This is a genomic window from Azovibrio sp., assembly GCF_049658005.1.
Classification (GTDB): domain Bacteria; phylum Pseudomonadota; class Gammaproteobacteria; order Burkholderiales; family Rhodocyclaceae; genus Azovibrio.
Genome location: NZ_JBASOH010000008.1, coordinates 1 through 57,337, shown reverse-complemented (window position 1 = coordinate 57,337; position 57,337 = coordinate 1). Strand labels below are relative to the sequence as shown.

Here is a 57,337-nt window from a genome sequence, read left to right as displayed (position 1 = left end):
CGGCATCAAGCCCCCTCGTCAGCCGGCGGGGCGACCCGCACCACCTCTTCCAGGGAAGTGATGCCGGCCGCCACCTTGAGGGCGCCGGAAATACGCAAGGGGCGCATGCCCTCGCGGCAGGCCTGGTCGCGTATCTTGGCCACATCGGTTTCCTTGCCCAGCAGTTTGCGCAGTTCCGGGCTCATCAACAGTAATTCATAAACTCCCACCCGGCCCCTGAAACCGGTCATGCGGCATTCCAGACAACCTGCCGGATGGTAGATCCGGGCCGGCTCGCTGGCCTTCCAGGGCAGCACCAGGCTGCGCCAGACCTGCTGGTCCGTTTCCGTCATGGGCGCGGGCTTCTTGCAGTGCGGGCAGAGGGTGCGCACCAGGCGCTGGGCCATCACCCCCAGCAGGGTAGCGTTGATGAGGTAGGCCGGCATGCCCAGATCCTGCAGCCGGGTGATGGCCGAAGGCGCATCGTTGGTATGCAGGGTGGACAGCACCAGGTGGCCGGTGAGGGCGGCCTGAATGGCCATTTCCGAAGTTTCCAGGTCGCGGATTTCACCGATCATGATGATGTCCGGGTCCTGCCGCATCAGGGCCCGCACCCCTTCGGCAAAGTCCATTTCCACACTGTGCTGCACCTGCACCTGATTGAAGGCCGGCTCGATCATTTCGATCGGGTCCTCGATGGTGCACACATTCACCTCGGGAGTGGCCAGCTGCTTCAGGGTGGAATACAAGGTGGTGGTCTTGCCCGAGCCCGTGGGGCCAGTGACCAGGATGATGCCGTTGGGCCGGGAGGTCATTTCGCCCCAGCGGGAAAGATCGTCCTCGGAAAAGCCCAGTTCCTTGAAATCCCGCACCAGCACGTCCGGGTCGAAAATCCGCATCACCAGCTTTTCGCCAAAGGCCGTGGGCAGGGTGGAAAGCCGCAGTTCCACCTCGTCGCCGTCCGGCATGCGGGTCTTGATGCGGCCATCCTGGGGGCGGCGCTTCTCGATCACGTCCATGCGGCCCAGGAGCTTGATGCGGCTGGTCATGGCCGTCATCACCGCCATGGGGATCTGGTACACCTGATGCAGCACCCCGTCGATGCGAAAGCGCACGATGCCCATGTCGCGCCGGGGTTCGATGTGGATGTCGGAGGCGCGCTGGTCGAAGGCATACTGCCAGAGCCAGTCCACGATATGGACGATGTGCTGGTCGTTGGCATCCAACTGGCGATTGGTACGCCCCAGTTCCACCAGTTGCTCGAAGCTGGAAAGGCTGCCCCCCTGCCCTCCCGCCTGCGCCGCCTTCTTCACCGACTTGGCGAGGTTGAAGAATTCCACCAGATAGCGGCTCACATCCGCCGGATTGGCCAGCACCCGGCGGATCTTCTTCTTGAGAATGTGTTCGAGCTCTTTTTCCCACTCGCGCAGGAAAGGCTCGGACGTGGCAATCACCACCTCGCGCAGGTCGATGCCGATGGGCAGGATGGAAAAGCGGGCTGCGTAGGCGCTGGAAACCACATCCGCCACGCCGGTAAAGTCGATCTTGAGCGGGTCGATATGCTGGTAAGGCAAACCCACCTTGGCGGCCAGCCACTCGGTCAGGTTTTCCAGGTTCAGGGGTTTGTTGGGGGGCACCAGGCTCCGCCACTTCTGCTCGGCCACCAGGATCAGGGGATGGGTGTTACCCCCCTTGAGTTGCCGCTCCACCTTCAGGGCATCCGCATCCGGCTTCGCCACCAGCCCGTCCGCCACCAGCCATTCCAGGATCTCGGGCAGGTTGAGGCGGTGCTCATGGGTAGGAAGGGAGTTCATGCCAAACAGGAAAGAATGGGGGGAGAACTATAACACGGACATGAAAACAACAGGCTCCAGCGCCGCCCGCCAGCGCGCCAGCTTGGCCGCAAACGGCAAGGTATAAGCCGGGCTGGAAGAGGGCAGCACGCAAGTTTCCAGTCCCAGTCTTGCCAGCTGCGGCGCAAACCGCCCCGCCGTCTGCCCGTTGAAACAGACCCGCCGCAAGCCGGGCGCCCGGGCCCCCAGCCCGGCAAAGTCGTTGACCTCCCCGGCGCGGATATCCGCATCCAGCGCGCCGGGCCGGATGCAGGCCTGATACACATCCCAGATACCGATGCCCCGCTCCAGCACCCGGGCGGTGCGCTCCGGGTAAGGCAGTTCAAACAGCGGTTCACCCAGAATCTCCCCCACCAGCCGCCAGAAATGATTCTGCCGGTGGCCGTAATACTGCTGCGCCGCGAGGGAGGCCGGAGAAGGAAAACTGCCCAGGATCAACAGCCGGACCCGGGCATCGAAAATGGGGGCCAGGCCCGTGAGGCGGTCATCCCCCGCCCCTTCGCTGGTCGGTAAAGCCACTGATTCCTCCATGGACTGCTGCCCTTAAGATTGCTGAAACCCCTGACGGTGTTCAACCGCAGCATCAGCGTCATCGGCGGTGGCAGCGACACCTGAAATCCGTAGGGCTCATAGCAGGTGTGCGACTGACAGCGCTCAGCTGATGCGCCGGTGCACGCCGCTTGCACCATGCGTCGGGAAAAACCAAGGCCGGCGCATGCCGGCCTTGTTGCTGGCGGGGCTGAAACGGCTTACCTGGCGGACAGGGCCAGCATCAGCGCGTTGATGCGCTTCACGAAGCTGGCCGGGTCGTCCAGTTGCCCCCCTTCGGCGAGCAGGGCCTGTTCGAACAGCAGGGCGGCCCAGTCGTCGAAACGGGCTTCTTCGTACTTGAGGCGCTGCACGGCCGGGTGGTTGGGGTTGATTTCCAGGATGGGCTTCAGGTCCGGGGCCTTCTGGCCGGCGGCCTTGAGCAGGCGGGCCAGGTTGCCGGAGACGTCGAACTCATCGGAAACCAGGCAGGAGGGCGAGTCGGTGAGGCGGTGGGTGACGTGCACATCCTTGACCCGTTCGCCCAGGGAGGTCTTGATCTTTTCGATCAGATCCTTGTACTCGTCGGCGGCCTTCTCGGCTTCCTTCTTCTCTTCCTCGTCTTCCAGCTTGCCCAGGTCGAGGCCGCCCTTGGCGACGGACTGGAGCGGCTTGCCTTCGAACTCGGTGAGGTTGCCGACCACCCATTCATCCACCCGGTCGGAAAGCAGCAGCACTTCGATGCCCTTCTTGCGGAAGATTTCCAGGTGCGGGCTGTTCCTGGCGGCCTTGAAGGATTCGGCGGTGACGTAGTAGATCTTTTCCTGGCCTTCCTTCATGCGGCCGATATAGTCCTTGAGGGAAACGGTCTCTTCGGGGGTGTCGGCCCGGGTGGAGGCAAAGCGCAGCAGGCCGGCGATCCTGTCCTTGTTGGCAAAGTCTTCCCCCACGCCTTCCTTCAGCACCTGGCCGAATTCGGACCAGAATCTGGCGTACCGGGCTTGTTCAGCTTCGTCTTCGCTATTGGCCAGGGATTCGAGCAGGGACAGCACCTTGCGGGTGCAACCGTTTCTGATGGCTTCGATGTCCTTGCTTTCCTGGAGGATTTCCCGGGACACGTTCAGAGGCAGATCGGCCGAGTCCACCACACCGCGCACGAAGCGCAGGTAAAGGGGCATCAGCTTTTCGGCATCATCCATGATGAAGACGCGCTTGACATAGAGCTTCACCCCGTGGCGGGCGTTGCGGTCGTAAAGGTCGAAGGGGGCGCGACCGGGGATGTAGAGGAGCAGGGTGTATTCCTGCTTGCCTTCCACCTTGGCATGGACCCAGGTGAGCGGGTCCTCGAAATCGTGGGCCACATGTTTGTAGAACTCCTTGTACTGCTCGTCGCTGATGTCCGACTTGCTGCGGGCCCAGAGCGCGCTGGCCTGGTTGACGGTTTCGTCCTCGCCGCTGGGCACCATCTCCTTTTTTTCCTCATCCCACTTCTCGCCGGCCATCAGGATGGGCAGGGTGATGTGGTCGGAATACTTGCGGATGATGGACTTCAGCCGCCAGGCATCGAGGAATTCATCCTCCCCTTCGCGCAGGTGCAGGATCACGTCGGTGCCACGCCCGGCCTTTTCCACCCTTTCCACGGAAAAGTCGCCCTCACCGCTGGATTCCCAGCACACGGCCTCATCGGCGGGCAGGCCGGCGCGGCGGGAGATCACGGTGACCTTGTCAGCAACAATGAAGGAAGAGTAGAAACCAACGCCGAACTGGCCGATCAGGTGGGCGTCCCTGGCCTGGTCGCCAGTCAGGGCGCTGAAGAATTCCTTGGTGCCGGACTTGGCGATGGTGCCCAGGTGGGCAATGGCCTCTTCCCGCGACATGCCGATGCCGTTGTCGGAGACGGTGAGGGTGCGGGCGGCCTTGTCGAAGGAAACACGGATCTTGAGTCCGGCATCGTCACCATACAGGGCAGCGTTGTTGAGCGCCTCGAAGCGCAGCTTGTCGCAGGCGTCGGAAGCGTTGGAGATCAGCTCCCGCAGGAAAATTTCCTTGTTGCTGTAGAGCGAATGGATCATCAGGTGCAGCAACTGCCTGACTTCAGTCTGAAAACCCAGGGTCTCCTTGCTGGCCGTGCTGGCGGTCATGTGTTTTTCTCCCATGTAAATAAACGAATGACAAAACGATGGCGGTGCAGATGGGGACAAGACGGGGAATTTCAAGCCCCCGGCCTTGTTCAGTCGATGGCCTGGTAAACCACTTCGAGAATATCGATTTCCCGTACCCCGGCCGGGGTCTGGAAACGCAGGCAGTCGCCTTCCCTGGCCTTGATCAGGGTGCGGGCCAGAGGAGAAATCCAGCTGATGCGGCCCCGGGCCACGTCGGCTTCGTCCACGCCGACGATACTGTAGGTCTGCTCCTCACCCCCGTCCCAGGAAACGGTCACCGTGGCGCCGAAAAACACCTGGTCGTTATTGCCCTGGAGGGTGGGGTCCACTACCTGGGCGTTATCCAGGCGCTTGTTGAGAAAGCGGATGCGCCGGTCGATCTCCCGGAGGCGCTTCTTGCCATACAGATAGTCGCCGTTCTCGGAGCGGTCGCCATTGGAGGCCGCCCAGGCCACCACTTCCACGATGCGGGGCCGCTCCTGCTTGATGAGCGCTTCCTGTTCGGCCACCAGCCGGGCATAGCCGGCCGGGGTGATGTAGTTCTTGCTGCCCGGGGGTAGCTTCAGGGCCAAGGAGAGGTTCTCCTCATCCTCATCCCCGGCATCTTCTCGCGTAAACGCCTTGCTCATTGCAACTCAGTAACCCAGGCGCATATGTTCCACATCCACCCGCACCAGGTCCCGTCCCAGAGTCAGGGCCACGTTGCGGGCATATTGAACCGCCCATTCGGTGCGCTGGGCAAAGCGCTCTTCCCCCGCTTTCTGGGCGACGGCAATCAATTTGTCAATGATCAGGATTTTGCCGGTAGGGCTGGTGACCTCACACTTGAGATCATTGAATTCCTTTTCCAGCCACTTGCGCGCTTCTTCCTGGGTGCTGAAACTGACTGCGCCGCCCGTGGATTTGAACTCGTAGGCGCGATCCTTGGCGAAGCTGACGATGATGTGATAGTCCATGACCCTCTCCTCTATTTTTCTGGTGACAGCTGGATTTTATGTCGGAAAACCGGCTTTCCGTCACCTTTTGATTGTCACAATCGAATCGGGCAACCCTCCCGCGCCGGGCCTCATGTTGCGCAAGCGCCCCTGATCGCCGCTTGCGCATCGGATTTTCACGGGTTTTCGCCGCTCAATCATGGTTCAGGCAAAACACCTTCGCCTCCTGTTGATTCCCTTGACATCTGCCGGCATCATGCTGTCCCGGTGGTTCGCCGCCCGCCCTGCCGCCCCCATCCGGGTCGGGGCCTGCATTCCCTCATTCCCCGAGTGGCAGCGCCCAGCGAGGCAGCCCGGGTGAAGGCACGGCAACGGGCGGCGGATGAGATGAGGGCCAGGAGCAATCGCCCCGTCTCATCGACACGGGAGCGGCCCCCAATCCGCAGATCCTGCCCGCCGCCAAACTGTTACAGTGGGTCGTGGCTCGCGAGCCATCCGACCCACTCATTCCAGAGGAAAGCCGACCATGACCAACCCCACCCTGAGCCCTGAAGATATCGCGCGTTACGAGGCGCGCCTGCAGGCCCTGATCCTGGAACACCGGGACCTGGACCAGGTCATCAGCCACCTGGCAGAAAACCCGCCCCCGGACCAGTTGCTGGTGCCCCGGCTGAAGAAACGCAAGCTGCAGCTGCGCGACCAGATCTGGGAAATCGAAGCCCTGCTGACGCCGGACGAACCGGCCTGATGGCTCAGTCCCCGGGCGGCGTCGGCCCAGGCCCGAAAAAGGTCCGGCAGGCCGAGTACGAGGAGACGTCGCGGAAGCGTGGATGACCGGCAAGATCCATCTCGACCTGAAAGACGGACCCCATCCTCCCGATGCCATCGCCCTGGAAAACTTACAAAAATCGCACTGTCTGCTTTCCGGGGAATCCGCAACCTGGCCCCGGACTGCACAAGCCCGCCATGCGTGGTACAAAGCGTGGTACAAAATGTCTCTTATGCACGACCAGCCACACAACCAGCCGCACGACCACCCCACTGATCACTCCCGGGCTTTTGGCGACCCCTTCGAACTGGAAGCCTTACCCCTGCCCCGCCCGGCCGGAGGCTACGGTGTGCAATACCTGGGCAAGGATCAGTTGCTGGACCAGATCACGGGCCAGTTCCTGCCCATCCGCCATCCCCGCCTGCAAGGCCTGTTCCCGAGTTTTGCCGCTGCCCATGAGGCCGCCCGGAGCTGGCTGAAGATGCAGCCCGATGCGGCAACAGCACCGCCCCTGGCCATCGTCCCCGCCTCCTTTGACCCGGTCTCGGAACGGCACATCCTGATCTACGGCGTCCTCCAGCCCCAGTTGCAAGCCTTCGAAGAAGCCACTTACCTGCCCCTCCGCCAAGCCCTTCCACCAAACCCGGCCATCAAGCCGGAGATGGGATCACACCGCCGCCCTCGCACACCAGCGTCAGCGTAGAGGCGGCTGCGCATACGGCAGCTCATGAAAGACAGGAAGTCGTCGCGTCGCATCGAGCCCAAGACGATCAAGGAAGGACTTCGGCAAGGCCGGGTTCATGGGGCTCGCACCACGGTTCCACCACAGCCCGCAGGGATGGAACGCCGAGCGGAACGCCCGCTGCCGGACCCTGCCGGCTGACAGGCCCGCTCGGCCACGGCACCGGCAATCAGGCGCCGAGCGCTCCCAGACTGGCACTGTCGATCACAAAGCGATACTTCACATCGCCCTTGAGCATGCGCTCGTAAGCCTCGTTGATCGCCTCGACGCGGATCAATTCGATGTCGGCGACGATCCCGTGCGCGGCGCAGAAATCAAGCATTTCCTGGGTTTCGGGAATGCCGCCAATCAGGGAGCCGGCCAGACTGCGGCGCTTCATGATCAGGCTGAACACGTTGGGCGAGGGATGGGGTGTGGCCGGGGCACCCACCAGGGTCATGGTGCCGTCCCGTTTCAACAAGGCAAGAAATGCATCGAGATCATGAGGTGCCGCCACCGTGTTGAGGATCATGTCGAAACTTCCGGCATGAGCGGCCATCTCATCTGCGTTACGGGATACCACGACTTCATCCGCACCCAGTGTCAGCGCGGCCTCCCGCTTGCCATCCGAGGTGGTGAAGGCCACCACGTGCGCCCCCATGGCATGGGCCAGCTTGATCCCCATATGCCCGAGGCCGCCCACACCCACCACGCCCACCTTCTTGCCCGGCCCGGCCTGCCAGTGGCGCAGCGGCGAATAGGTCGTGATCCCGGCGCACAGGAGCGGGGCCACAGCCGCCAGCTGGGCCTCTGGATGACGAATGCGCAGCACGTAGCGCTCATGCACGACGATGCGCTGGGAATAGCCGCCCAGGGTGTGACCCGGCGCATCTGCGGTCGGAGCGTTGTAGGTGCCGATCATCCCGTCGCAATAGTTCTCCAGCCCCGCATCGCATTCCTCGCAATGCTGGCAGCTATCGACGATGCACCCTACCCCGACCAGATCGCCAAGCGCAAAACCCTTGACATGCTCCCCCAGCGCCGAAACGCGCCCCACGATTTCGTGGCCCGGGACACAGGGAAAAAGCGTACCTGCCCACTCCGAGCGGACCTGGTGCAGGTCGGAATGGCAAACGCCGCAATAGGCAATGTCGATCTGCACATCGTGGGCACCCGGTGTGCGCCGGGTGATTTCCAGGGGCTCCAGGGGACGGTCGCCCGCATGGGCCCCGTAGGCTTTGACATTCATGGTGTTCTCCTTGTCAGTTGGGTGAGCAGATATAGCCTTTTTTCAGCTGGAGGACAAGGCACAGCCGTTGATCAGATTGATCCGGACCGGGCCGGTAGAGGACTGCCCTTTCCAGGCAAGTACGCCCTGCCGGGCGCACCTGGTAAAAACCCCCGGATTTCCCGGGGGCTTTGGCTTTTTCAGGGGCTTGAACTGCGTTTAGCGTTTAGCCGCAGGTTCCCACGGCGCCGCAGGCGGTGCAGAAGTCGCAGCCGTCCTTCCTGATCATGGTGTGGTTGCCGCACTCGCTGCAGAGCTTGCCCTGGGTCGGCAGCACCTTGTTGCGGGTGGGGTCTTCCGGGGCTTCGAGGATGCCCATCTGCTGCAGGGGGAAGCCGGCTTCGTCGAGGATGCCGAGCATGGCGTAGCGGTGGATGATCAGTTGAGCGATGTAGGCCACCGTGGAAGGGTAGGTCTGCTGCTTGCGGGAGCCAGGGGTGAAGGCCATGAAATCGCCCAGCGGCTCGGAGTAGTCGAGCAGTTTCCGGAGCTTCATGCCGATCCAGGCCGGGTCGAGGACGCGCATGTCGAGCGAGAGGAGCTTGCAGAGCCCATCCAGGGCGCGCGGATAGTTGCCGGCCAGCCACATGGAGTAGGGACGGGTGACGCCATCTGGCAGGGTGATTTCCTTGAGGCCCAGAACGAAGTCCTCGTTGGTGGAGGGATTGCTCACATCCACGGTCCAGGACAGCGTGCCGTCGGTGCCGGTCTTCGGTTCCCGGGCGCTGAACAGGGCGTCCTTCACCGGCGTCGGGCCTTCGTGCTTGAAGGCGCCCAGCTGCTCGCAGCGCCACTGGATGACCTGGGCCATGGCCGAGACCACGGAGGGCATGCGCTTTCTTTCCCCATGCGGCGGGGTGGGCATTTCAAAGGCGTCGCCGGGGGTGCGGGCCAGGGCTTCGAGCTTCATCTGCAGCCAGCCGTGGTCGTTGGCGCGCATGTCCATGGACAGGGTCTTGGCGACGGCACCCAGGCCCCGGGGTTCGGCGGGGCCGTTGGCCCAGACTTCGAAGGGCCAGGCGTGCCCTTCGGAATCGACATGGCCGACGAACAGGGCGAACTTGCCGATCGGCGAATCCACCATGTAGGTCCAGCACAGGTTGCCTTCGGGCAGGTTGGGACGGCCGGGCCAGCGCAGGCTGGAGAGCACCGGGGCGGGCAGGTGCTTGATGGAGAGGCGGCGGTTGGCATCGGCGACGAAGTCCTGGGGAGACTTGGCGCTGTCGTCGGCGGTTTCGCTCTTGTTCGGTTCGACGGAAAGCACGGCGCCGAGGATGCTGTTGGGCCGGTAGGTGGCCAGGCCCTTGAGGCCGGATTTCCAGGCGTCCATGTAGAGGTCCTGGAACTCCTCGTAAGGGTATTCAGCCGGCACGTTGACCGTCTTCGAGATCGAGGTGTCGATGTAGGGAGCGACCGCAGCGACCATGTCCTTGTGGGCGGCGGCGGAGATTTCCAGGGCGGTGACGAAGTAATCGGGCAGTTTGCTGACATCGCCGCCCAGGTGCTTAAAGAGGCGCCAGGCGTGGTCCTCGACCGCGTATTCCTTCAGCGTGCCGTCGGGCATGCGCTTCTTGCGGCTGTAGGTCCAGGAGAAGGGCGGCTCGATGCCGTTCGAGGCATTGTCGGCGAAGGCGAGCGAAATGGTGCCGGTGGGGGCGATGGAGAGCAGGTGGGAGTTGCGTAGGCCGTACTTGCGGATTTCCGCCTTGATGGCATTGGGCAGACGGGAGGCGAAGTTGCCACCGGAGAGGTAGAGCTCGGCATTGAAGAGGGGGAAGGCGCCCCGTTCCTTGGCCAGTTCGACGGAGTAGAGATAGGCGGTGTCACGCATGAATTCGCTGATGCGGGCGGCCATGGCGCGGGCCTCGGGGCGGTCGTAGCGCAGGCGCAGCATGGCCAGGGCATCGCCCAAGCCGGTGAAACCGAGGCCGACGCGGCGCTTGTTGGCGGCTTCTTCCTTTTGCTGCGGCAAGGGCCAGTGGGTGGCATCGAGCACGTTGTCGAGCATGCGGATGGAAACCCGCACCACCTCGGCAAAGGCTTCGAAATCGAAATCGGCCGCGTCGGAAAAGGGGTCGCGCACGAACAAGGTGAGATTGACCGAACCCAGGCAGCAGCAGCCATAGGGCGGCAGAGGCTGCTCGGCACAGGGGTTGGTGGCCTCGATCACTTCGCAGTAATTGAGGTTGTTGTCCTTGTTCATCCGGTCGAGGAACAAGATGCCGGGCTCGGCGTGGTCGTAGGTGGATTTCATCACCTGATCCCACAGGTCGCGGGCCCGCACCTTGCGATAGACCCAAAGGCCATCCTCGCGCAGATAGGCGCCTGCCCGGCGCATGTCGGCATTGGGCTCGGCCCGATGCGTGAGTTCGACCAGGCCGTCGGCCTCGACGGCCTGCATGAAGGCATCGGTGACGCCGATGGAGAGATTGAAGTTGGTCAGGTCGCCCTTGTCCTTGGCGTGGATGAAATCCTCGATGTCCGGATGATCGCAGCGCAAGACGCCCATCTGCGCGCCCCGGCGCGCCCCGGCGGATTCCACGGTCTCGCAGGAGCGGTCGAAGACGCGCATGTAGGAGACGGGGCCGGAGGCGCGGGACTGGGTGCCCTTCACCTGGGCGCCGCTCGGGCGGATGGAGGAGAAGTCGTAGCCGACGCCGCCGCCGCGGCGCATGGTTTCGGCCGCCTGGGCCAGCGCCGTGTAGATGCCGGGACGGCCATCGGTGGTCTCGACGATGGAGTCGCCCACGGGCTGCACAAAGCAGTTGATCAGGGTCGCCGCAAGGTCGGTGCCGGCGGCGGAGTTGATCCGCCCGGCAGGCACGAAGCCGTTTTCCTGGGCCCAGAGCAAGCGTGCTTCCCAGTGAGCCCGGTCTTTTTCCGCTTCCATGGCGGCCAGGGCGCGCGCCACCCGGCGCCGCACGTCGTGGACATTGATCTCATTGCCCTTGGCATATTTCTCGATCAGCACCTCGGTTGAAATCTCCTGCTCGGGCAGGGGAGGAATCGCCGGTGCGGCAGGAATTTCAGCAAGGGAAAGTTGTTCGGCGGCCTGGCTCATTCAGCACTCCTGATAGTCTCTCGTGTTGGGTAGGTATTGTTCCGATGGCGTGCAAAGCTACTACATGTAGTGGTGTACTGCAACGAGTTGACTAAATATAGGGTATTTGCTCTTGCATGGCTTTTTTGTCATGTGCCTGAAAGGGCGCGAAAAACGGGGCGATCCGAAGGGGGCAAAAAAAATTCCGGCCGTCAGAAAATTTCTTCAGTCCCCTCCAGTTCCAGCGATTGCGTGATGTCGTGCAGCGCGGTATCGGGAGAGCATTGGGTGATGGCAGCCCACTGGCTGCGGGTGAATTTACCCTCGAAACCATCGAGCAAGCGGTCGAGCAGCTTTACCTGGCCCTCGTTCAGCGCGGCACCTGCCCGGCACAGCCAGTAACGCGCCTTGACCAGCACGGTATCCAGCGTTGCGCACAGGTGATGGCGCGTCCGAGCGTACCGGGGAACCACGGCAGTCAGCCCGGCCTTGATGCGCGCGGGCGCACCGGTTTCCACATTCACCCACGCCAGAAAGCGTGCCGTCCCGGTTGAAGTCGGCGAAAAGACGCCAGACGAAATAGAAAAAGCCCGCTAACTCATTGAATTAGCAGGCTTTATCTGATGGGTGCTTCTGATGGGTGCTGGTGGGTGCTGACGGGGTCGAACCGCCGACATTCGCCTTGTAAGGGCGACGCTCTACCAACTGAGCTAAGCACCCATCTGCATGATAACAAAGGACTTTATCCACTACTGACTAACCCGGTCACTACTGCTGCCACCCTGCTGACACCTTGGAGCAGGAAATGGCAACGATTAGGCAACGTGGTGACCGTTGGCAAGCGGTCGTAAAACGGCAAGGCTTCCCGACTCAGTACAAGTCTTTTGACCTCATGAAAGACGCTGAAAAGTGGGCGCGATTGCAAGAGCGGGAAATGGACGCCGGCACCTGGACTGACCGCGCACCCGCTGAACAAACAACCTTCGGTGAATTGCTGGACCGTTACGGGCGCGAAGTAACAGCCATGAAACGAGGCGCGGATAAAGAACGCTATCGACTCGAACAACTTCAACGGTCCAAACTCGGCAAGCGTTCAGTTGCTTCTATTACCGGGCAAGTCCTGGCGGCATGGCGCGATGATCGTCTCCGGGAAGTTTCCGGTAGCACTGTCTCCCGTGAAATGAACTTGATCAGTCACGTTTTCTCAGTCGCAATCAAGGAATGGGGTATTGGCCTGAGTACCAACCCAGCCAGCCTAGTACGCAAGCCCACCAGCAACCCAGCCCGTGACCGCGTTCTGGTTGGTGATGAAAGAGAGCGCTTGATGGCGGCATGCGCTCAGTGCAGCAACCCGTGGATCAAGCCGGTAGCGTTCTTCGCATTGGAGACTGCAGCGCGCCGTGGCGAGATTCTGAATCTGGCCTGGTCAGGCGTGGATCTGGTCAAGGGCGTGGCTAAGGTTTCCGGCAAGACGGGCGGTCGAACCATACCGCTTTCTCCCCAGTGCATCGCCATGCTTCGCGCACTGCCAAGGGATATTGGCGGAAAGGTTTTCCCGGTAACTGTCTCAGCCCTTAGCCAAGCCTTCGAGCGTGCTGTGGTTCGGGCTGGTATCGAGGGCTTTTGCTTCCATGACCTACGCCATGACGCCTTAACCAGAATGGCGCGGTTGGGCTTCAACGTACTGGAACTGCGCGCCGTCTCGGGCCATGCCTCAGCAAACATGCTGCAGCGTTACGTGTCAATTGATGCGGGTGACCTGGCCAGAAAGTTGGGATAACCCTGGCGCAATAATTAATGCTCAATCGCTAGGCTTTCTGGTTATAATTCCTCTGCCTGCAAAACACGCGCAGGTAGAGGGCAGCAAGGTTTCGACGTGTATATAAGGTGCTCGTTCGAAATCAGGGTTGTTCCTCTGGGCTAAGTACCGCCCCAACCGACCCAACCTGAGAGCACCCACTCGTTCTGAGCAATTCAGACAAACGGCAAGCCGCGGTAGCTTGGAATCTACCGAACACCTTGAACCCCCAATGGGGGAAGACAGGTGTTGCGCTTCCCCTCTCTCGGTAGGTGAAAATCAAATGGAATTACTCAAAGAAGACCAAGCCAGCGTTATGGCTGGCATGCCGCGCTCAACCCTTCGCCGGTATGTTGCAACCGGCAAGTTTCCAACCCCGATTAAATATGATGGCTGGCACGTGGGCTGGCGGCGCGAAGATGTTACCGCCTGGCTGTTGTCGCGTGCCGTGGTTGAAGACGTGGGCGCGCTTGATGCTGCAGCGCCGGATGACCTCCAAGCCTTGTTCGAGGCATGCCCCGATGAATTGGCGGCGCGGTTGTTTCCTCGTTCAGTTGCAGTGGGGGGCGCATGATGCCTATCTCGAACGAAATGAAAAAAGACGCACGGGCGATGCTGGCCTGGTTGGAGACGCCGGCATGGTCTGGCCTAGCGTGCTCGATTGGGACGCGGGAACGCGAAACCCTGGAAACCTCGGCAAGGCTTTACGGCATCGCCTTAGGTGCTCAAAGCATTGGCAAGATGTTGCAGCAAAAAATGCATGTTGGTGGTGTGGTCTTCCAAGACGTGCTTAATGACTTGGCCTGCTTGTCCCCAGCCCTTAGTCCTGAAGAACAAGATGTTGCGGGCAGGCTGGCGGCTGAGGTGGAGAAGGCCAAGTGTTTGGAAGGAGAGCGGCAAGCGCTGCAGGTTGTTGTGTCTTCGGAACGTGCGAAGAATGAATCCCTGACCCAGATCATCGCCAAGCTTACTGAATTGCTGGCGGATAGTGGGCGCAGGGTTGGTGCTGCTGCGACGGAAGTAACGGAGGTTCTGGATAAGCGCGCAAGTCGGGATATTGTGCAGGGGCAATACGATGAACTTAAAAGCATATTGCAGCCTGCCCTGGATCGTTCAGTCGAGTACACAGAATGGTCTGCAGTTTCTAGCAGCGTCATTGCTGAATTGCTGGTTTATTGGTTTGGCGATCAACCACTAAGCGAAAGCTATCTAATAAAGGTTCTGCGCGATGAAGCAATCCACCATTACCCAGAAACTAAAACTGCTAGTTTGAGAACTGAACGACGCGACCAATTCATTAGGCATTGCAAGACTTTAATTGACCAGCATAAGCAAGGTGCAGAGGCGGTGCGCGACCTTTGAAGCTTCATTATCCCGGATAGTTTGCACGGATATCCTTATTGGTTATCCGAGATTCTAGCTTTAGTAACCTGCGACCAAGGGTTTAGCAATGGTGCTAGCCCTTGTTCAAGGAGCTACAAATGCAACAATTCAAAGTGAGTGCAAAACTGTTTGACCCCGTCGAACGCCTCGAAGCCTTGACCGTTATGCTCGAACGCGACCGCGAAGTGTTAATGGAAATCGTCGAGTATCAAGGCGAAGACAAGGGCATCTTGTGCCTGCAACGTACAGCCTTGTTAGAGCTTTCGAACATTCAGCACGAAATGGGCATGTATAAGCGCGCTATCCAGCGTGGTGTTGAGCGGGGTATCTGCCATGCTTAACCATGACATTCCAGAACAGTGCAAGCGCAAGCAATGCGAGAAACTGCTCGAAGCCCTTGAAGAACTTGGCGGGCTGAGCACGTCAGACGCCCGCGACATACTGGGCATCTTCCATCCAAGCGGTCGAGTCATGGAACTGCGTAGGGCTGGGCATTTCATTGATACGCAATTGAGGTGGTTGTGTGATTCTGAAGGCCGCAAGCATAAACAGGCTGTGTACATGCTCGTGCGTCGAGGTGACAAATGAACAGCTTCGACCCCTTTATTCCGCTGTCTGGAAATTACTTCAAGCAAACCGGCCCAACCCATTGGCTTGAGGTTGAAGCGGGGGCGCTAACCGGGCAGCTTCAATCCTCTGAACCGCCTGAATGCAGAACCGTTCTTGGAATCGTGGGCGCGTATGACGACACGACCCCAACCCATTACAGCGGGCCGGCTTATTTCGACCTCGATTCCCCAGATATCGCTGAGGTTTGCGAGCAGTTCAGGGGCCTCCTTGGCAAGTTGCAAGCATTGAGTGTTGATCTGGAAGCCTGCAGGCTCTTTGCTTCCGGTTCCAAGGGTTTTCATATTGAAATCCCCCAAGCATTGTTCATGGCCCGGGTTCCTGCTGAGGGCGTGGTAAATCTGCCCGCCATTTACAAAGAGGTTGCCCACGGTTTGTTCGTTGATACCCTTGACCTCAGGGTTTATTCCTGCAGAAAAGGCCGGATGTGGCGGGTACCAAATAGGAGGCGCGAGAATGGGAATTTCAAGGTGCCTTTGACTGTGCCCGAAGCCTTGGGGGTTACGGCTGAGACCTACGCCGCGCTTGTCTCTGCACCACGACCATTCCCACCCTTGGCTGCCCCTGAACTCTGCTCAGGCCTTGCCCTGATGTACTGCACGGCCAAGGACAAGGTAACGGCAAGCGCTGCCAAACGTGCCAAGCGGAACCCCAGCAAGACGGCTGAACTTCTGCAAGTACGATGCAAGGCCGTGGGCGCTGCTCTGCCCCCCTCGTTGCTGGCGCTGGGGGCCGGCCTTATCAAGCCACGGGAATCTGCCGGGTTCAATCAGATATGCATTCAGCTATGCACGGCAGCCCACGCCCTGGGCTTGGCTGAGGACGCGCTCTTGACCCTGTGCGCGGGCCTAATCCAGAACCATGCAGGTGATGGGGCCAGGTATGGGACTGCAGCCAAGCGACAGGCTGCCTTGCGTGAAATGTTCCGCTACACGGATGGAAACCCCTGCTATGAATTTTCGGTGGGCGGGGTGCGCTCGATCTTTCCGGAATCGGCAAGTCTTAACGACATGAGGGGGTTGTAATGACAATTGAATCTATGATTAGCATCGATGCCGCCGCCCATTTCGTCAGAACGCCTGCAGATTGGGAAGCCGCGCTAAACGCTTGTGAGGGTGACCGCGACGCCGTCTATGGTCTGGTGCTCGACTTCAACCTCGATCCGGAACTGAAGTCTTACGCCCGTGATCCGCTGATGAAGCTGGCAGCCAAGCTGCTTGGCTGCACCGTGGCTGGGCTAAAGGCTGATGTCGGCAGCGATATTCCATCGGCAAAGGACGACCGCAAGGACGACCTGGACTATGCAAGGGAAGTGCTTGCAGAATTCGGCGACGGAAACCTGATCCACGCCCCCGGTGGGTTCTGGGCCTGGCGTGACCGGGGCTTGTGGCAGCCAATCGACTTGCAGGAGGTCCGGCAGGCTGTGCAGCGAGTTCTGGAAGGTCAAACCCGGATTACTGCGAACGCGGTTGAGTCTGTGACCCGAGTTGCCACTACGACCTGCTTCAAGGCTGGGGCCAACTTTGACGAACCCGCCGCCGACCGGATCAATGTCCTGAATGGCACCCTGGAACGTCAGGGCAGCGCCTGGCTGCTGCGAGAGAGCCGCCGCGAAGACTATCTAACGGCGCAGGTTCCAGTGCCCTATGAACCTGACGCAGCATGCCCACGGTTCATGCAATATCTGGACGAAGTGTTCGAGCCTGATAGGGACCGTGCTGACAAGATTCGCGTTGTATTGGAGCTAATTGGTTACAGCCTATTGCAAGCCTGCCCATTCCCTGTCTTCCTGATGCTGGTGGGTGGTGGCGCAAACGGCAAGTCTGTCTTGCTGGAGGTGCTGCTGTACCTTGTGGGCAGGGAGCAAGCTGCAGCCCAACCCCTAGCCCGCCTGGGTGACCGGTTCGTTAATGCTTCCTTGCGCGGCAAGTTGATCAACCTCGTTCCTGAGATGAGCGTAGGTGAATCGCTTCGGGACGGTCCCCTGAAGCAATTCACAGCCGGCGATTTGGTATCAGGTGAATTCAAAGGTCGTGACGGTTTCGAGTTCAAACCCTACGCCACGCTTTGGACCGCGACCAATACCATGCCTCATACCCGCGACCTGAGCGACGGCATGGCCCGTAGAACCATCGTGATTCCGTTCAATCGCAAGTTTAGTGAATCTGAACGTGACGCGTCACTGACCGCCAAGCTGTTGAAGGAGTTGCCCGGGATCATGGTTGCAGCCTTGCAAGCCTTGTTGGGGGTTTATGAGCGGGGTGGCTTCACGCGGCCTGCATCGTCGCAGGCGGCGCTCGCTGAGTGGTTCAAGGACTCGGACCAAGTGGCCCAGTTCGTCGAGGCTGAATGCAAGGTCGGGCCGGGTTACGGTCCTACGCTTCACCAGACCCTGTTTCAAGCCTACCTGGTTTGGGGCGCATCTCAAAACATGCAAAAGTTAATGAGCGGCAAGGGGTTTTCCGAGAGGCTGGTCAAGCTTGGGGCAGTATCGACAGGGGGCAAGGTCCGGTGTGAAGGTGCCCGGGGGGTCGGTTTCTATGGAATCGATCTGCTCTAGCCGGCCACGATGCCACGATCCGGCCACGATTATTTTCAATCGTGGCCGGGCTGGAACCCTTGTCCCACAAGGGTTTCCAGTAGTTCCGGCCACGATGCCACGATTATTTATTAAATTAGTCCTATAGATTTCTCTCTCCCTCTCCCCAATATACACACCTTGTAGAGACACAGCGGAATTTATATATATAGGATTTGGCCTAAAAATCGTGGCATCGTGGCAGCCCCCTTGGAAACCCTTGTGGGACAAGGCTTTAGCCCGGCCACGATTGTTTGAAAACCGTGGCCGGATCGTGGCCACCGTGGCCGGAATCGTGGCCTGAATCTTAGAAGTGCTGTATAAACTACTGTATGACCCAATAAATCTCGAGATTATCCAGAATGCATTCAAACACCCAGAACGCCGTAACCCCGGCATCAACTAGTCACACCTTCAGAAGTGACATGGTCAAGAAGCGGGAAGCCGAAAGGATCGAAGCGCAAAAGCGGTTAGCGCCGCCCTTGCCGTCAGACCCAGACGAAGCTGCAGCCATAGCCCTGGCCGCAATCCTGGACCCAGCCGCGACTTTGTTACCGGGTTCAGTTTTCAAGGAAATGGCGCGACGTAATGCCGAAATCGAGGGCGCGCCGGAAGCCGAAATCAAAGCCACGTTAGCCCGTCAAATTTGTTTGCTCGAAGCGACGGCAACGCGCCTATTCCAGAAATCAACCACGGCCTCGACCGTGGCGGCATCAAACGAGTTCATCAAGGTGGGCTTGGCAACGCAGAGAGTGCTAATCCAAGCCCTTGGCGCTGTCCATGCAATGCAACCGCAAAAGCCAGTAACTCACACCATTGGTGGAAATCATGGCGTGGTCTGAGGCGATGCGGCTCCGTTATGCCGAGAAGATGCGAGCCTGGAACTTGGAGAACAAGCCATGGGAGCGCGTGAAAAACCCCGGGCCGAAGACCCCAGCCGGCAAAGCTGCCGTGTCTCGGAATGCGTTGAAGGATGGGGCGCGGTGTCGAGACACGTCTTTGGTCGAGTGGTTGGATAGTGTGAAGCGGTTGATGGGGTGACAAGTCAATTCACGCTCATAACCAATCTAACGAAACTACTTTGAACTTCCCCAATAAATGCCGAAGCTGCCGAGTGTTCAAGCGCCCAAAAAACAGCTTGTTTTGTATTTTGAAAATTAGAGATTCAGCGCTCTTTGTTTAATTACTTCTGCGAAGCTTGTTTTTTCAACTTCGGCAATATAGCCTTCGTATATAAACTGATCGCCTGATACCAAAAAACTTGAAACATACGAAAAGTCGTCTTCGGCAATCCAATTGTTATCACTTAGTATTTCAAGATGGTTAGCTATATTTTTTCCAAGCTCAGCCCTCAAGCGCCTACCCATGCCGTATAGTGGCTCTTGCTGACACTCTTTCAAAGCCATGCTGAAATATTTTTGACTAAACTCCCTATATTTAGCTGGCCATTTGCAACACATTCTAAAAACCCTAGCACCTGTTTGCATTGCCTCTGGCAAACCCCGTTGAGCTAGTTCTGCCAACCTCTCACTTAAATGCCATGCCTCTTCATGTGTAAGCGATGCGCTCCACGGAACATTAAGTTGTTCAAGTTCATTAAGCAAATCTGATCTTGATGCTACACCTTCGTTTGCGCCTATCTCTAAACCTAGAACCTGTTCAATTATTTTTTTTGCATTATTTGTAGTCAATTCAAAAAACTCTCGATTCTGGGTTGCTCTACACCCTATTTCTTCAAGATGTTTATGAATAAGTGACTCAGCCAGCACCGAATCTTCAACTGGTAAAAAATATTCCAAAACAAAAGGCGTTGGCACGCCAGTCGTACTAAGTTCTTTGGCTCGATCTATAGGTGATCTATCAGTTCGCCCAATCTTCAAAAGACCGGGCATTGAGTTGTTGGAAAGAACATAGATGTAACTAACACGCATGATATGCATCCAATTTATTAAATACCCTGTGCCTTGCAGCCTTGCAAGAATTCATTGTGTTTTTCGGCTTAGTGAAAAAACTCAATTCCATCACGCACTAGATTCCGTGTTGTCAACGTTAACCCATTCAAACAAAGGGAGCGTTTAGGCAACGATACCACCCACAATAGGGAGGGATTGTCTGAATAAGTGCTACACAGAAAACCAGGGCTTTGTCGAATCAATGATTTACACCAAGCGGCGGCAAGAAATTCAGACTTGTTCAGATAATCCCTAAATAGCATTAGCCGGATAGAGTCTGTATCTTGCTGGAGCCTCCTTACATGCTAGTGAGAGCTTAATCGACTCAATCCCCAAAAAATGATCATTGTTTATAAAAGTCGATTCGGTTTCAATAAGCTCCCCAGCCTCATTGTAAGCTGAAAGAACTATCTTAAATGCGCGCTCAAGAAGCCCATCAACCGCTATCACATCAAAATTAACTTCAACCAAGTAATCAAAAAAAACATCTTCTTTAAATCTTTTTGATCTCGTAGCCTTAATGCTTTCAAAACGAACACCTAAACGCTCTTCTATAATATCAAGCCTTTCGATAAGCGGCTTTATATCAAGCGGTAGTGTGCTTTGGCTGGGGTCCGCACCATGAGACAACAAGAATTCGATAATTTTTTTGTTGCCTGAAGTAGTTGCATGTGCCAATGGAGCATTTCCATTTCCATCAAGCAAATTCACTGGTGCACCTTGCGAAACAAGCCATTTGACAATCTCATAGCGCTCACCTTGACACGCTAAATGCAAAGCGCTCACCCCATCAGCCTTACGAACATCAGTTAAAACACCGGGAGATTTTAATATGGCTTTTTTCTGAGAGTCATTGAAATCATTGAACTTGAGAATCATAGTAATCAAATCTTCGATTGTCAAAGCCAGCCCATAATCCAACAATAGATCAATAGTTTCCTCATCCTCAACTTGGGTTGCCAAGCCAAATTCACCATCACCTGAAACGATTTTTCCGTTCGGATTTGCCCCAGCTACAAGTAGAAATTTCGCCGTTGAAAGATTTTCAGTAACTATTGCCCAGTACAATAATGGAAGGATAGCAGTATCTCCCGGAAAACTTGTTTGCAGGTTAGCATTACCTGTAACAGTCACCAATCTTTCAAATACATTAAACGACTTACAACTCAACGCATATAAAAAAGGGCAAATGAGCTTATTTACATCAATATCATCTTCATTGAAAGAAGAGTTTGCTATATCGCCCTCAAGAAACCTGACAGTAAGAGGGGTCGAAAAAAACCTTTCAACAAGCTCATCAATACCTTTGACGTTATCTGCAGCACAAAAATAGCCCATGCTATCTGAAATAATCTTCCAGTCTTTTGGATAATATTTTTGAAATTCAAGAAACAAACTCATAGTCAAAATCCAGAATTATAGGGATTAAAAGTATATTCACTGCATTCCCAGACCCATTGCCTGCATTGCCTAACAAACTTTAAAACTCGCGAGGGATCATGAATAAACTGAATATGAACCCCTTCATTTGAATCACGTAATGTCAAGGCAATAACATAGGCCTCACCACACTCCCTAGCTACAGTTTCCTCATTGGTAGTGATGATGAAGGGCTGGCCTGCGTAGTCTAGTAATTTAACTTCGATGTAATACTTCCGGCCTTCCTTTTCGACATAGAGGTCGTACCCAAGATTTTGGCGGCTTCTATCTTCCACGTGGTAACCATGCTCAGTCAGCATCAATGCAACGTACTGTTCTGCACCTCGCCAAGCTGGCAGGCTTCGACTGGTAATGATTGAGGCCGCAGACCTATTAGTTGCCTGTCGCGATGGATTTTCAGCCAGTGGGTCAAAGTCTTGTGTATTGTTTCCCTCCCCGAAATCAACCGCATCAGGTCGTTCTGGTGTTGAATTAGCTGCCGATTCCTGTATTGGCGTTACGGCCTCAGGTAATACACTTGCAACATCTTCAGCGCTTACCCCAGCCGACTTAAGCATTCGACCTAGCTCATTATTTTTTATGCCATTGGTTTCTATCGCCTCCAATAACGCCTTATGAAGTTTGGTTTGCTTGCTCGCCAATACTGACAAGCTGACCGGCGACACTGAGTCCGCGCCTAACCACAAAGGTTTTTCTATTAACTGACGAAGGCTAATTCCAGCACCAACATTGCGAACACAGTAGGCGAGTAATTCCGCACAGCCTTGAGGACTGAGCGCAATTGACTCCGCAGCTGAAACCACCGCTTCTGCGGCTAGTGTTTTTACGCCAAGGTAGCGCATGAAGCCCAGCTGTCCTTCTGGCTGATTTGCTGGCAGTGTTAGGATTTTTTGCTTTTGTAAATCAGCAAGTTTTTGGGCATCGGGTGCGTTCAACCAGCTTGGGGCTAGGGTGATTTTCTCTTTCAGGTGCCCAAGCTTTTTCTTTACTCGCGTGATCAGTTCAGTTCGAAAAGATCGTTTCTGCAGGGCAAGTGTGGCGAGGTCGGCAGTTGGCGTCAAACAGGCCAGTAAGCTTGGATCGATATCAGACGACAACGTAACTTCACAAATTTTGTCGGCGATAGCTTGAGCAGCATCTTCAATACAGGCAAGTGTGGTGTCGTCAAAAATGATTCGGGTTCGTGATGGATCGGTGCTGAAATCTGCGTTAATGCGCACCCCAAATCCAGTGCTTTCAAGAGTTGGCAGAAATGCATGCGCGATTGCTGAAGTTGCATTGAGTGGCACCGGCTTATCATCCAAAAGGGAGAAAGCGAGGTCGCACTGACCAACACGCTCAACCCGCCACGATGACCTTCGATCAGGACCAGCTATGGTGACTTCACGTGTGGTTGTATCAAAGTGCTTTCGGCTGCACTGGTAAAGGCGCTGCTCACCAGCGACCAGAACAGCCTCTTCGATGTGACGAAGAAACAGAAGGTAGTCGCTGTCGAATTGCTCAAATTCGTCTTGAACCCGATCGGCATCTAACCCACCGAGCACAAAAATGGTCGAGTACCCAGCCTGCTCAAGTTGCCGAACCACATCAAGGACAGAGTCGCCGGAGTTGAGCGCAAGAGGATGGGGAATCCTGATCAGCGGGGTAGGTGCTTGGCTCGACAAACAACTTTGTGTAAGGGCTCGTGAAAAGCTGGCACGCAATTCGCCGCTGAATAAATGCACGCTGGTCGCGACACCCACAACTGACTTAAAACCGATCCCCCGGTAACCGATAGTCTGGCCACGCTGTTTGGCTGAAGAAGCACTTCGACAAAGGCTGTAGAAGTCGCCACGAGAAAAACCAAGCCCGTCGTTGGCACATACCAACCACTCGCCATGACGAGTTACGAGAAACCGACTTGCCTTGGCGTCGTCAGCATTTTGCAAAAGTTCGATAAAAGAGCGAGCAGAGTAAGTTTCTGCGATGTAGCGTTCGAGATTTGCGAGATCAGCCAGCAAGCCAGGGGAGCGCATCGCTTCCCCGAGAAGTTCCTCACGTACTGACGAGAGGATGCTTAATTGATTCTGAGGCATGGCATGCAAGGGTTTCGCTCGTTTGAACTGTCATCGAAGCTCAGAGGGCCGCTTGTAACTCAACCGGGCGCAGCCTCTGGCGTTATGGTCGAGCCTGACAGCTTGAACTTGCAGAACCCCACCGTAGGAGGTCAGCATAAAGCCCATTTGTCATCCTGTCCATCGAACAACAGCCCAACTCAAGGGGTTGTTCTACTTGCTCAGCTTGAGGACGTGACAAGGGCGAGGGGCTAGCGTTTCGAACGTGACCCCGTGGGGTGGCATTTTTCGAACGTGACCCGTGGGGTTGCAGGCAAGCTGGCGGGGTGCGATTTGAAATCTAGCCCCTGAGACTTTGGGAACTGCAGGCCGGGCGACCCCATATCGAAACCCAAAAGTTTGAAAACATGCGCCGCGTTTTATATGGCCCTGGCTATTGAGTTGTGTTGCGGTGATAGTAAAAGTCTATCTCGTCTCAACAAGCCCGAAATAAATACCATAAGCCCGAACTGTGTCAAGACTTGCCCCCAATGAGATAATCAGGGCTGGCGTTATACAGGTGGATTGCACCAGTAGAGCGCTTGTTACCGGGGTAGTGGCTGGGAAATGTTCTGACACCCGCTGCCACCCTAGTGACACCCGCAACCCTTAAAACAGGGTGGCAGAAGTAGTAAAGCCCTGACGTGGTGCCAGGGCTTTAAGTGACTAACTACTTGGTTTTAATGCAGATTTTTTGGTGGGTGCTGACGGGGTCGAACCGCCGACATTCGCCTTGTAAGGGCGACGCTCTACCAACTGAGCTAAGCACCCGAAAGCGCTAGTTTACTGCATCCTTGAGCGCTTTACCAGCCCGGAACTTGGGAACCTTTGCAGATTTGATCTTGATGGTCGCCCCCGTGCGGGGGTTGCGACCACTGCGGGCGGCACGCTCGCCGATATAGAAACTACCAAAGCCCACCAAGGTCAGCATTTCACCTTCCTGGAGCGCCTGGGTCACGGCTGCGACGGTTGCATCCAGCGCACGACCTGCCGCCGCTTTGGAAATATCGGCTTCTGCAGCAATTGCGTCGATCAGTTCGGATTTATTCACTTCCCCCCCCCCTCTTCGTTATCAATGAAAAACGGTCTGGATCGCGGTACGGGGGTTTATATCCGCCCCAAAAGCCTTGTGTCAAGCGGACTTTCGGGGCGTTGCAGAGGTTGCTGCACAAGCGGTTGCTACACCAGCGTTTCCCAGGAAAATCGAAACCCGGCAATCAATGGGTGACCACCCCGCTGATTTCAGTTCCCGCATCCGCCAAGGGAGCAATGCCAACCTGAGCTTCTTCCGGCAAAGGCTGGGGATTACGCTCCAGGGCGCGCTCCAGTACCTGGTCGATCCACTTGACCGGCACGATCTCGATCTTGTTCTTGATATTGTCAGGAATTTCAACCAGATCCTTGACATTCTCAGCAGGGATCAGGGCTGTCTTGAGGCCGCCACGCACGGCAGCCAGCAGTTTTTCCTTGAGCCCGCCGATGGCCAGCACCTCGCCCCGCAGGGTGATTTCGCCAGTCATGCAGACCTCGCAACGCACCGGAATACCGGTGAACGCCGACACCAGCGCCGTGGTCATGGCGATCCCGGCGGAAGGGCCGTCCTTGGGGGTTGCGCCTTCCGGCACGTGAATATGAATATCCTGCTTTTCGAACACGTCATCCTTGATCCCCAGGCGCCGGGCTCTGGCCCGGACCACGGAGCGGGCGGCTTCGACCGATTCCTTCATCACATCGCCCAGGGAGCCCGTACGCAGGATGGCGCCCTTGCCAGGCATGACGGCGCATTCGATGGTCAGCAGTTCGCCCCCCACCTCGGTCCAGGCCAGGCCGGTCACCTGACCCACCTGGTTTTCCTTTTCGGCCACGCCGAAGCTGTAGCGGCGTACGCCCAGGAATTTTTCCAGGTTCTTGGCATTCACCACCACCTTGCCTTCACGCTTCCTGAGCAGCAGCATCTTGATGACCTTGCGACAGATCTTGGAAATTTCCCGATCCAGGCTGCGCACCCCGGCTTCGCGAGTGTAGTAACGGACGATATCCAGGATGGCGCTTTCACTCACGCTCAGCTCGGTCGCCTTGAGGCCATTGTTTTTCAACTGCTTGGGCAGCAGGTAACGCATGGCGATATTCACCTTTTCGTCCTCGGTGTAACCGGAAAGACGAATGACCTCCATCCGGTCCAGCAGGGCGGCAGGGATGTTCAGGGTGTTGGCGGTAGCCACGAACATCACGTCGGAAAGATCGAAATCCACTTCCACGTAATGGTCCTGGAAGGTGTGATTTTGTTCCGGGTCCAATACTTCCAGCAGGGCGGAAGAAGGATCGCCACGGAAATCCTGGCCGAGTTTGTCCACCTCGTCCAGCAAGAACAGGGGGTTGCGCACACCGCACTTGGAGAGGCTCTGGAGAATTTTTCCGGGCATGGAACCGATATAGGTGCGGCGGTGACCGCGAATCTCGGCTTCATCGCGCACCCCACCCAGGGCCATACGCACGAACTTGCGATTGGTGGCCTTGGCGATGGACTGGCCCAGGGAGGTCTTGCCAACGCCCGGAGGCCCCACGAGGCAAAGGATCGGGGCCTTGACCTTGTCCACTCGCTGCTGCACGGCGAGATACTCGATGATGCGTTCCTTGACCTTGTCGAGGCCGTAATGATCGGCATCCAGCACCTTTTCGGCAGCGCCCAGGTCCTTGCTGATGCGGGTCTTCTTGCGCCAGGGCAGCCCGATCAGGGTCTCGATGTAATTGCGCACCACCGTGGCTTCGGCGGACATGGGGGACATCAGCCTCAATTTCTTCAGCTCGCTCTGGGCCTTGGCCAGGGCCTCCTTGCTCATGCCGGCGGCCTGGATCTTCTTGTCCAGCTCCTCCAGGTCGGCGCCCTCTTCGCCTTCGCCCAGTTCCTTCTGGATCGCCTTGACCTGCTCGTTCAGGTAGTACTCGCGCTGGCTCTTTTCCATCTGGCGCTTGACGCGGCCACGGATGCGCTTTTCCACCTGCAGGATGTCGATTTCCGATTCGAGCTGAGACAGCAGCCGCTCGATACGCTCGTGCGCCGTATCCATTTCCAGGATTTCCTGCTTCTGCTCCAGCTTCAATGGCAGATGAGCGGCAATGGTGTCGGCCAGACGACCCGCATCTTCGATCCCGGCGATGGAAGTGAGGATTTCCGGCGGAATCTTTTTGTTCAATTTCACGAACTGGTCGAACTGAGCCACCACAGCGCGGCGCATGGCCTCCAGCTCATGATCCCCGTCAGCACCCGGCGCCAGCAAACGGGCGCGGGCGACAAAATGGGTTTCCTGGAGCTCGACGGTATCGATACGGACCCGCTGCACACCTTCCACCAGCACCTTGACGGTGCCATCAGGCAGCTTCAGCATCTGCAGCACATTGGCCAGACAGCCGATCTGGTACAGGTCTTCAGGCCCCGGCTCATCCTTGGTGGCGGATTTCTGGGCCACCAGCAGGATGGAGCGATCTCCCTCCATGGCCAGTTCCAGGGCCTTGATCGACTTGGGGCGCCCCACGAAAAGCGGGATCACCATGTGGGGAAATACCACTACATCGCGCAGGGGCAGGAGGGGAAGCTCGACCGATTCGGGAAGCGTGGAGGGACTAATCAACATGAGAATGCCTTGAAAGGAGATCTGCCTTCATAAGTGAGGGCTGAATTGGGAATTTCAAGGCACCCGGCTCAGTTGGAGCCGGACACCTTGGGCTGTTCGGTATAAATCAGCAGGGGCTTGGCATCGCTGGTGACCATATTTTCATCAATCACCACCTTGGAGACCTCTTCCATCCCGGGAAGTTCGTACATGGTGTCGAGCAATACGGATTCCAGGATGGAGCGCAGTCCCCGGGCACCGGTCTTGCGCTCCAGTGCCTTCCTGGCGATGGCCGTCAGCGCCGAGGGGCGGATCTCCAGCTCCACGCCCTCCATGGAGAACAGTTTCTGATACTGCTTGATCAGCGCATTCCTGGGCTCGATCAGGATTTTGATCAGTGCCGCCTCGTCCAGTTCCTGCAGGGTGGCCACCACGGGCAGCCGGCCGATCAGTTCGGGAATCAGACCAAACTTGATCAGGTCTTCGGGCTCCACGTCCTTCAGCATTTGCCCGGTGGACTTACCCTCCGCCTTGCTTTTCATGGTGGCGCCAAAACCGATGCCGCCCTTCTCGGAGCGGGCCTGGATGATCTTGGCGAGCCCATCGAAAGCACCGCCGCAAATGAACAGGATGTTGGTGGTGTCAACCTGGACAAAGTCCTGGTTGGGATGCTTGCGCCCACCTTGAGGCGGAATCGAGGCAACGGTGCCTTCGATCAGCTTCAAGAGGGCCTGCTGCACGCCTTCACCCGACACGTCACGGGTAATGGAGGGATTCTCGGAACGGCGGGAAATCTTGTCGATTTCGTCGATATAGACGATGCCCTGCTGGGCCTTCTCGATGTCGTAATCACACTTTTGCAGCAGCTTCTGGATGATGTTTTCCACATCCTCACCCACATAACCGGCTTCGGTCAGGGTGGTGGCATCTGCCATGACAAAGGGCACATTCAGCATGCGCGCCAGGGTCTGGGCCAGCAGCGTCTTGCCGGAACCGGTGGGACCGACCAGCAGGATGTTGCTCTTGGTCAGTTCCACGTCATCGGCATGCTTGTCCTTGTGACGCAAACGCTTGTAATGGTTGTACACCGCCACGGCCAGGATGCGCTTGGCCTGTTCCTGACCAATCACATACTGGTCGAGGATGGCGGAGATTTCCCGAGGCACGGGCAGATCGGACATTTCGCGTTTGCCCTCATCGGCGGGCAATTCGTCGCGGATGATGTCGTTGCAAAGCTCGATACACTCGTCGCAAATGAACACGGAAGGACCGGCAATGAGCTTTTTCACCTCATGCTGGCTCTTGCCACAGAATGAGCAATAGAGCAGTTTCTCGTTGCCGCCTTTTTTTTCCGCCATCTTCAAATCTCCAAAGCGTTATTTCAATTCAAGGCTCAAGCCGCGTCGCGACGGCTCAGGACCTTGTCGATCAAGCCATATTCCATGGCCTCCTGAGCTGACAGGAAGTTGTCCCGATCCGTATCCTTCTCGATCCGCTCGATGGGCTGGCCAGTATGCTCGGACATGATCCGGTTCAACTTGTCGCGGATGGAAAGGATTTCCTTGGCATGAATGGCGATATCCGATGCCTGACCCTGGAAACCGCCCAGAGGCTGATGGATCATCACGCGGGAATTGGGCAGGGCGAAACGTTTGCCCTTGGCGCCCGCCGTCAGCAGGAAGGCGCCCATCGAGGCGGCCTGACCCATGCACAAGGTCGACACATCCGGCTTGATGAATTGCATGGTGTCATAGATGGACATGCCGGCGGTGACCGAGCCCCCGGGGGAATTGATGTAGAAGAAGATGTCTTTTTCAGGATTTTCCGCTTCCAGGAACAGCAACTGGGCCACCACCAGATTGGCGGAGGCATCATTCACCGGCCCTACCAGGAAGATCACCCGCTCCTTGAGCAGGCGGGAATAGATGTCGTAGGCACGCTCACCCCGACCACTTTGCTCCACCACCATGGGCACCAGACCCAATGATTGGGGATCCCAGCCGCTTTCATGTTCCATATTCACCTCGGTCCTTGAGTGGCTTGCAATATTCTCCGTGCTGAGCCCGGAGACATCCACAAATCACAGATACTACCGAGCCCGAAGGCTCTTGAGCAACAACTCTTGAGTCAACAACTGCCGCGCATGGGCCGCAGGGCAGTTGTCGGTTTCATGACAAATTCGATCAGGCCTTCTGGCCCATCAGCTCGTCGAAGGCAATGGCAGTATCCGTCACCTTGACCTTGGAAAGCACCCACTCCACCACATTATTCTCGATGGCGATGGCTTCCACTTCGGCCAGACGCTGGGGTTGAGCGTAATACCAGCCCACAACAGCCTCAGGATGTTCGTAAGTCTGGGCGGCCTCTTCCACCATGGCCCTGACCTGTTCGGGCCTGGCCTGCAACTGCTCGGTCCTGACCAGTTCAGCAAGAATCAGGCCCAGGGTGACACGGCGCCTGGCCTGATCGGCAAACCACTCGGGCTGGATGGAGAATTCCTTGGCCTTCATGCCACGCTGTTCCATGTCCTGACGGGCATTCTCGATCAGACGCTGAACTTCCATTTCCACCAGGGCGTTAGGCACGGGAATGGGGTTGGCGGCCAGCAGCACATCCATCGCCTGTTCCTTGAGACGGGCCTCGATGCGCTTTTTCACTTCCCGCTTCAGGTTGCTTTCGATCTCGGCGCGCATCTTGGCGATGTCGCCATCTTCGATGCCCAGGGTCCGGGCGAAATCGGCATCGATTTCGGGCAGGATGGGGGCCATCACCTGCTTGGCGGTGACCTCGAACTGCACGGTCTGGCCGGCCAGATCCTTGGCGAAATAATCGGCAGGGAAGGTCATCTCGAAGGTCTTCGACTCGCCGGCCTGCATGCCTTCCACGGCGGCCTCGAACTCGGGCAGCATCATGCCTTGACCCAGCACGAAGGGATAATCACTGGCCTGGCCGCCCTGGAACGGCTCGCCATCCTTCTTGCCCACGAAGTCGATCACGACCCGGTCCTCCTTGGCGGCGCCACGCTCGGTAGCGGCGTAACGGACGCGCTGTTTGCGCAGGATATCCAGGGTCTTGTCCACTTCGGCAGCCGTCACTTCCAGGGTGGGACGCTCCACGGTGAAAGTCGACAGATCCCCAAGGGTGAACTCGGGATACACCTCGCACACAGCCTGGAATTCCAGGTGGGTGGTGCTGTCGGTGGGCTTGGGTTCGATGCGGGGATAGCCGGCCACCCGCAGGTTCTGGGCCATGACGGCCTGGCCGAAAGCGACTTCGAGGGCTTCATTCAGGGCTTCATGATGGGCTTCTGCACCATACTGTTGCTTCACCATGGCAAAAGGCACCTTGCCGGGGCGGAAGCCGGGCATCTTGAGGTTCTTGCCCATGCGCTTCAAGCGCTGCTCAACGGCGCTTTGCAAGGTCTGAAGCGCGACGGAGAGATCCAGGCGGCGTTCCAGGGGATTGGTCTTTTCGGGGGTGGTTTCCATGAAGTTTCCTCAGAAGCGACACGCCAGCCCGGACAAGGATCCGGCCTGGCGGCGTTAAAAATAATGCTGCAAATTGTAGTGAGCGTGATCATCGGTGGTGCGCGAGGAGGGACTCGAACCCTCACACCTTGCGGCGCTGGAACCTAAATCCAGTGCGTCTACCCATTCCGCCACCCGCGCTGAAGCCCGCCATTCTAACCGAGAACTCCGTATACTGTCAGGCCCGCCGAAGCGCTTCGGGCCGTACCCTCCATCCCTGCCATGCCGGTCGATCATTACGAGAATTTCCCCGTCGCCTCCCTGCTTCTCCCCAAGGCCCTGCGACAACCCATCGAAGTCATCTACCACTTCGCCCGCTCCGCCGACGACCTTGCCGACGAAGGCGATGCCCCGCCCTCCGAGCGCCTCCAGGGCCTGAAAGCGTACCAGCAAGCCCTGGACCGGATCGAAGCCGGCACCCCTACGGACACTCCCTTGTTCCAGCGCCTGGCCCAGGTCATCCAGACGCACCAGCTGCCCATACAACTCTTTCGCGATCTGCTCGACGCCTTTGCCCAGGACGTGGTCAAAACCCGCTACACAGACTACCCGGAGCTGCTCGATTACTGCCGCCGCTCCGCCAACCCGGTGGGCCGGCTGCTGCTGCACCTGTGCAACCGCACCGCCGCCGAGCAACTGCATCAATCCGACTGCATCTGCTCGGCCCTGCAACTGATCAACTTCTGGCAGGACGTGGCCATCGACTGGCAGAAACACCGTATTTACATCCCCCAGAACGACATGGCCAACTTCGGCATTGACGAAGGCGATATTGCCGCCGGCCATCGCTCCCCGGCCTGGTGCAAGCTGATGGGCTTTCAGATCGAGCGTACCCGGGCCCTGATGCGGACAGGCGCGCCCCTGGTGCAACACCTGCCCGGCCGCCTGGGCTGGGAAATCCGTTTGACCATCCAGGGAGGACTGCGCATCCTGGATCGCATCGAAGCCGTCAATTACGACGTCTTCTTGCACCGTCCCAGGCTGGGTCTTCCGGACTGGCTGGCCATCGCCTGCCGTTCCCTTACAATGTGACGCCCGAGAACCCGCAAACGCCCATGACTCCCGACGAATACTGCCAGCAAAGGGCAGCCGCCAGCGGCTCCAGCTTCTACTACAGCTTCCTGTTTTTGCCCCCCGAGCGCCGCAAGGCCATCATGGCCCTCTATGCTTTCTGCCGGGAAGTGGATGATGTGGTCGACGAATGTGAAGACCCGGCCCTGGCCGCCACCAAGCTGGCCTGGTGGCGCCAGGAGGTGGACCGCCTGGCCGACGGACAACCTCAGCATCCGGTCTGCCAGGCCCTGCAGGCCGCCGGCAAGCAGTTCAACCTGCCCCGGGAACAGTTGCTGGAAATCATCGACGGCATGGAAATGGACCTGCAGCAGTCCCGCTACCTGGACTTCAAGGGGCTCTCCTTGTACTGCTACCGGGTCGCCAGCGTGGTCGGCCTGCTTGCCGCCGAAATTTTCGGAATCAAGGATCGCCAGACCCTCAAGTACGCCCACGACCTGGGCATGGCCTTCCAGCTCACCAACATCATCCGGGATATCGGCGAAGATGCCCGCCGGGGCCGCATCTACATCCCCATGGACGAACTGAAACAGTTCAACGTGCCCGCCGCCGACATCCTCAACGGCCGCTACTCGGACAATTTCACCGCCCTGATGCAGTTCCAGATGGCGCGTGCCGGGCGTTATTACGACCAGGCCCTGGCCCAGTTGCCCGCCATCGACAGGAAGTCCCAGCGCCCCGGCCTGATCATGGCCGCCATCTATCGCACCTTGCTCCGGGAAATCGAGGCCGAAAACTTTCAGGTACTGCACCAGCGCATCGCCCTGACCCCGGTGCGCAAGCTCTGGATTGCCTGGAAGACCTGGGTCTTCGGCTGAGCGGCCAGGATGAATATCGCCGTCATCGGCGGCGGCTGGGCCGGCATCGCCGCCGCCGTGGAACTGGTGGATCGGGGAGCCCGCGTCACCCTCTTTGAAGCGGGCCGCCAGCTGGGCGGACGGGCCCGGCGGGCCCGGATCGACGGATTGGAACTGGACAACGGTCAACACATCCTGCTCGGCGCCTACCGCGACACCCTGGCCCTCATGACCCGGATCGGAGCCGACCCGGAAAAATTGCTCCGGCGCCTGCCCCTGCGGGTGGAAGACAACCGGGGTTTCTGCCTGGCCCTGCCCCAACTGCCGCCCCCCTTCAACCTGGCCTGGGGCCTCCTCACCGCCCGGGGCGTGAGCCTGAGGGAAAAGCTGCGCACCGCCCTGTGGATGCAGGGCCTCAAATGGCGCCAGTTCAAGCTGCCCGCCGACACCAGCGTGGCCGCCTGGCTGGAGGGCGCCGGCCAGACCGGCACCTTGCGCCGCCATCTCTGGGAACCCCTCTGCCTCGCCGCCCTCAACACCCCGGCGGAACAGGCCTCGGCCCAGATCTTCGCCCATGTCCTGCGGGACAGTCTGGGCAGTCCCGCCACCGGAGCCACGGACCTGTTGCTTCCCCGGGGCAGCCTGTCCGAGCTGATTCCCGACCCCGCCAGCCACTGGCTGAGCACCCGGAGCGCCAGACTGAGAACCGGGCACCGTGTAAAACGGATCGAACCCGGAGCGGCGGGCTGGCAGGTGGAGGGAGAAACCTTCGCGAAAGTCATTGTTGCCGTAGCGCCCCAGCATCTGCGCGCCTTGCTGCCCGGACAAGACAAGGTGCCCAACCGCTTCGAGCCCATCGGGACCGTCTACTTCCATTATCCGGCCGGCACTACCTTGCCCTATCCGCTGAGGGCCCTCCAGGGCGGGGTGGGCCAGTGGCTGGTGGACCGGGGCCGGGGAGTGCTGGCCGCCAGCCTCTCAGGCCATGGGCACTGGGAGAACATGGGGGATGAGGCGCTGGCGCTGGCGCTGCATCAAGAAATGCAGCAGCCCGGCCCGCTGCCCCCCTACCGTGTGATCCGCGAACAACGAGCCACCTTTGCCTGCCTCCCCGATCTGCCCCGGCCCGCTTGCCGCACCTCGTACCCGGACCTGTTCCTGGCCGGGGATTACACCTGGGCCGACTACCCGGCCACTCTCGAAGGAGCGGTCAGGAGCGGGATGGCGGCAGCGGCGGCCTGTCTGGAGAAAGCCGCAAGGCGGTAGCCGGCGGGATTCGAGCGGAAAACCCTCAAACCCCGGCCGCCTCGACCAGCCTTCCCCCATGCATGCGCAGCACCCGGCCACAGCGCCGGGCGATGGCTTCATCGTGGGTCACCAGCACCAGGGTCGTGCCCTGCTGGGCGTTGATCTCGAACATCAGGTCGATGATGCGTTCCCCGGTCGCGGCATCCAGATTGCCGGTCGGCTCGTCGGCCAGCACCAGTCGGGGATTCGGGGCAAAAGCACGGGCCAGGGCCACCCGCTGCTGTTCGCCGCCGGAAAGATGCCTGGGGTAATGCTTGAGGCGATGCTCCAGACCCACCCGCTCCAGCCACTGGCGCGCCTGCTCGGCGGCCCCGGTGCGGCCCGCCAGTTCCAGGGGCAGCATCACGTTTTCCAGGGCATTCAAGGCGGGTAACAACAGGAAGGACTGAAACACGAAACCCAGCAGGCGCCCCCGCAACTTAGCCCGCTGGTCCTCATCCAGCTGCCCCAGGTTTTCCCCTGCCAACTGAACCATGCCGGCAGTAGGCAGGTCCAATCCCGCCAGCAGCCCCAGCAAGGTGGACTTGCCGGAACCGGAGGCGCCAACGATGGCCACCGACTCCCCGGCGGTGACCGAGAAGGTAATATCCTGCAAAATGACCAAGGGGATTTCCCCCGCCCCGGTGGCGGGCACCTGCTTGCCCAGCCCTTCCACTTTCACCACGTCCATGTCTGCCATGCGCCACTTTCTGCTGATTGCCATCCTGTCATGGAGTTTTCCAGCCCTGGCGGCCGGAAACATCCTCGTCTTCGGCGATTCCCTTTCTGCCGGCTACGGCATTCCCCTGGAAGCTGCCTGGCCCAGCCTGATGCAGCAAAAGCTCAAGGCCAGCAAGCACGATTATAACGTCGTGAATCAGAGTATCTCGGGCGAAACCACGGCCGGCGGGCGCTCCCGACTGCCCGATGCCCTCGCCCGGCACAAGCCGGCCATCATCATCCTGGCCCTGGGTGCCAATGATGGACTCCGGGGCCTGCCTCTGGAACAGATGCAGAACAACCTGCAAGCCATGATCACCCTGGCCCGGAATGCCGGAGCGCGGGTGGTGCTGGTGGGGATGCGGATGCCTCCCAATTACGGACCCTATGCCGCAAAATTCGAGGACGTGTATGTCCGGCTGGCAAAGGAAAACCAGCTCCCCCTGGTAAAATTCCTGCTCGACGGCATTGCCGACCAGCCTGCCATGTTCCAGGCCGATGGCCTGCACCCCATCGCCGCTGCCCAGCGCCGCATCCTCGACAACATCTGGCCGACCCTCACCCCCTTGCTGCGTTGAATCAGCGCCCCCCTTTGTCCTGACAATCCCGGCAATCCCGCAATCCCGGCAGGCACAAAGGCGCGGCTCATGGCGCAGCAAGCAGGGAGAAAGTCGTGCCGCCGTCATTTTTCCTCCGCAAAGCCTTATCATTGCTGACCCGGCATCGCAGACCCGGCATCGCTGACCCGGCATTGCTGACCCGGGCAATCGACGATCATCCCTTTCTATCCGGCTTCTGTCACGGGTAGTGCGGTAGCGCCGGGATGCCAACATGAATTCGTGGAAATCCACCGCTATTTCCCGCTGGAATTTGTGGTAGATTTGTGCACTGCACAAGAATGATTTACTGAGGCCCAAAGACATGCTGGAACACCACTATCTGACCTCCATGTTTGAACCCAAATCCGTCGCCGTGATCGGCGCTTCGGAGCGGGAAAACTCGGTCGGCAACATCATCTTCAGGAACATCCTGGACTCTGGCTACTCGGGCCGGCTCTACGCCATCAACCCCAAGCATGAGACCATACTCGGCCAGCAATCCTACAAGAGCATCGAGGAAATCGGTGCCCGGGTCGAACTGGCCGTGATCGCCACACGCCCCCAGACAGGACCCATGCTGGTCGAACAGTGCGGCCGCAGCGGCATCAAGAACGTGATCGTGATCAGCTCCGGCTTTGCCGAGGCGGGCCACATCGGCGCCAATCTGGAACGCAAGATGCTGGAAATCGCCCGTTCCTACAATGTGCGCATCCTGGGCCCCAACTGCCTGGGCATCATCCGCCCCGACCTGGGCCTCAATGCCACCTTCGCCAAGATGACGGCCAATGCCGGCAACCTGGCCCTGGTCTCCCAATCCGGCGCCATGTGCGCCGCGGTGCTGGACTGGGCCAAATCCAACCATGTGGGCTTTTCCTCGGTGATCTCCCTGGGCAGCACCGCCGACATCGATTTTGGTGAAATCCTCGACTACCTGATCTACGACAACCGCACCCACTACATCCTCATGTATGTGGAAGGCATCCGTCATGCCCGGCGTTTCATGAGTGCGCTGCGCTCCGCCGCCCGCATCAAACCGATCATCCTCTTGAAGGCGGGCCGCCACGAAGCAGGTTCGATTGCCGCCCAGACCCATTCCGGCATGCTGGCCGTCGCCGATGCAGTATTCGAGGCGGCCGTGCGCCGCTCCGGCGTGGTACGGGTGCAGAACGTCGGCCAACTGTTCTATGCCGCCAAGGCCCTGGCTTCCAAGTTCCGGCCTCTGGGTGACCGGCTGGCGATCATCACCAACGGCGGTGGCCCCGGCGCCATGGCGGCCGATCGGGCCGGCGACCTGGGCATCCCCCTGGCAACGCTGTCCGATGAGACCGTGATCAAACTGAACAAGTGCCTGCCGTCCACCTGGTCACACAGCAACCCCATCGACATCGTCGGCGATGCCACTCCGGAACGCTACCGGGAAGCCATCGTGGCCCTCTCCGAGGACAAGGAAATCGATGCCGTGCTGGTGATGCTCTCGCCTCAGGCCATGACCGACCCCATGGGAGTGGCCAAGGCCATGATCGAAATCCATGAACAAGGCCTAAAGCCCATCCTCTGTTGCTGGATGGGTGAAGAACAGGTGGTCCAATCCCGCAACCTGCTGAAAGATGCGGGCATCCCCGCCTTCCGCATGCCCGAGACGGCAGTGGAACTATTCCACCATATTTCCACCTTCTACAAGAACCAGAAGCTCCTGCTGCAAACCCCGGCGCCGATCCGTCAGCAGGACCGGCCCGAGTTCGAGGGCGCCAAGATGCTCATCGAAGCAGTGCTCTCGGAACGCCGCAAGATCCTCTCCGAGATGGAATCCAAGGCCATCCTGCGTGCCTTCCGGGTACCCGTGGCCCAGACCATGGTCGCCCGTACGCCGACCGAGGCCCTGCTGCTCGCCGAGCAACTGGGCTTCCCGGTGGCCATGAAGGTGGATTCGCTCGACCTGGCGCACAAGTCCGATGCCGGCGGGGTGCGCCTCAACATCACCAACGCCCCTGCGGTGCGCAATGCCTACCACGACATCATCGAGACGGTAAAAAAACGCCAGCCCAACGCCCGCATCAATGGCGTCTCCATCGAACCCTTCCTGGCCCGGCCCCACGGCCGCGAACTGATGCTGGGTGTATTCCGCGACCCGATCTTCGGGCCGGTGATCACCTTTGGTGCCGGCGGCTTCGATGTGGAAGTGTTCAGCGACCGCTCCGTCGCCATGCCCCCGCTGAACCGCTTCCTGGCCCAGGACCTGATCAAGTCCACCCGCGCCTCCAAGCTCCTGGGCCAATTCCACAACATGCCGCCGGTAGACATGGAAGCCCTGGAAGAGGTGCTGCTCTCCATCTCCGAAATGGTTTGCGAACTGCCCTGGATCATGGAAATGGACATCAATCCGCTGATCGTCGATGAAGACGGCGCCATTGCCGTGGATGCCCGCATTGTCATCGACCATGCACCGGCCACGGGTGACCGCTATTCCCACATGGCCATCTACCCCTATCCGGTCCATCTGGTGCAGGAATGGCAGATGAATGACGGCCAGTCCGTCACCATTCGCCCGATCCGCCCCGAGGATGCGGACCTGGAGCAGGATTTCGTCAGGAGCATGTCCGACGAATCCCGCTACTACCGCTTCATGGACACCATCCGGGAACTGACCCCCGCCATGCTGGTACGCTTCACCCAGATCGACTACGACCGGGAAATGGCCCTGATCGCCGTCATCAAAGATGAGGAAAGCGGGAAGGAAACCCAGATCGGCGTGGCCCGTTATGTGGTGAACCCGGACGGGGAATCCGTCGAATTCGCGCTGGCCGTGGGGGATAACTGGCAGAAGTGCGGCATCGGCCGCAAGCTGATGAGTTGCCTGATCGAATGCGCCCGCATGAAGGGCTACCGGGCCGTGGTCGGGGATGTGCTCTCCACCAACACCAAGATGTTCCGCCTCATGACCAGCCTGGGCTTCTCCATCCATCCCCACCCTGACGACACGGCGGTGAAGAAAGTCGTCAAGCCCCTGGCAAACTGAGCTTTCCCAGGGTCGGGTTGCACACTCCAGGCCGGGTGCACTTCAGGCCACGACCGGCCTGGAAAACCACACCCGGCCCCGTTTCATGACAAAGCGGCAAGGTTCGATCAGCCTTGCCGCTTTCATCTGCAAAGTCCCGGGTCTCCGGACCTTATTCGGACCTTATTCGGACCTCAATCCGGGCCTTCCCGGGCCTTATTCGCCGAAGAAATTCACATCATAGGGATAAGGCTTCGGCGCTTCCTTTGACGTCTCAAAACCCTGGCGAAGCTCCGGTTCCTGCTTTTTGTCCCACCACAGACTACGGCCCGCCTGCTGATCGGCGGCCCATTCCGGATGACTTGCCATCATTTCGCGCATCCACCGGGTGTGATCGGATTCGTAATTACTGACGACGATACCCATGATTTTCAGAGTCCCTGAACGAAGATGGCAAGGATTCTAACACGCCGATCCCGCCCTTTGATCCAGGCCTTTCAGTGGAAGACAATCGGCTGGGCCAGCCCATCGCAATAGTCGCCCAGGAAGGCATCGACGGTTTCCTCGTCCCGCTCATCCTCGGGAATGCCGTTGATGGCGTTACGAAAGCGCAGCGCCAAAGGCCCCTGGAGAAAAAGCATGCGCATGGCCTCTTTATCCACCAACTCAAACCCCTGCTGCGCAGGATAGGCCAGAACCGAATAGTGTTCGCTGTTGTAGACCACGTTCATGATGGGGCTCCTCGTAGAAAACGGTTGAAACGATTCTTCACCCTGTAGATGTGATGTCGGCCTCGATTTTCAAGTCTTGAGCACCAAATAGAGGCTCATCAAGGAGGCTCATCAAGGCGCATCACACTTTCCAGTTAAACTACGCACCCTCGAAAACAGCATACCTCATCTCACCCGATGCGCCCTCCCATGGCTGCAATGATCGATTTCAATGGCACCCCGGCTTACCGGCTGACGCTCCCCGATGGCAGCGCAGCCGTCATTGCCAGGAAAGGAGCCCAACTGCTTTCCTGGAACCCCAGAGGCAAAGGCGAACGCATCTACCTGAGCCCCCTCGCCGATCCAGCTCAGGACCGGCCGGTAAGGGGCGGCGTGCCGGTCATCTTTCCCCAGTTTGCCGGAATGGGCCCCCTGCCCCGCCACGGCTTCGCCCGCACGGCCCAGTGGCAACTGGACGACATCCGCCAGGCCCCGGACGGGGCCTACACCAGTGCCACTTTCAGCCTGGAAGATGACGAAACCAGCCGGATGATCTGGCCCCACGCCTTTTGCACCGAACTGACCCTGTGCATCAGCGATAACCGCCTGGACATGGAACTGGAAGTGCGCAACACGGGCAACACGGCCTTTGCCTTTACGGCCGCCCTGCACACCTACCTGAAGGTGCAGGAGCTGGAGGAATGCCACCTCACCGGCCTCTACGGGGCCTCCTACACCGACCGGATCAGTGGCCAACAAGCCTTGGACCGGGCACCGGAACTGACCGTGGAGGATGAAATCGACCGTATCTACCACGCCTTGGGCCGCCCCTTGCTATTGAGCGAAGCGAAACGCGCCCTGGCCATTCACCAGGAAGGCTTTCCCGATGTGGTGATCTGGAACCCCTGGGAACACAAATGCGCGGCCCTGGACGACATGCCGGCCAAGGGCTTTCGCCACATGCTCTGCATCGAGGCCGCCGCCGTGACCCAAGCGGTGGAACTGCCTCCCGGTGCCAACTGGTTCGGGCGCCAGTCCCTGATCTGCCTCTGAACACCTGATCCGACTTTCATCATGAAAAAAAGCAAACAAGCCCCGTTGATCGAATTCAAGGGCAGCACCGCCCCCGTCATCGTCGTCACCTTGCGCAGCCTGGAGCCTGAAGCCCTGCACAGCGCCGCTCAAGAAATTTTTGGCGACAGCCACTTCTTCGACGGCGATGCCGGCCTGCTGGAACTCGCCCATGCCGGGGAACAGGAGCGCGCCGACTGGGACACCATCTGCCAGTGCTTTGCCCGGCATGGGCTAAAAGTGATCGGAGTACGGGGCGGCAACCCCGCCCTGCAGGCTTCGGCCCAGGCCGCTGGCCTGCCCGTTTTCCCGGTCGATGAACGCAGCCAGCGCCCGGCACCCCAGGCCGCTCCCTCCCAGGCCGCTCCCTCCCAGGCCGCTCCGGAACCGGACCCCACCCCACCGCAGCTCGCCGCTGAAGCGGCGCCCGCAGCCCCGGGCGCGCCAGACCCCGGCCCGCGCCGCACCCTGATCGTGGACCGTCCCCTGCGCTCGGGCCAGCAAGTCTATGCCCGGGGCTGCGACCTGGTGGTGCTAGCGGCCGTGAACCCCGGCGCCGAAGTCATCGCCGATGGCAACATCCACATTTACGCCCCCTTGCGCGGCCGGGCCCTGGCCGGTGCCACGGGCGACAGCAAGGCGCGCATTTTCACCACCCGCTTCGAGGCTGAACTGGTTTCCGTGGCGGGGGTGTATCGCACCTTCGAAACCGGCGTCCCCGACAATCTGGCGGCCCAGCCCGTACAGGTCAAACTGGGCGCCGATGCCAGCAGTCTGCTGCTGGAGCCCTTGAAACTCGATTGAGCGCCGCTTGCCGTGCGGCATGAAATTCCATCCGCAGGTAGAATCTGCCCTTTTATTTCGGAGAATATTCCGTGACCCGCATCATCGTTGTGACCTCCGGCAAGGGCGGCGTAGGCAAAACCACCACCAGCGCCAGTTTTTCCTCGGGCCTGGCCCTGCGCGGCTTCAAGACCGCGGTGATCGACTTCGACGTGGGCCTGCGGAACCTGGACCTGATCATGGGCTGCGAGCGCCGGGTCGTCTATGACTTGGTCAACGTCCTGAACGGCGAAGCCACCCTGACCCAGGCCCTGATCAAGGACAAGCACTGCGACAACCTGTTCGTGCTGCCCGCCTCCCAGACCCGGGACAAGGATGCCCTGACCGAAGAAGGGGTGGAAAAGGTGCTCAAGGAAATGGAGCACATGGGCTTCGATTACATCGTCTGCGACTCCCCCGCCGGCATCGAGCGGGGCGCGGTGATGGCCCTCACCTTCGCCGACGAAGCCATCGTCGTCTCCAACCCGGAAGTATCTTCCGTGCGCGACTCCGACCGCATCCTCGGCATCCTCCAGTCCAAGTCCAAGCGGGCCAGGGAAGGCGGCGAGCCGGTCAAGGAACACCTGCTGATCACCCGCTACTCCGCCAAGCGGGTGGACGAGGGCGAGATGCTCTCCTTCAAGGATGTCCAGGAAATCCTGCGGGTGCCCATCATCGGCGTCATTCCCGAATCGGAATCCGTGCTGCACGCCTCCAACCAGGGCACGCCCGCCATCCACCTGAAGGAATCCGACGTCGCCGAAGCCTACAAGGACGTGGTGGCCCGCTTCCTCGGCGAAGAAAAGCCCTTGCGCTTCGTGGATTATGAAAAGCCCGGTCTGCTCAAGCGTTTGTTCGGAGGCAAATAAGGCATGTCCCTTCTCTCCCTCCTCTTCGGCAACAAGCAGAAGACCGCTTCCATCGCCAAGGAACGGCTGCAACTGATCATTGCCCATGAACGCAACGATCTGAACAGCAAGCCCGACTTCCTGCCCGCCTTGCAGCAGGAACTGGTGGCGGTGATTTCCAAGTACGTCGCCGTGCATCAGGATGACATCAAGGTTTCCCTGGAAAAGCAGGGCAATTACGAAATACTGGAGGTCAATATCGTCCTGCCCGAACCCGGCACCGCCCGTTGAGCCGGTGATCCCTCGCTGAGCCGGCGATCCCTCATGCAAACGGCCCGGCTGCCCCGGGCCGTTTGCATTTCATTGAGTCCCCGTCACACCACCCGCAGGATTTCATCCTCGCTGATCCCGGAACGGAACATTTCCGTCGCCACCACCGACACCGCCAGAGGCGAAAGATGATAGACGGAAGCCATCATCCGGGCGCTGTCGATATGTCCCTGACGCACCGTACCCACCAAGGTACTGGCCAAACGCCGCAGCATTCTGACGTCGCTCTTGAAATGCAGGGGAGGAGAAGGGTTGTTCCAGACGAGTTGCAATTCCCGGGACATGATGTTCACCTTTTCATTTCAGTTCTTTTGCCCTTGCTCTATCGGCCCCAGGGCAAAAAACTTGAACTGCCCTGGACCTCCCGTTCACCTCGCAGGTTTTTCCTAAAGTCAGTTTTCAGGCAGAAAGCCGGTCCGCCCCCCAAATGCCCCCGGAAGCCCCTACAATGCCCGCTGAGTCAATCGGGGAACAAGATAGATGAACCGCCGCGAAGCTTTCAAGCAAATTGCCGCCAAAGCCGCCAAGGGAGAGCTTGCCTTTCCCACCAGCGCCGAGGTCGCCCTGAAAATTCAACGGGCGATGGATGATCCGGACTGCCCCCTGGATCGAGCCGCCAAGCTGGTGCAGACCGAGCCCTTGCTGGCCGCCCGGGTGGTCGCCATCGCCAACTCCGTCACCTACAACCGCTCCGGACGGAAAATCACCGACGTGCGCACAGCCGTCGCCCGCCTGGGCTTTCGCACCCTGCGCACCCTGGCCACCGCCCTGGTGACCCGGCAGATGGCCGGAACTCCCACCGACCCAGCCTTGAAGAAATACGCCGCCGACCTCTGGGAGCACACCGCCCATGTGGCCGCCCTCTCCAGCATCATCGCCCGCCGGGTCAGCCACCTGGACCCGGAAACCGCACTGTTCGCCGGCGTCGTCCATGAAGTGGGCGGCTTCTACCTGATCTCCCTGGCCAAGGACTACCCAGGCATCCTCGAAGGCGAACCGGCCGACTGGGTGGAAGAAGGCGAAAAGGAAATCAGCCAGGCCGTCCTCAAGGCCCTCGAGGTGCCCGAGCCCGTCATGGAAGCCGTGGATACCCTGCTGCTGGGCTTCATGGCCCTGCCCCCCGTCACCCTGGGCGACACCCTGCTGCTGGCCGATGACCTGGCCCCGGTGGAATCTCCCTTGCGCCACTCCCCCAGCCAGACCCGGGAAGACCCGCGGGGCCGCATTGACGCCGTCATCGGCGAAGACACCCTGGTCAGCATCCTGGAAGAATCCGCGGCCGAGGTGGAATCCTTGATCGCCGCCCTCAGGTTTTAGCCATCAGTCACGCCGAAACGCGAGGATGGCGGCGGGCAAGCCTACGTCGGACCGCCGGGCAACAGGGCCCAGGTCAAAACGAGGCGTTTCATGCCCATCATTCCCTGGGTAGATCAATGCCCTTCAGTTTGCGATACAGGTCCACGGCGTAGGAGTCGGTCATCCCCGTGACGAAATCGGCCACCCGCAACAGGCGCAGGTAAGGGTCCGGGTCCGGCTGCCCGCCGGGCCCCAGAAACTGGGCCGGCAACAGCTTGAGCAACATCTTCTCCCGGGTGGTCTTGCGCCGCATGCCGGCCCCGGCTTCCACCGCCGCGGCAAACAGGGATAACAGCCCCCCCAGCACTTCGAAACCCGCGGTTTCAATCTCCAGGGCCGGACGGGCCAGGTAAATATGTTCCAGAGCCACCCGCTTCACGGCCTGCAGGGGGGTTGCCACCGGAGAAGCTTCCAGCAGCTCGCGGTCAAATTCACCCGACAAGATCGCGGCTTCATGTTCCAGAAAAACCGCAGCGGCGCCTTCCAGCAAGCGGCCAATGGCCTTGGCACGCAGGTACTCGATGCGTTCCTTGGGTTCGGACATGCGCGCCAGCTTGCCATCATTGACATTGTTGCCCGCCAGGTCGGCCAACAGCAGTTCTGCATCTTCGTGGCGGACGAAGCCAAGACGGGAGGCATCTTCCAGATCCACGATCAGGTAGCAGGTGTCATCCGCCACCTCCACCAGAAAAGCCAGGGGATGGCGATACCAGGCCTGACCTGGAAGCCGCTCGACCAATCCGGTCGCCTGGGCCACCTGCTGGAAGGCGGGTGCGTCTTCCTGGAAATAGCCAAATTTCTTGCCGCTGTTACCCGGCAAGTCCTGGGCGCACCAGGAACCGCGGGGATACTTGGTAAACGTGGCGAGCACCGCACTAGTGAGTTGCAGGCCCGGATTGGCGGGACTTTGCAGGCGGGTGAGAATCCGGAAGCCCTGGGCATTGCCTTCGTAACGCTCGAAATCGGCCCGCTGGGCAGGGCTGAAATCATAGGCATCCAGCAGACCCGATCGCTTGAACCACTCGCGGATGGCGTCTTCACCGGCGTGTCCGAAGGGAGGATTGCCAATGTCGTGCGCCAGGCAGGCCGCCGCCACGATGGCCCCGAAATCGGCGGCATCGACCCGTTTCAGGCCATGCCGCTCGATGATTTCCCGGCCGATGACCGTGCCCAGCGAGCGGCCCACGCAACTGGCCTCCAGGCTGTGGGTCAGGCGAGTCCGCACATAGTCACTCCTGGACAGGGGAAATACCTGGGTCTTGTCCTTCAGGCGACGAAACGCCGAGGTGAATACGATCCGGTCATAGTCCTGCTGGAAAACCGTGCGTTCCCGCGCACTGGGCGCCGACCCCGCCCCCAGGCGTTCGGCCGAAAGCAGTTTTTCCCAACGCTGATACAGGTCCTTGTTCATGATTTGCCAGGGTGCCCGCAGGCAGGTGATGGCCGGGAGGCGGGCCGCATGCCAACTCCGGCGTTACAGAGGATTGGCACTCGGATCAATGTCCGGCGCCAAGGAAACTGAGTGCTCCTCAAGACGCAACAGTTCGGAGAGCAACAGCAATTCATCAACGACGGCCAGCGGAAAGCCCTGGCGCGAACCGCCACGATTGTCGCGCAGCAAGCTCTGGATGTAGTCGAAACACTGGCTCGTCCCCCACATCGACTGGATACGCTCGCAGATGTGGGGGATGGCCTCGATTGACTGGGGCCGCGCTGCCGCTACGGCGGTATCTGCTCCCTGAGGCACCAGTTCCAGGACAAAGTCTGCTGCGGCTGGATCATCGGCCTTTGGCATGTCGGACCAGTGCAGCAGTTCGACATTGAAGTTCTCGTTCAGACTTCGCGCCAGTCTTTCGAATTCATCCTTCATGTCCGCCAGACGATACACCTCCAGCAACTTGACCCAGGGTTGCAGGGCCTCTTTGGGATTCTGGTCGACATATTCCTGCAGGGCCTGGGCTGCCCCCTTGACCCGGCCGAAGGCGAGCATGACATCCGCCAGTTCCATGACCGGATTGTAGGTGAAGGCTTCACCGCCAGAGGCATCGAGACGGGACTCAGGCCCCTTGTTCTGGGTGACTGCGCCAGTCTCCTGGGGCAGATCATCGAACACACTGTGCATGGCTTGCGTTGCTGCAGAGGGCATTGCCGCCGCACGACGCGGGTTGAGCGGGACTTCAAACGCATCCAGAGGATCGATGACGGGATGGGTGGATTCGAGGCGCGAAAGAGAAAAGTGGAGATCATCCTGGCGTTCATCGTCGCGGGTTTTCTGGCGCCGTCGCCATGTACGCCAGGCCAGCGCACCGACCGCCAGCACACTGGCCGCACCTCCCAGCCACCAGCCCCAGTTGCCGCCATCCGCAGAGGTTACGCGAACCGGCCTGGCCTGCGGCAGGGCTGGCTTTGGCACGACTTCTGCTGCCGCCGGCACAGCCGCTCCCTGACTTGATGCGCCAGGAAGCTGCTGCTCACCCAGCACGGCTTCAAGGGCCTTGAGCCGGTCAGCGGCAGGGAGATGCGCGGTCTCGTCCCGTGTTTCCTGAAAGGCCAGCATCCGGTATTCGAGCCGCAGGATTTTGCGCTGCAGCAGCAGTTCTTCCGTTACGTTTTCAGTGGGGATCACGCCTAGTTCCGCAGCAAGACGCAGCGGCGCCTCATCCACCACGCCCCCATCACTCAACACCAGCCGATCCCCGAGTAACGGCTGCCCGAGCGGCAGGCCGGACGGTTCAGCGAGCGGGGGACGCGGCAGGTCAGGCGCTTCGCGCCGCGGCATTTCGGTGCGGGGACGCGGCAAGGGCGCCGGCGGCAGATCGGGAATGATCAGCATCTCGCCCTCCGGTAACGCCTGATGCTTTCCGCGGGAATGCTTCAATCCCAGATTCCGGTTATTGCGGATCAGGGCCTGGATGAAGCGCCGCTGATCGGCGCGGCTATCGGGGTATAACTCAGCCGCCACACTGGCCGGCGTTTCCCCGGCCCGGATGCGTCGCCCGTTCCCGGAGCCTGGTCGCTCGTTCCCGGAGCTTGCCACGGCTTCGCGCGGCGTCAGCTGTGGCCCCTGCAGCGGCGGCGATAGCATCAGGGTATATTCCCGCTGCAAATCGTGGCCGCAGGTCATTTCCAGCGCCACCACCAGGATCGGTTCGGTCACGGGGCGATCACTTTTGAGTGACAGCACCTTGTCATGCAAGGAAAAACTGCCCGCTGTCAACCAGGGGAGTTCGCCGCTACCCGGCTTGAGGAGCCGGAAACAATTCGCGGCAACGTGCTCACCTTTTTGCAGATGCAGGGTTATGTCTGCCTGCAGTCTTTCCCCCAGACGGGAATTCGTCTGGATTTCCCCAAATCCAAAGGCCAGGGCCTGGCCGGAACAGGCCCTCAGCACCGACAGGGATAACAAGGGAAACCTGGTTTTGAAACTCATGAAATTCAGTGGCGTGTAGAAAAGCAAAAGAACCCGGTATTTATTTGTCGCCCAAATCAATCGACCCGTCAAAGCTGGAGACCCATTCCGGGCGATAAACCAGCATCAGGGTTAGCACCATACCCGAAATCCAGGCCTCTGAAAAACCCAGGAGCAGGTAATAGGGCAGATATTCCTCCAGCAGATAGTCCCAGCTGTAGATGGCGTTGACGCCATAGAGCAGGCTGAAAGTCAGACCGATGCCCATCACCACCAGCGCCGCACCGAAAAACCCCTTGAGAAAGACAAAAACGAAAAAATGCCGGGGAACGCAATAATCGACCCCGCGCCGGATCAGAAAACTGAAACCCGACCCCAGGCCGGCCATGATCAGGCCATTCAGGGCAAAAGCGATGCAATCCATGCTTCCGTTCAGGGTAATGCCCAGCAGCACAAGATTGAGGCCGATGAAGGCCAGGGGCAGATCGAAGAGCAGGTAAAACAGCATGATGCCGGTCAAATGCAGATCCAGACCGGGCTTGATGCCCGCCTTCATGCTCCAGATCAGGATCAGGACCACGATCATGCCCAGCCAGACATTCAGGAAATTACCGTTCTTGAAGCGCCTCCAGGGCGCCAGGCGCAAGGCAAGCCCCATCAGCGGCAGCCAGAGCCCCCAGGCCAGCCAGTACCAGAAATCCCCCAGCAATTGCCCGGGCAGGTTCACGCTGACTTACTCCCAGCAAATCCGGTGGCTGCCATTTACCCTGCCCTGCTGCTGCCAGGCGAGCAACTGCTCGGCCAGGCCATCCACGGCCGCCGCCAGGGCATGCACCCCTCCTGCGGCATCCAGCGTGGGCGCAGGCACCTGCCGGGTCAGCACCCGCTCGTCAACCACCCCTCCTCCCCGCTGGCTCAATACAGCCCGCATGACCACCACCCCGGAACTGGAGTGTGGCGTCTCGAACACCTGCTCGAAACGCTGCAACTCCAGACGGGTGATGCACCGGCTGACGGGCCCGGCCTCCGGCCAGAACAAACGGCTTTCCAGGCGCCGCTGCAATAATTCGCTCAGGCCACTGCTCCAGCGCGATTGGCCATATTCCATGACCCTGGCTGCATCGGCATACAGGAGGCGATAACGCATGGCCCGATCCTCGAACTGTCCGGTAGCGGTCACGAAAAAGCTCCAGGGCCTCGCTTCTGCCGGCATGGCGGCGGCAGGCGGCCCCAGATCAAACTGGGCGGCAGGTCCGCTGCCATTACGATAGGCCCCGGGCGTGCCGCAGGCCGCCAGACCAAGACAAAGCATGAAACAGGACACGAGACGCACGGCTATCACCTCAGGGACGCGGATTGGCAGGAGGAACGAAACCGGACTCTCCAGGCCCCGGTGTGCCAGGAGGCGAGCCGAACACCAGGCTTTGCGGCGCCTCTTCCAGGAGTTGCAGGACACGATTCAATTGTCGCGAGGTGGCCGTCAGCGCCACGGTCATTTCGTTGATCCTGGGGAGCAGATTATGGCCGCTGCGGGATACAGATGGCTCACCCAGGACGCCTTCGATCCGGGTGGACACCCCCTGGAGCCGTTCCACCAGTTTCCGGGTTTCACTCATCAGGGGGGCGGATTCGCGGGCGGCCGCCGAAATACTGGCCACATTTTCATCGGAGATGAGTTTCTGCATTTGCCCCAGGGTAGCATTCATCTGAGCGCTGGCCGATTCGAGATTGGCCAGGATTTTGCCAAAATTCTGCTGGTTCTGGCTGCCAAGCAGCTGGTTGGCATTCTGGAGGAATCCACGGGCCTGTTGCAGGACCGCCGGCAAAGCATCCTCCAGATGATCCATGAGCGAAGGTCTCATTTCAATCCGGGGAAGTTTTCCTTCCAGGGCTTCATGCTCAGTGCCGGAATCCTCCAGCAGCACATGGGCAATGCCCGTCACCCCTTGATAGGAAAGCTGGGCCGTGGTGCCCCGGGTCAGGGGAAGCCGTTGTTCCACTTCAATCAGGATCAGGATATTGCTCACATCGGCGGGATCAAGACGAATATCCAGGACCTTGCCCACCCGGATCCCCCGATAGCGCACCTGAGCCTGGGGATTGAGGCCCGTCACATTCTGCTTGGTCACCACCAGGATCTGCCGGGTGTCTTCCCGGCGGTCGCTGAAAAGGTAGAGGGAGAGCAGGAGGGCCACCCCGAGCGTCAGGGTGAACAAGCCGGCTATCAAGGCATGCGAACGATTTTCCATGAAAGGTTGGCTCTCTTTGTCGGATCAGGAACGATGATCGCCAAAAAACTGGCGGATGACGGGGTGGTCCACCTGCACCACCTCGTCCAGGGGGCCCTGAACCAGGATACGCTGCTCAGCCAGCACCGCCACATGGCTATTCAGGCCGTAGATGGTGTCAATATCGTGCGTCACCAGCACCACGGTAAAGCCCAGGGACTTCTGCAGGTTGCGGATCAGGGCCACGAAATTCTGGCTACGCACCGGGTCAAGGCCTGCGGTCGGTTCATCGAGCAAGAGCAGTTCGGGCTCCAGGGACAGGGCCCGGGCCAGGGCGACCCGCTTCACCATGCCGCCGGACAGCTCGGCCGGCATCAGGCCGGCATCCTCGGGTTCCAGTTCCACCATGGCCAGCTTGAGCAGCACCAGTTCGTAAATCCAGTCCTCATCGAGAAAACGCAGTTCCCGCAGGGGAAAGGCAATGTTGTCATAAACCGAGAGGGCGGAAAACAGGGCACCCTGCTGAAATAGCATGCCCAGGCGCCGGCGTACATCCCTTTGCTGGATGGGGTCGGGGTCATGAAGGTCGGTCCCGAACAGACGCACCTGCCCCCGGACCGGTTTCAGCAGGCCGAGTATCTCCCGCAGCAAGGTGGTCTTGCCGCTGCCCGACCCCCCCACCAGGGCAATCACCTGCCCCGCCTCGACCCGGAACGACAAATCCTTGTGGATCACCACGTCCCGGTACTGGCTCCAGATGCCCTGCATGTCGATGACCGGTGTCCCCATGCTTCAGCTCGGCATCCCGATGTTGCGGGTGAAGATGGCAAAAATGGCATCCACGATGATCACCAGGGTAATCGCCGTCACCACCGAAGCCGTCGTGCGCATGGACAAGCTCTCGGTATTGGGGCGCACATGCAGGCCAAAGTGGCAGGCCAGCAGTGCAATCAGGAAACCAAACACCGATCCTTTGGCCAAGCCGATCCAGAGATTGGCGATGGGCACCGCCTTGGGCAGCATGGAGAAAAAATAGTAGAAGGAAAAATCCAGTTGCAGATAGGCCGCCACGGCCCCGCCCAGCAAGGCCGAGGCCGAGGACCAGAGGACCAGCAGGGGCATGGATACGGTCAAGGCAGCCACCTTGGGCAGCACCACCCGGATGGTGCGCGACACCCCCAGGGTCATCAGCGCGTCGATTTCCTCCGTCACCCGCATCACCCCGATCTGGGCGGTCATGGCTGACCCCGAGCGTCCGGCCACCAGTACCGCCACCAGCACCGGTCCCAGTTCCCGGATGATGCTGATCCCCAAAATATTCACGATGAACAGGTCGGCCCCGTAGGCCTTCAGTTGCAGGGCCGAGAGATAGCTGATGGTGATGCCGATGAGAAAGCCCACCAGGGCCGACACGGACAAGGCCTGGGCCCCGGATTTGTAGATGTTGGCGGAAAATTCCTTCCAGGGAATGTCCCGGGGATGGCGGCACAGGAAGAGCAGATCCAGCACCAGGCGGCCATACAGTTCGATGACCCCCACGAGATTGTGCAGCACGGCCAGTACCAGTCGCCCCAATCCCAGCAGGAAAGACTGATGATAGCTGGGCAGCGTCACCTTCTTCCGGGGCAGGCTTGCCACCCGCTCCAGGGTGGAACGCACCGTATCGCCAACTTCCAGATGCGCCGGCCAGTGCTGCCCCCAGACACGCCAGATCAGTACCGCCGCGGCACTATCGAGACGGCTCACGGCGCCCAGATTCCAGTTTTCCTGCTGCTCCAGGCTTTCCAGGCGCCCCCGCAGCCCGGCTTCCGCCCCCATCAGGGACCTCAGGGTCCACTCCCCTGCCAGGCTGACGCCATTGGCGTCCTGAACCAGGATCGGGGCGTTCATGTCCTCAATGCCCCCGTGCCGCGCCGAGGGTCTTGATCTTCAGCTGCATCCCGACCCGGCGCCAGACCATGATTTCCTCATTGAGGGCCGCCGCCGTCCAGGGATTGTCTTCCAGCCAGCGGGCCGGCAATTCCAGCAGAAAACCATCCGCCGCATCATTCACGGCATAGGCCGGCAGTTCCCGGTCATCCCGGGTCCGGTGCAGCAGCACGGCCAGACGCAAGCTGAAGATCAGGCGCCAGCCCGGGTCGCCCGGGGGCAGGGCCGCCAGTTTTTCCAGCTTGCCCCGATGTCCGAGCACCAGGGTGGCCAGGCGCGCCTGATCCTTGTTGGAAAAGCCGGGCATGTCGGCAAAGGTGAGAATGTAGGCCCCGTGCTTGTGGTAGCCGTTGTGGGCCACGGAAATGCCGATCTCATGGAGTACGGCCGCCCAGCTCAGGAACTGCTGTTCCTGCTCGTCATTCTCAGGCCCCGCCAGTTGTTCGAGAATCGCCAGGGCCGTCTTGCGGACCCGTTCTGCCTGGCCCTTTTCCACCTGATAGCGGCGCATGAACTGTTCGACCGTGGTATCCCGCATGTCGTGCTGATGGAAGCGGCCCAGGAGGTCGTACAGGACCCCCAGGCGCAGGGCGCCATCGGCGTAATTCATGCGCTCGATGCCGAGTTCCTCGAACACGGCGCAGAGAATCGCCAGCCCGCCGGGCAACACCGGCAGCCGGTCCGGCCGCATCCCCGGCGCATTGAAGGCATGGATGGAGCCTGCCTTGACCAGCAGGGTGACCAGTTTTTCCAGCCCTTCCCGGGTAATGCCGGTGACACCGCCGGGATTCAGATCATTGAGTTCCAGCAGGTCGGCAATGGCCCTGGCCGTGCCGGAAGACCCCACTGCTTCCTTCCAGCCCAGCTGCAGGTAGTCGTGGGCGATCAGTTCGATTTCCTTGGCGGCCGCCACCTGGGCTTCCCGCATGCGGCGCTTGTCCACCCGGCCATCGGAAAAGTAGCGCAAGGTATAGCTGACACAGCCCATGTAGAGGGACTCGGTCAGCATCGGGTCGGACTTCCTGCCGATGATGAATTCCGTGGAACCGCCGCCGATATCCACCACCAGGCGCTTGTGAGGCGCCAGGGGCAGGGAGTGAACGGCGCCGATATAGATCAGGCGCGCCTCTTCCCGGCCGGCGATCACTTCGATGGGAAAACCCAGGGCGGCCTCCCCCAGGACCAGGAACTCCCGCGCATTCTTGGCTACGCGCAGGGTATTGGTGGCCACGGCCCGTACAGCCCCCTCCCCGAGACCCCGCAGCCGCTCACCGAAACGGCGCAGGGCTTCCAGGCCACGGGTCTGGGAAGGCTCGTCCAGCATCTTTTCAGGAGTCAGGCCGCTGGCCAGACGCACGGTTTCCTTGACGGAATCCAGGGGATAAATCTGATTCTCCACCACCCGCCCCACCTGGAGGCGAAAGCTGTTGGAGCCAAGATCCACTGCGGCAATGGTTTCGTATTCCATCAAATTCCGGCTTGAATTGGGAAGAGCGATTCTACCACTGCCATTTCCTGGGCTTTCTTTCTCTTCCCCGGTAATATTCCCTTAATGTAACTGTAAAAAAATGACAGGCTTAGACGCAACTCCTTACCTGAAGTCTCCAGAGGACCCCCCAACATGAACCGCCCCGCCCACCAACGCCAGTTTCCTGCCGATCACTATCTGAACCGGGAATTGGGCCTTCTGGCCTTCAACCGCCGGGTCATGGCCCAGGCCCGGGACGAACGCACCCCGCTGCTGGAGCGGCTACGCTTTCTTTGCATCGTATCCAGCAATATGGACGAATTTTTCGAGATCCGCGTCGCCGGCCTCAAGGAGCAGATCCGGGCCAATGCCTCCACCCTCACCACCGACGGCAAGACCGCGCATGAGGTATTCCGGCTGGTGAGCGCCGAGGCGCACGCCCTGGTTGGCGAGCAGTACCAGATCTTCAATCAGGAAGTCACCCCCCAGCTCGCCGCCGAAGGTGTGCATTTCATCCGCCGCGCCGTCTGGAACGAGGAACAGCGGGCCTGGATCAGGGACTATTTCATCCGCGAGGTGATCCCGGTCCTCACTCCCATCGGGCTCGACCCCTCCCACCCTTTCCCCAGGGTGCTCAACAAGAGCCTCAACTTCGCCGTGGAACTGCAGGGGAAGGACGCCTTCGGCCGCAGTTCCGGCGCCGCCATCGTCCAGGCCCCCCGGATGCTGCCCCGGGTGGTGCAGCTGCCGCCGGAACTGGCGGGCTGCCCCTACGGCTTCGTGTTCCTGTCCTCGATCCTGCACGAGTTCGTCGGCGAGCTGTTCTCGGGCATGACGGTGCTAGGCTGCTACCAGTTCCGGGTCACCCGCAATTCGGATCTGTTCGTGGATGAGGAAGAAATCACCAACCTGCGCACCAAGCTCCAGGGCGAACTGCCACACCGCCACTTTGGCGACGCGGTGCGCCTCGAAGTGGCGGACAACTGCTCGCCGGTGATGACCGCCTTCCTGCTTTCCCAGTTCAACCTCACCGAAGCCGACCTGTACCGGGTCCAGGGCCCGGTCAACCTGGTGCGCCTGATGCAGACGCCGGACTGGGTGGACCGCCCCGACCTGAAGTATCCCCCCTACTCGCCCGGCCTGCCCAAGGGGCTGGACAAGAACCCCAACATCTTCGCCACCATCCGCCAGGGGGACATCCTGCTGCACCACCCCTACCAGTCCTTCTCCCCGGTCATCGACCTCTTGCAGCAGGCCGCCACCGATCCCCAGGTGGCGGCCATCAAGATGACGGTGTACCGCACCGGCACCGACTCGGTGCTGATGCAGTCGCTGATCCGCGCCGCCCAGAACGGCAAGGAAGTGACCGTGGTGGTGGAGCTGATGGCCCGTTTCGACGAGGAGGCCAACATCGGCTGGGCCACCAAGCTCGAAGAAGTGGGGGCCCACGTGGTCTATGGCGTGGTGGGCTACAAGGTGCACGCCAAGGCGCTTTTGATCGTGCGCCGGGAAGAAGGCCAGCTGCGCCGCTATGTGCATCTGGGCACCGGCAATTACCACCCGCGCACCGCCCGCCTGTACTCGGACTTCGGCCTCCTCACCGCCAATGAAGAAGTCTGCCAGGACGTCTCCGAAGTGTTCAAACAGCTCACCGGCCTGGGCAAGGCCCGCACCCTGAAGCACCTGTGGCAGGCCCCCTTCACCCTGCAGTCCAACATCGTCACCTGCATCCAGGCCGAGGCGGAAAACGCCCGGGCCGGCAAGAAGGCCACGATCGTGGCGAAGATGAATGCCCTGCTCGAACCGGAAACCATCAACGCTCTCTATGAGGCTTCCCAGGCCGGGGTCCAGATCGACCTGATCGTACGCGGCGTCTGCGCCCTGCGCCCGGGCGTGCCCGGCCTCTCCGACAACATCCGGGTGCGCTCCATCATCGGCCGCTTCCTGGAACACCACCGGGTGTTCTACTTCTTTGCCGATGGTGAAGAAAAACTCTACCTCTCCAGCGCCGACTGGATGGATCGCAACTTCTTCCGGCGCATCGAACTGGCTTTCCCCATCCTCGACCTGCGGCTGAAAAAACGGGTCATGCTCGAAGGGCTGCGCCACTACCTGGCCGACAACCAGCTGGCCTGGGAAATGTCCAGCGACGGCAGTTACAGCCGCAAGCGCAACAGCCGCTCCAAACCCAGAAACGCCCAGGCAGAACTGATGGCCTCCCTGGGACACTGATTCGGCACTGAATCGCACCTGGCCCCCCGCCGGAGCGAGTCCCCGAAGCCCCAGTCAGCGGACGGGGGCTTTGGCGCTTTTGCAGAAGGCCTCAACCCCGGCGGGCGGCCACCACCCCTTCCACTTCGTGGATCAGGCCCAGAATGCGCTTGAGTTGCTGCAGGTTATGCACTTCCACAGTGAAGCCCATGCGGGCCTTGCCCTGTCTGGACTGGGTATTGACCCCGATCACATTGATCTTTTCCTTGGCGAAGATTTCGGAAATATCCCGCAGCAGGCCCTGACGGTCGTGGGCGTCCACCACGATATCGGAGGCAAAAATCCCCTTGGCCTCGGCCCCACCCCAGTCGGTTTCAATCACCCGCTCCGGGTGCAGGGCCGCCAGGTGCTGAAAGTTGGGGCAATCCACCCGATGGATGGAAATTCCCTTGCCCCGGGTCACAAAGCCTTCGATGGGGTCCGGGGGGGTCGGCTTGCAGCAGCGGGCGAGCTGGGTGAGCAGTTTGTCCACCCCGACGATGAGGATGCCCTGAGGCTCCTCCGCCGGTCGGCGCAGGGCAATGGGCGACTGATCGCCGTCATCCGTCCCGGCCTGGCTGGCCGCATCCCCCCGGGCCACGGACTGCAACTGGCGCAGGTTGAGCTCGTTGCGGGCTGCGGCAATGAACAGTTCATCGGCCTTGGTAAAGCCCAGACGATGAGCCAGGTCCTCGAGATTCACCCCGCCCTGCCCCAGGCGCTGCACCTCCTTGGCGACGATGGCGCGGCCATCGGCCAGGGTTTCTTCCAGGGCCAGGCTGGCAAACCACTGCCGCACCTTGGTCCGGGCCCCCTTGGTATGGATGTAGCCTTGGGCCGGGTTGAGCCAGTCCCGGGAAGGACCGCCCTGTTTGGCCGTGATGATTTCCACCCGCTGACCGGTCTTCAGCGCCGTGTTCAGCGGCGCCAGCAAGCCGTCGACCTTGGCGCCCCGGCAGCGATGGCCCAGGTCCGTATGCACCCGGTAGGCAAAATCCAGCGCCGTGGCGCCCCGAGGCAGATCCACCACCTTGCCCTGGGGGGTCATGATGTAAATGGTTTCATCCAGGGCGGCCTGCTTGTAATACCGTACCCAGTCGGAGCTGTCGGCCACCTCGTCCTTCCAGGTCAGGATCTGGCGCAACCAGGCGATCTTCTCGTCGTAGCGGTCCTCGCCGCCACTCTTGCTGCCTTCCTTGTAGCGCCAGTGGGCTGCCACCCCCAGTTCCGCATGGTGGTGCATGTCCCAGGTGCGGATCTGCACCTCCAGGGATCGCCCATCCGGACAACGCACCGCCGTGTGCAAGGAGCGGTAGTAGTTGCCCTTGGGATTGGAGATGTAGTCGTCGAATTCCTTGGGGATGGGCGTCCAGATGTTGTGCACGATGCCCAGGGTGGTGTAGCAATCCTTCACCCCATCGACGATGACCCGCAGGGCGCGGATATCGTACACCTCGGAAAATTCCACCCCCTTTTTGCGCATCTTGTTCCAGATGCTGTAGATGTGCTTGGGGCGGCCATAGACCTCGGCGGCAATGCCCAGGCCGGCCAGCTCGCTCTTGACCCGCTCGATGGCATCGGCGATGAACTGTTCCCGCTCGAGGCGCTTCTCATCGAGCATCCTGGCAATTTTCTTGTAGGTCTCCGGGTGCAGGAAGCGGAAAGAAAGGTCCTCCAGCTCCCACTTCAGCTCCCAGACCCCCAGCCGGTTGGCCAAGGGGGAATACAGCTCCAGGGTTTCCCTGGCCACCTGGACCCGCAGCTCATCGGGATTGGCCGCGTAATAACGCAGGGTCTGGGTGCGGGAAGCGAGGCGCAGCAAAACGACGCGGATATCCTCCACCATCGCCAGCAGCATCTTGCGCAGCACTTCCACCTGGGCGCGGGTTTCCTGGGAATTGCTGTTGCCGGCTTCACTGCTGCCCGCCATGAAGCCCCGGGTGATCGGACGCAAGCGGTTGAGGCGGGAAATCCCCTGGACCAGCGAGGCCACATCTTGGCCAAAACGGTTGCTGATGTGCTGGCTGCCATGCGCATCGTAGGCGGGTACGGCAAACAGCAGGGCGGCCAGGCGGGAATCCGCATCGAGACGCAGACCGGCCACGATCAGGGCCATGCCAAGGGCATGGGACCAGATGCCTTCGCCGCTGCCCAGGGATGCATCCCCATACACTTCCCGGGCAAAATCCAGGGCAGCCGCAAGCCGTCCGGCCTCTTCGGCCGTCAGTCCATCGGACAAGGTTTGCAGGGAGTGCTGATAATCGCTCTGAGCGGCGACGGAGTGAACGACGGAAACCATGGCGCGATTATAAGCGCGGCAGCTTGCTCCAGGCTGACAGCCTCAGACCGGAGGTTGGCTATCCCCGACCCAGAAACGGTCTACATCCTCGATGCCCCATTTGCCCGGATGCGCAGCAGATCCTGGGGATCAGTGATGACGAAACGGTTGCGCCAGAAGGGATGATCCATCCAGGAACCGCAGAATTGCTCCAGGTGCATGCCAACCCGGAGGTGCTCGACATTGATCTTTTTCAGCATATGAAAATTTGGGCTATTCGTAACAGCGTGTTGAAGCAGGATCAAAGCTCCCCCGCCTCGTAGAGGGCGTAGAAGGCTTCCTTGAGCCGGTACGCCTCTCCCAGAGGCTGGATAGTGCTTCGTCCAGCCATCGAGGTTCAGGCGTTCCTCGTCGCTCAGGTCGCGCTCGCGCTTCAAGAGGACGAAGCGGTCGTGCATCAGGCCGCGCTTTTGTTTCAGCGTCAGTTCGGCCCGCAGTCCTTTGCGGGCCTTCTCCATCGCGTCGTTCGCCATTCTGACGACGTGGAACTTGTCGATGACGATGGTGGCGTCCGGCAGCACCGCGCTCACCGCATCGCGGTAGGGCGTCCACATGGCCATTGCCACGTACGGCACCTTGTCCCGGTTCGGCATCTTGAACAGGTACTTCGCCACCGTGTCCCACCGTGTCCCACCGTGTCCTTGTTCCGGTCGGGGAGCATGTCCACGATCATCCGGTTCCCGGCCAGCAGCGGCAGTGCCTGCGAGAAGGTCTTGCCGCAGGCCTGGCAGCGCAGCCGCTTGGTGTCGATGCCGATGCCCACGCGCTTGCCGTGCAGGGGCAGGTCCTTGAATACCTGCTCGCGGGTGCCCCACGAGGTCAGGC

At 59.9% G+C, this 57,337-nt stretch carries 52 protein-coding genes and 3 tRNA genes; 22 read left to right on the top strand and 33 right to left on the bottom strand.

What is annotated here, in order from left to right; genetic code table 11:
• Positions 1-5 precede the first annotated feature (5 nt).
• From WBH99_RS00900 to WBH99_RS00880, 5 genes are all read right to left on the bottom strand, one after another.
• Entirely contained in the window at positions 6-1,793 is a 1,788-nt protein-coding gene (locus tag WBH99_RS00900) for a GspE/PulE family protein (protein WP_424218216.1), read from the bottom strand.
• A 27-nt stretch (positions 1,794-1,820) separates the two neighbouring features.
• Positions 1,821-2,351, bottom strand: a complete 531-nt coding sequence (locus tag WBH99_RS00895) for a DNA-deoxyinosine glycosylase (RefSeq protein WP_424218215.1) — start codon at positions 2,349-2,351, stop codon at positions 1,821-1,823.
• A gap of 230 nt (positions 2,352-2,581) precedes the next feature.
• Positions 2,582-4,501: a molecular chaperone HtpG gene (gene htpG / locus WBH99_RS00890; RefSeq protein ID WP_424218214.1), complete on the bottom strand. Its 1,920-nt coding sequence runs from the start codon at positions 4,499-4,501 to the stop codon at positions 2,582-2,584.
• A gap of 89 nt (positions 4,502-4,590) precedes the next feature.
• Positions 4,591-5,151, bottom strand: coding sequence for a transcription elongation factor GreB (greB, locus tag WBH99_RS00885; protein WP_424218213.1), 561 nt, complete (start codon positions 5,149-5,151; stop codon positions 4,591-4,593).
• 6 nt (positions 5,152-5,157) lie between these two features.
• Complete coding sequence (locus WBH99_RS00880) at positions 5,158-5,478, bottom strand: hypothetical protein (RefSeq protein WP_424218212.1); 321 nt, start codon at positions 5,476-5,478, stop codon at positions 5,158-5,160.
• Positions 5,479-5,983: 505 nt separating this feature from the next.
• On the opposite strand from WBH99_RS00880, the gene WBH99_RS00875 reads away from it, so the two are divergent.
• Together WBH99_RS00875 and WBH99_RS00870 are read left to right on the top strand one after the other, a co-directional pair.
• Positions 5,984-6,205 carry a YdcH family protein gene (locus WBH99_RS00875; RefSeq protein WP_424218211.1) on the top strand — a complete coding sequence of 74 codons (222 nt, stop codon included), beginning with the start codon at positions 5,984-5,986 and terminating at the stop codon, positions 6,203-6,205.
• A gap of 82 nt (positions 6,206-6,287) precedes the next feature.
• Positions 6,288-6,929, top strand: a complete 642-nt coding sequence (locus WBH99_RS00870) for a hypothetical protein (protein ID WP_424218210.1) — start codon at positions 6,288-6,290, stop codon at positions 6,927-6,929.
• A gap of 208 nt (positions 6,930-7,137) precedes the next feature.
• Here WBH99_RS00870 and WBH99_RS00865 read toward each other — a convergent pair whose 3' ends face one another.
• The 4 genes from WBH99_RS00865 to WBH99_RS00850 form a co-directional block, all read right to left on the bottom strand.
• Positions 7,138-8,196, bottom strand: coding sequence for an NAD(P)-dependent alcohol dehydrogenase (locus tag WBH99_RS00865; RefSeq protein WP_424218209.1), 1,059 nt, complete (start codon positions 8,194-8,196; stop codon positions 7,138-7,140).
• A 205-nt stretch (positions 8,197-8,401) separates the two neighbouring features.
• Positions 8,402-11,296: an adenosylcobalamin-dependent ribonucleoside-diphosphate reductase gene (locus WBH99_RS00860; RefSeq protein ID WP_424218208.1), complete on the bottom strand. Its 2,895-nt coding sequence runs from the start codon at positions 11,294-11,296 to the stop codon at positions 8,402-8,404.
• A 191-nt stretch (positions 11,297-11,487) separates the two neighbouring features.
• On the bottom strand, positions 11,488-11,793 hold the full coding sequence (locus tag WBH99_RS00855) for a hypothetical protein (RefSeq protein ID WP_424218207.1): 306 nt from the start codon (positions 11,791-11,793) through the stop codon (positions 11,488-11,490).
• A 126-nt stretch (positions 11,794-11,919) separates the two neighbouring features.
• A tRNA-Val gene (locus WBH99_RS00850) sits at positions 11,920-11,995 on the bottom strand.
• 85 nt (positions 11,996-12,080) lie between these two features.
• Between WBH99_RS00850 and WBH99_RS00845 the strand changes: the two genes are divergently transcribed.
• From WBH99_RS00845 to WBH99_RS00810, 8 genes are all read left to right on the top strand, one after another.
• On the top strand, positions 12,081-13,055 hold the full coding sequence (locus WBH99_RS00845; protein WP_424218206.1) for a tyrosine-type recombinase/integrase: 975 nt from the start codon (positions 12,081-12,083) through the stop codon (positions 13,053-13,055).
• Positions 13,056-13,356: 301 nt separating this feature from the next.
• Positions 13,357-13,647: an AlpA family phage regulatory protein gene (locus tag WBH99_RS00840; protein WP_424218205.1), complete on the top strand. Its 291-nt coding sequence runs from the start codon at positions 13,357-13,359 to the stop codon at positions 13,645-13,647.
• Positions 13,644-14,435: a hypothetical protein gene (locus tag WBH99_RS00835; protein WP_424218204.1), complete on the top strand. Its 792-nt coding sequence runs from the start codon at positions 13,644-13,646 to the stop codon at positions 14,433-14,435. Before WBH99_RS00840 ends, WBH99_RS00835 begins: the two co-directional genes overlap by 4 nt.
• 119 nt (positions 14,436-14,554) lie before the next feature.
• Positions 14,555-14,797 carry a hypothetical protein gene (locus tag WBH99_RS00830; RefSeq protein ID WP_424218203.1) on the top strand — a complete coding sequence of 81 codons (243 nt, stop codon included), beginning with the start codon at positions 14,555-14,557 and terminating at the stop codon, positions 14,795-14,797.
• Positions 14,790-15,044, top strand: coding sequence for a helix-turn-helix domain-containing protein (locus tag WBH99_RS00825; RefSeq protein WP_424218202.1), 255 nt, complete (start codon positions 14,790-14,792; stop codon positions 15,042-15,044). Before WBH99_RS00830 ends, WBH99_RS00825 begins: the two co-directional genes overlap by 8 nt.
• Positions 15,041-16,108, top strand: a complete 1,068-nt coding sequence (locus tag WBH99_RS00820) for a hypothetical protein (RefSeq protein ID WP_424218201.1) — start codon at positions 15,041-15,043, stop codon at positions 16,106-16,108. The genes WBH99_RS00825 and WBH99_RS00820 overlap by 4 nt, the downstream gene beginning before the upstream one ends.
• Positions 16,108-17,643 (top strand): DNA primase family protein, encoded by a 1,536-nt coding sequence (locus WBH99_RS00815; RefSeq protein WP_424218200.1) that lies wholly within the window; start codon positions 16,108-16,110, stop codon positions 17,641-17,643. The genes WBH99_RS00820 and WBH99_RS00815 overlap by 1 nt, the downstream gene beginning before the upstream one ends.
• 443 nt (positions 17,644-18,086) lie before the next feature.
• Positions 18,087-18,503, top strand: coding sequence for a hypothetical protein (locus WBH99_RS00810; protein WP_424218199.1), 417 nt, complete (start codon positions 18,087-18,089; stop codon positions 18,501-18,503).
• 315 nt (positions 18,504-18,818) lie between these two features.
• Here WBH99_RS00810 and WBH99_RS00805 read toward each other — a convergent pair whose 3' ends face one another.
• From WBH99_RS00805 to WBH99_RS00760, 10 genes are all read right to left on the bottom strand, one after another.
• Positions 18,819-19,592 (bottom strand): GIY-YIG nuclease family protein, encoded by a 774-nt coding sequence (locus tag WBH99_RS00805; protein ID WP_424218198.1) that lies wholly within the window; start codon positions 19,590-19,592, stop codon positions 18,819-18,821.
• A 273-nt stretch (positions 19,593-19,865) separates the two neighbouring features.
• A complete protein-coding gene (locus WBH99_RS00800) occupies positions 19,866-21,014 on the bottom strand; it encodes an ankyrin repeat domain-containing protein (RefSeq protein ID WP_424218197.1) in 1,149 nt (382 codons plus the stop codon).
• Between the two features lie 2 nt (positions 21,015-21,016).
• Positions 21,017-23,053, bottom strand: a complete 2,037-nt coding sequence (locus tag WBH99_RS00795; RefSeq protein WP_424218196.1) for a DUF3883 domain-containing protein — start codon at positions 23,051-23,053, stop codon at positions 21,017-21,019.
• Positions 23,054-23,841: 788 nt separating this feature from the next.
• A tRNA-Val gene (locus tag WBH99_RS00790) sits at positions 23,842-23,917 on the bottom strand.
• Positions 23,918-23,924: 7 nt separating this feature from the next.
• Positions 23,925-24,197 (bottom strand): HU family DNA-binding protein, encoded by a 273-nt coding sequence (locus tag WBH99_RS00785; RefSeq protein ID WP_424218195.1) that lies wholly within the window; start codon positions 24,195-24,197, stop codon positions 23,925-23,927.
• A 166-nt stretch (positions 24,198-24,363) separates the two neighbouring features.
• Positions 24,364-26,778: an endopeptidase La gene (gene lon / locus WBH99_RS00780; protein ID WP_424218194.1), complete on the bottom strand. Its 2,415-nt coding sequence runs from the start codon at positions 26,776-26,778 to the stop codon at positions 24,364-24,366.
• Positions 26,779-26,846: 68 nt separating this feature from the next.
• The gene (gene clpX / locus WBH99_RS00775) at positions 26,847-28,115 is read right to left on the bottom strand and encodes an ATP-dependent Clp protease ATP-binding subunit ClpX (protein ID WP_424218193.1); all 1,269 of its coding nucleotides are present in this window, start codon (positions 28,113-28,115) and stop codon (positions 26,847-26,849) included.
• A 35-nt stretch (positions 28,116-28,150) separates the two neighbouring features.
• The gene (gene clpP, locus WBH99_RS00770) at positions 28,151-28,774 is read right to left on the bottom strand and encodes an ATP-dependent Clp endopeptidase proteolytic subunit ClpP (RefSeq protein ID WP_424218192.1); all 624 of its coding nucleotides are present in this window, start codon (positions 28,772-28,774) and stop codon (positions 28,151-28,153) included.
• Between the two features lie 166 nt (positions 28,775-28,940).
• Complete coding sequence (gene tig, locus WBH99_RS00765) at positions 28,941-30,245, bottom strand: trigger factor (protein ID WP_424218191.1); 1,305 nt, start codon at positions 30,243-30,245, stop codon at positions 28,941-28,943.
• 95 nt (positions 30,246-30,340) lie between these two features.
• Positions 30,341-30,425 (bottom strand) — tRNA-Leu (locus WBH99_RS00760).
• A gap of 81 nt (positions 30,426-30,506) precedes the next feature.
• Here WBH99_RS00760 and hpnC point away from each other — a divergent pair.
• The 3 genes from hpnC to hpnE are packed head-to-tail and all read left to right on the top strand — an operon-like array spanning position 30,507 to position 33,418.
• Entirely contained in the window at positions 30,507-31,316 is an 810-nt protein-coding gene (gene hpnC, locus WBH99_RS00755) for a squalene synthase HpnC (protein ID WP_424218190.1), read from the top strand.
• A 23-nt stretch (positions 31,317-31,339) separates the two neighbouring features.
• Positions 31,340-32,173, top strand: coding sequence for a presqualene diphosphate synthase HpnD (gene hpnD / locus WBH99_RS00750; protein ID WP_424218189.1), 834 nt, complete (start codon positions 31,340-31,342; stop codon positions 32,171-32,173).
• A 9-nt stretch (positions 32,174-32,182) separates the two neighbouring features.
• Positions 32,183-33,418, top strand: a complete 1,236-nt coding sequence (gene hpnE / locus WBH99_RS00745; protein ID WP_424218188.1) for a hydroxysqualene dehydroxylase HpnE — start codon at positions 32,183-32,185, stop codon at positions 33,416-33,418.
• 25 nt (positions 33,419-33,443) lie between these two features.
• On the opposite strand, the gene WBH99_RS00740 is transcribed toward hpnE, so the two are convergent.
• A complete protein-coding gene (locus tag WBH99_RS00740) occupies positions 33,444-34,139 on the bottom strand; it encodes an ABC transporter ATP-binding protein (RefSeq protein ID WP_424218187.1) in 696 nt (231 codons plus the stop codon).
• Between WBH99_RS00740 and WBH99_RS00735 the strand changes: the two genes are divergently transcribed.
• Together WBH99_RS00735 and WBH99_RS00730 are read left to right on the top strand one after the other, a co-directional pair.
• A complete protein-coding gene (locus WBH99_RS00735) occupies positions 34,138-34,737 on the top strand; it encodes an arylesterase (RefSeq protein ID WP_424218186.1) in 600 nt (199 codons plus the stop codon). The genes WBH99_RS00740 and WBH99_RS00735 overlap by 2 nt on opposite strands.
• Positions 34,738-35,080: 343 nt before the next feature.
• On the top strand, positions 35,081-37,774 hold the full coding sequence (locus WBH99_RS00730) for a GNAT family N-acetyltransferase (RefSeq protein ID WP_424218185.1): 2,694 nt from the start codon (positions 35,081-35,083) through the stop codon (positions 37,772-37,774).
• Between the two features lie 195 nt (positions 37,775-37,969).
• Here WBH99_RS00730 and WBH99_RS00725 read toward each other — a convergent pair whose 3' ends face one another.
• Both WBH99_RS00725 and WBH99_RS00720 read right to left on the bottom strand, forming a co-directional pair.
• Entirely contained in the window at positions 37,970-38,179 is a 210-nt protein-coding gene (locus tag WBH99_RS00725; RefSeq protein ID WP_424218184.1) for a DUF3460 family protein, read from the bottom strand.
• 71 nt (positions 38,180-38,250) lie between these two features.
• Complete coding sequence (locus tag WBH99_RS00720) at positions 38,251-38,484, bottom strand: DUF3567 family protein (protein ID WP_424218183.1); 234 nt, start codon at positions 38,482-38,484, stop codon at positions 38,251-38,253.
• Positions 38,485-38,673: 189 nt separating this feature from the next.
• Between WBH99_RS00720 and WBH99_RS00715 the strand changes: the two genes are divergently transcribed.
• The 4 genes from WBH99_RS00715 to minE all read left to right on the top strand — a co-directional run bounded on the left by WBH99_RS00715 (position 38,674) and on the right by minE (position 41,495).
• Positions 38,674-39,516, top strand: a complete 843-nt coding sequence (locus WBH99_RS00715; protein WP_424218182.1) for a D-hexose-6-phosphate mutarotase — start codon at positions 38,674-38,676, stop codon at positions 39,514-39,516.
• A 21-nt stretch (positions 39,517-39,537) separates the two neighbouring features.
• Positions 39,538-40,338 carry a septum site-determining protein MinC gene (gene minC / locus WBH99_RS00710; protein ID WP_424218181.1) on the top strand — a complete coding sequence of 267 codons (801 nt, stop codon included), beginning with the start codon at positions 39,538-39,540 and terminating at the stop codon, positions 40,336-40,338.
• 71 nt (positions 40,339-40,409) lie between these two features.
• The gene (gene minD, locus WBH99_RS00705; RefSeq protein WP_424218180.1) at positions 40,410-41,225 is read left to right on the top strand and encodes a septum site-determining protein MinD; all 816 of its coding nucleotides are present in this window, start codon (positions 40,410-40,412) and stop codon (positions 41,223-41,225) included.
• Positions 41,226-41,228: 3 nt separating this feature from the next.
• Positions 41,229-41,495 carry a cell division topological specificity factor MinE gene (gene minE, locus WBH99_RS00700; protein WP_424218179.1) on the top strand — a complete coding sequence of 89 codons (267 nt, stop codon included), beginning with the start codon at positions 41,229-41,231 and terminating at the stop codon, positions 41,493-41,495.
• A gap of 83 nt (positions 41,496-41,578) precedes the next feature.
• Here minE and WBH99_RS00695 read toward each other — a convergent pair whose 3' ends face one another.
• Positions 41,579-41,827 (bottom strand): hypothetical protein, encoded by a 249-nt coding sequence (locus WBH99_RS00695; RefSeq protein WP_424218178.1) that lies wholly within the window; start codon positions 41,825-41,827, stop codon positions 41,579-41,581.
• Positions 41,828-42,014: 187 nt separating this feature from the next.
• Between WBH99_RS00695 and WBH99_RS00690 the strand changes: the two genes are divergently transcribed.
• Positions 42,015-42,851, top strand: coding sequence for an HDOD domain-containing protein (locus tag WBH99_RS00690; RefSeq protein WP_424218177.1), 837 nt, complete (start codon positions 42,015-42,017; stop codon positions 42,849-42,851).
• 97 nt (positions 42,852-42,948) lie between these two features.
• On the opposite strand, the gene WBH99_RS00685 is transcribed toward WBH99_RS00690, so the two are convergent.
• The 8 genes from WBH99_RS00685 to WBH99_RS00650 all read right to left on the bottom strand — a co-directional run bounded on the left by WBH99_RS00685 (position 42,949) and on the right by WBH99_RS00650 (position 51,924).
• Positions 42,949-44,301 (bottom strand): deoxyguanosinetriphosphate triphosphohydrolase, encoded by a 1,353-nt coding sequence (locus WBH99_RS00685; protein ID WP_424218176.1) that lies wholly within the window; start codon positions 44,299-44,301, stop codon positions 42,949-42,951.
• Between the two features lie 63 nt (positions 44,302-44,364).
• Positions 44,365-46,320, bottom strand: coding sequence for a type IV pilus assembly protein FimV (locus WBH99_RS00680; RefSeq protein WP_424218175.1), 1,956 nt, complete (start codon positions 46,318-46,320; stop codon positions 44,365-44,367).
• A gap of 40 nt (positions 46,321-46,360) precedes the next feature.
• The gene (locus WBH99_RS00675; protein WP_424218174.1) at positions 46,361-47,026 is read right to left on the bottom strand and encodes an energy-coupling factor ABC transporter permease; all 666 of its coding nucleotides are present in this window, start codon (positions 47,024-47,026) and stop codon (positions 46,361-46,363) included.
• Positions 47,027-47,032: 6 nt separating this feature from the next.
• Positions 47,033-47,632, bottom strand: coding sequence for an ABC-type transport auxiliary lipoprotein family protein (locus WBH99_RS00670; protein WP_424218173.1), 600 nt, complete (start codon positions 47,630-47,632; stop codon positions 47,033-47,035).
• A gap of 10 nt (positions 47,633-47,642) precedes the next feature.
• On the bottom strand, positions 47,643-48,548 hold the full coding sequence (locus tag WBH99_RS00665; protein WP_424218172.1) for an MlaD family protein: 906 nt from the start codon (positions 48,546-48,548) through the stop codon (positions 47,643-47,645).
• A gap of 24 nt (positions 48,549-48,572) precedes the next feature.
• Positions 48,573-49,316: an ABC transporter ATP-binding protein gene (locus WBH99_RS00660; protein ID WP_424218171.1), complete on the bottom strand. Its 744-nt coding sequence runs from the start codon at positions 49,314-49,316 to the stop codon at positions 48,573-48,575.
• A gap of 3 nt (positions 49,317-49,319) precedes the next feature.
• Positions 49,320-50,417 (bottom strand): MlaE family ABC transporter permease, encoded by a 1,098-nt coding sequence (locus WBH99_RS00655; RefSeq protein WP_424218169.1) that lies wholly within the window; start codon positions 50,415-50,417, stop codon positions 49,320-49,322.
• A 4-nt stretch (positions 50,418-50,421) separates the two neighbouring features.
• Entirely contained in the window at positions 50,422-51,924 is a 1,503-nt protein-coding gene (locus WBH99_RS00650; protein WP_424218168.1) for an exopolyphosphatase, read from the bottom strand.
• A 153-nt stretch (positions 51,925-52,077) separates the two neighbouring features.
• Between WBH99_RS00650 and ppk1 the strand changes: the two genes are divergently transcribed.
• Positions 52,078-54,156 (top strand): polyphosphate kinase 1, encoded by a 2,079-nt coding sequence (ppk1, locus tag WBH99_RS00645; protein WP_424218167.1) that lies wholly within the window; start codon positions 52,078-52,080, stop codon positions 54,154-54,156.
• A 91-nt stretch (positions 54,157-54,247) separates the two neighbouring features.
• Here the strand turns inward: ppk1 and WBH99_RS00640 are convergent, their stop codons facing one another.
• On the bottom strand, positions 54,248-56,473 hold the full coding sequence (locus WBH99_RS00640) for a RelA/SpoT family protein (protein ID WP_424218166.1): 2,226 nt from the start codon (positions 56,471-56,473) through the stop codon (positions 54,248-54,250).
• Between the two features lie 80 nt (positions 56,474-56,553).
• On the bottom strand, positions 56,554-57,126 hold the full coding sequence (locus WBH99_RS00635; RefSeq protein ID WP_424218165.1) for a transposase: 573 nt from the start codon (positions 57,124-57,126) through the stop codon (positions 56,554-56,556).
• An 11-nt stretch (positions 57,127-57,137) separates the two neighbouring features.
• On the opposite strand from WBH99_RS00635, the gene WBH99_RS00630 reads away from it, so the two are divergent.
• On the top strand, positions 57,138-57,337 hold a 200-nt coding region (locus WBH99_RS00630), incomplete at its 3' end, for a hypothetical protein (RefSeq protein WP_424218164.1).

Coding starts and splice junctions, on each gene's coding strand:
- WBH99_RS00900 (WP_424218216.1), bottom strand. CDS start 1,793: ATGAACTCCCTTCCTACCCATGAGCACCGCCTCAACCTGCCCGAGATC.
- htpG (WP_424218214.1), bottom strand. CDS start 4,501: ATGACCGCCAGCACGGCCAGCAAGGAGACCCTGGGTTTTCAGACTGAA.
- greB (WP_424218213.1), bottom strand. CDS start 5,151: ATGAGCAAGGCGTTTACGCGAGAAGATGCCGGGGATGAGGATGAGGAG.
- WBH99_RS00880 (WP_424218212.1), bottom strand. CDS start 5,478: ATGGACTATCACATCATCGTCAGCTTCGCCAAGGATCGCGCCTACGAG.
- WBH99_RS00875 (WP_424218211.1), top strand. CDS start 5,984: ATGACCAACCCCACCCTGAGCCCTGAAGATATCGCGCGTTACGAGGCG.
- WBH99_RS00870 (WP_424218210.1), top strand. CDS start 6,288: ATGACCGGCAAGATCCATCTCGACCTGAAAGACGGACCCCATCCTCCC.
- WBH99_RS00865 (WP_424218209.1), bottom strand. CDS start 8,196: ATGAATGTCAAAGCCTACGGGGCCCATGCGGGCGACCGTCCCCTGGAG.
- WBH99_RS00860 (WP_424218208.1), bottom strand. CDS start 11,296: ATGAGCCAGGCCGCCGAACAACTTTCCCTTGCTGAAATTCCTGCCGCA.
- WBH99_RS00845 (WP_424218206.1), top strand. CDS start 12,081: ATGGCAACGATTAGGCAACGTGGTGACCGTTGGCAAGCGGTCGTAAAA.
- WBH99_RS00840 (WP_424218205.1), top strand. CDS start 13,357: ATGGAATTACTCAAAGAAGACCAAGCCAGCGTTATGGCTGGCATGCCG.
- WBH99_RS00835 (WP_424218204.1), top strand. CDS start 13,644: ATGATGCCTATCTCGAACGAAATGAAAAAAGACGCACGGGCGATGCTG.
- WBH99_RS00830 (WP_424218203.1), top strand. CDS start 14,555: ATGCAACAATTCAAAGTGAGTGCAAAACTGTTTGACCCCGTCGAACGC.
- WBH99_RS00825 (WP_424218202.1), top strand. CDS start 14,790: ATGCTTAACCATGACATTCCAGAACAGTGCAAGCGCAAGCAATGCGAG.
- WBH99_RS00820 (WP_424218201.1), top strand. CDS start 15,041: ATGAACAGCTTCGACCCCTTTATTCCGCTGTCTGGAAATTACTTCAAG.
- WBH99_RS00815 (WP_424218200.1), top strand. CDS start 16,108: ATGACAATTGAATCTATGATTAGCATCGATGCCGCCGCCCATTTCGTC.
- WBH99_RS00810 (WP_424218199.1), top strand. CDS start 18,087: ATGGTCAAGAAGCGGGAAGCCGAAAGGATCGAAGCGCAAAAGCGGTTA.
- WBH99_RS00805 (WP_424218198.1), bottom strand. CDS start 19,592: ATGCGTGTTAGTTACATCTATGTTCTTTCCAACAACTCAATGCCCGGT.
- WBH99_RS00800 (WP_424218197.1), bottom strand. CDS start 21,014: ATGAGTTTGTTTCTTGAATTTCAAAAATATTATCCAAAAGACTGGAAG.
- lon (WP_424218194.1), bottom strand. CDS start 26,778: ATGTTGATTAGTCCCTCCACGCTTCCCGAATCGGTCGAGCTTCCCCTC.
- clpX (WP_424218193.1), bottom strand. CDS start 28,115: ATGGCGGAAAAAAAAGGCGGCAACGAGAAACTGCTCTATTGCTCATTC.
- clpP (WP_424218192.1), bottom strand. CDS start 28,774: ATGGAACATGAAAGCGGCTGGGATCCCCAATCATTGGGTCTGGTGCCC.
- tig (WP_424218191.1), bottom strand. CDS start 30,245: ATGGAAACCACCCCCGAAAAGACCAATCCCCTGGAACGCCGCCTGGAT.
- hpnC (WP_424218190.1), top strand. CDS start 30,507: ATGCCGGTCGATCATTACGAGAATTTCCCCGTCGCCTCCCTGCTTCTC.
- hpnD (WP_424218189.1), top strand. CDS start 31,340: ATGACTCCCGACGAATACTGCCAGCAAAGGGCAGCCGCCAGCGGCTCC.
- hpnE (WP_424218188.1), top strand. CDS start 32,183: ATGAATATCGCCGTCATCGGCGGCGGCTGGGCCGGCATCGCCGCCGCC.
- WBH99_RS00735 (WP_424218186.1), top strand. CDS start 34,138: ATGCGCCACTTTCTGCTGATTGCCATCCTGTCATGGAGTTTTCCAGCC.
- WBH99_RS00740 (WP_424218187.1), bottom strand. CDS start 34,139: ATGGCAGACATGGACGTGGTGAAAGTGGAAGGGCTGGGCAAGCAGGTG.
- WBH99_RS00730 (WP_424218185.1), top strand. CDS start 35,081: ATGCTGGAACACCACTATCTGACCTCCATGTTTGAACCCAAATCCGTC.
- WBH99_RS00725 (WP_424218184.1), bottom strand. CDS start 38,179: ATGGGTATCGTCGTCAGTAATTACGAATCCGATCACACCCGGTGGATG.
- WBH99_RS00720 (WP_424218183.1), bottom strand. CDS start 38,484: ATGAACGTGGTCTACAACAGCGAACACTATTCGGTTCTGGCCTATCCT.
- WBH99_RS00715 (WP_424218182.1), top strand. CDS start 38,674: ATGGCTGCAATGATCGATTTCAATGGCACCCCGGCTTACCGGCTGACG.
- minC (WP_424218181.1), top strand. CDS start 39,538: ATGAAAAAAAGCAAACAAGCCCCGTTGATCGAATTCAAGGGCAGCACC.
- minE (WP_424218179.1), top strand. CDS start 41,229: ATGTCCCTTCTCTCCCTCCTCTTCGGCAACAAGCAGAAGACCGCTTCC.
- WBH99_RS00690 (WP_424218177.1), top strand. CDS start 42,015: ATGAACCGCCGCGAAGCTTTCAAGCAAATTGCCGCCAAAGCCGCCAAG.
- WBH99_RS00685 (WP_424218176.1), bottom strand. CDS start 44,301: ATGAACAAGGACCTGTATCAGCGTTGGGAAAAACTGCTTTCGGCCGAA.
- WBH99_RS00680 (WP_424218175.1), bottom strand. CDS start 46,320: ATGAGTTTCAAAACCAGGTTTCCCTTGTTATCCCTGTCGGTGCTGAGG.
- WBH99_RS00665 (WP_424218172.1), bottom strand. CDS start 48,548: ATGGAAAATCGTTCGCATGCCTTGATAGCCGGCTTGTTCACCCTGACG.
- WBH99_RS00660 (WP_424218171.1), bottom strand. CDS start 49,316: ATGGGGACACCGGTCATCGACATGCAGGGCATCTGGAGCCAGTACCGG.
- WBH99_RS00655 (WP_424218169.1), bottom strand. CDS start 50,417: ATGAACGCCCCGATCCTGGTTCAGGACGCCAATGGCGTCAGCCTGGCA.
- WBH99_RS00650 (WP_424218168.1), bottom strand. CDS start 51,924: ATGGAATACGAAACCATTGCCGCAGTGGATCTTGGCTCCAACAGCTTT.
- ppk1 (WP_424218167.1), top strand. CDS start 52,078: ATGAACCGCCCCGCCCACCAACGCCAGTTTCCTGCCGATCACTATCTG.
- WBH99_RS00640 (WP_424218166.1), bottom strand. CDS start 56,473: ATGGTTTCCGTCGTTCACTCCGTCGCCGCTCAGAGCGATTATCAGCAC.